The organism is Catellatospora coxensis (genome assembly GCF_016862635.1).
GTDB classification, from domain to species: Bacteria; Actinomycetota; Actinomycetes; order Mycobacteriales; family Micromonosporaceae; genus Catellatospora; species Catellatospora coxensis.
The window spans coordinates 170,559-216,144 of record NZ_BONI01000005.1 but is presented as its reverse complement, the minus strand read 5'-3'; the positions used below and the strand labels follow the sequence as shown (position 1 = coordinate 216,144).

Genomic DNA, 45,586 nt, shown 5'->3' with positions numbered 1-45,586 from the left:
GAAGCGTTGGGACATGTACCAGGATTTGAAGATCTTGACTGGAGGTTTGCACCAGCAGGGCAAACGGACTTCCGAGTGGGTGCCCAAGGCGAATGTGGACGGTTATCTGCAGCAGGCTGCGACCTTCGCGTGGCACGAGTTGCTGACGAACCTGGTCAATCACGAACCAGCTATGGGCGGCTCATGGTGGCGTCACGTCACCGGCCTGCTGGACAGCGGATGGTTCGCCAGTCACCGGGCCGTGTCCCAGGTCCTGAGAAGGCAGCTCACCGACGCCGAGCGGGGGGAATCAGTAGACATCAGGGTGCTGCCATGGGTGGTGTACGACGCCTTGACGCTTTGGGCGTTCAAGAATGTGGCTGCTGGGAGAAACCCTACAGAGGTGGCTCGCCTGTCCGGAACGGGCGTGAGTGCCAACATCGTATCCGAGTGGATTTTCGGTCTCTCCGTCGAATCGAAAGGTCGCAGCACGGTACGAGCCAAGGGGGCGTCCTTGGCCGGTCAGCCACGGCGCCTCCTGGTGCAGGCCGAGCTCGACGTGAGCCTTCTGCTCTGGGACCTCGCCGTCAACGAGATCAGCGTCTGGGAGCCCTTCGCCGGGAAGGGGGACACGCTGGAGGCCTATCTCCACGAGGTGGTGTCGGACGCGGCGCGCGGGGGCCGTCCAGGCGCCACAACCGTACTGAATCGACTTGAGGACCTGAAGGGCGAAGAATTCTCTGCCTTGCCTTTCGCGTTGCAGTACGGGCTGAAGCTGGCGCTGCAGGATCGGACAGACGCCCGGACTGTCGCCGGGAAGCTCTACAGCGGCTCAGACAGGGCCAATTGGCGGAAGACGCCTGTCGTCAGGATGCCGATGGCGGATCAGGTGCTGGACATGATCCTCAAGTACCGCCCCGGCGGCCATGGCATCGGCACGTTGCGAGAGTTCATCTTCGACCACATCCCCCGGAAGCTGGACCCGACCGGGACTGAGGGCCTGGCCGCGGTGCTGTCGCGAACGCTGAAAGACGCGGCGCCCAAGTCGCAGAAGAGAGGGCGTGCCGGCACCGCGAGCGCGGTCGGTCCGCAAAGCGGATCGACCATCGACTCCAGACGGCTGCACCCGCTCTTGCGGGATGCCTCGAGGCTGTGGGGCCTGACCCTGCTCATGGACGACACGTCTAGAGATCAGGCGGCGGCTGCTAGCAGCGGCGGCATGTTCACCAGGGGAGCCATAGAAGCGTGGCTGACGAAGATCGGTACGGCATCGGCCGAGTCCGGTGGTGGTGGGGATGGTCGGGCGGGGGTGTCGGCGGCGGACAACTCGGCGGGTTCGAAGCAGCCGGGTGCCGACACGGACATAGCCGGCGGCAGCGACCACGACGCTGACGGTCACCAAGGTGACCCGGACGACGACCACTTCGAGAGCGACAACCACGTCGACGACGACGGCGACCATTTCGATGACGACGGTGGCTACTACGATGGTTTTGGCGGTTTCGACGGTTTCGGTGTGGGTGCCGGTCCGGCGGTCGGGGCAGGTGGTGGTGCGGCCGGGGCCGGGCCGGTGATGGTGCCCGCCCGGCAGATCATCGATGTGCCCCCCGACAGCCACCGTCTGCTGTACGCCTACCTGGCCGCAGACCCCGCACACGCCGCCGGCATCCTCGGCGACCGAGCCAATGACGCCGTTCGGGCCGTGCTCGACAGCCCACGCCTACTGAATACACGACTCGCGCGCTACGTCACCAGCGGGGAACCGGTCAGCGGCCGACTGGCCCAGGCAGTACACGATCTACGCGAGCACATCATCGGACAGGTGACCAGCGGCTTGACCACGCTGCCCGAACAGGTCGTCCGCCACCGCCGGAACATCCTGGACCGTCACCGCCACGTCGTCGACGCCATGCCCGTCGACGAGGTACGCGCCGAGATCGACCGCCTCGAACCCCACGGCCTGACCCGGGCCGCGCTGCTGAACACCGACGTCCTCCGCGACGCCCACCTCCGCGCCTTCGGCGCCCTCCCGACAGCCCAACCAGGCCGTGTCCTGACCCCCCGCCAGCAACTCGACGCCCTCGCCCGACAACCGTCAAACCAGCCCTGGCTACGCGCCGAGCATCTCAGCGGCGGCTACGCCCGCTTCTACCTGACCTACCTGAGATTCAGCCCCCACGACCCGCCGCTCGACCCACCCACCGGCTGGATCGCCAACGCAGTCCACAACTGGGAAACGACCTGGACCGACGACTCCGCACAGTTCTGGCTCGACCTACTGGCCCACACCACCGGCACCCGCATCACCTTGCACCAAGGCACCCGAGACCTCGACGGCTTCCACACCGAGGGCAGCGACCACCACGGCCCCGCCGACGGCCACCCCGTCACGATCTACCACGACCACGGCCGATACCTGGCCACGCTGCCCACACCGGCCCGCAACACCCCTACACACACCGGACTCCGACCCGCCACCGGCTACCTCGCCACGACTAACCCCACCGCCGCCCAGGACACCGTGAACCCGACCAGCCACCACCACACCGCCGCGGGCTTCTTCACCGCGGCTCCCGCTCCGCATACCGCGGCCTGGCCGGCCGGCCTGACGGACAAGCCGCCATCGGCCCCGACACAGTCCACCAATCCGCCACCGCCACGGCACGCCGCAGAACTCCAAACCGACGACACCCACCGCTTCAGGGACGAAGACATGTCCGACGAAGACATGTTTGACGCCATGTCCGACGACGAGCAGCTGCCGAGCGACGAGCGCGGATCAGATGCCGACATGGACGACATCGACGCCATGGACTACACCGACGACTTCGACGGCATGGACTACACCGACGATGTCGGCTTCTCGGTTCCCGCCCCTGCACAACCCCCAGGCCCACCGGACGAGTCCGGCGGCCCCGATCCGTGGTCGGATCCCCAGCTGGCCTACGCCGAGATCATGGCAAGCAGTGAAATCCTCCTCGGGCAACCGCATACCGCCATCGGCGCCACAACCGTCGAGCAATCGGGCAGCCTGGTCCGACTGACCGAACCCGTCACGGCGAACTGGGACGCTCCCATGCCGGCCGGCAGCCCATACATATACGTGCCTGCCCGGGCGGGAGCCCCGACCGAGAACGGATTCCTCTACCCCGCAGGAACCGTGCTGCGGCTTCGGCAATTCGACCTCGTCCACACCCCGCAACCCGGCCAGCCCACCTTGCCGCGACCAGTCCCGGGCTACCACCTGGACGAGGCCACCCCCACCTCGCACGCCCCGGCCTCGGATCTGTTCACCGTCCGCGCGGTCCTGCGATCCCACCACCCCACCGCCATCGATCCTCAACAGACCGATCTCTGGATCGATCACACCGCACACACGATCCGCAGGTCACCGGACCGATCTCGCGCACACATCGGCGTCGCGGCCCAACCCGCCGACCCCCGGCACGCCACCGAACTCACCAGCTACATCACCGCCCGGCTCCGCAACCAGCTGGCCGACCTGTCACCAGCCCCCGTCTTCCAGTCACTACCACCACCGGCCACCGGCCACAGCCCAAACGAACTCACCATCGCCTGGAGCGCCACCCCACCAGACCGCGACCACGCCGCTAACCCGCGCAGCAACGCCACCGCGGCCACCGGCCCAACCACGTCCACGCACACCGCCTACACGGCCACCGCCGGTGGCGCGACATCCCTCCCAGCCGACAACGGCTTGCCGTTCCAACAGCAAGTCCAACGGGCCGCCCAGCGCTTCATCGAGGACGGAGAAATGCTTCAAACCGCAACGGAACAAGCCGCGAGGTGGAGGGCCGAAAGCGGGCCGGGGGCGACGCTGTGGCAATACTTCGAATGGCTGCAGGGCCAAGACCGCGCAAGGGAAGTACCCGAACTCCACGAAGTACTGAGTGGCTGCGACCTCAACGCCGACCATGTCCCACTGGAGTTGAGAGCGCTGGCAGCACATTGGTGGGACGTGATGAAGAGTACGAATACCCTCTCCGATAAGCGCATCCTGGAGCTCATGGGAGGCGTTACCAAGAAGGCAACCGTCGAGCGCTGGATTAATCAGGGCCTATATGCGCAGCACCGGGCATGGCGGCCGCCGCCGCAGGTGGTGCAATTCAAGGCCGGCGGTGCGAGTCGGTTCGCGGTGGAGCGCTTTCTTGACTTGATAGCCGTCCAACTTGAAGCGCGGCACCCGGTCCTGTCCGGCGATGTCGCCTTGCTGGCGGACAGGAGCAGCCGCAAGGGGCCGTCCGATCGGCGAGAGTTCTTTGCGCGAGTGGACAGCCACGTAGAGCGAATTCACGCCTCTCAGCCGGCCGCGACCGGTGGCGTGACCGCCGCCCCCGCAGTCGTCGGCGCATTGCCGCAGCCGCGAGCCTATGGGGCGGCCGATCCGCAAGCGCCGCCCGGGCCGTCGGCGCCGTCCACGGTCGATCCGGCACTCCGGCCGGGCCTGCCACCGTCGGCGTCGGAGGTGTCGGTCTTGCGTCCCGGGCCTGCGGGACTGCCTGGCGATCACGCGGCGCAGCCTGGCACCGGATCGGGCCGCGGGCGCCATCCCGACGCCGAGTACTGGCCGGCGCCCGGCCCGGCCGGGCTTGCCGCAGCCGGGCAGGTCCCGTCGCTGTACGCGGGCACCCGGTGGGACACCGTCCTCTACCCGCCCCCCGGGCTGTCCGACCTGATCATTGCCGGGGACGTGCCGTCAGGTCACGTCGAGCCGGCGGCCGGCTATGGCATCGGGTTCGGCGACGGCCGTGATGCCGGCGGGTCCGGTCTGGCACCGCCGACCGGGCCGGACCCCATGTGGGCATGGGCGCAGGCCGGCGCACCGACCGGGGGCGGCCGCGGCGGCGCGCCGGCGCTGCCCGACGGCGGGGTCGGGACCTCGGCCGGTGGGCAGGATCCGCTGGTGCCCACCTGGCTGCAGCCGGCGGAGCCAGGTGCGGTCACCGGGTTCACGTACGCCCAGGCCCCGGATGGCTGGGGCCGGGGCGTGCACGGCTGGCCTGTTGTCAGCCGGAACCACGACGGCCGCGAAGTGCCGTACCCGCCCGATCCGGGCCAGACGGATCCCGGCGATGAACTGGCACGCTGATGTGATTCCTGAGCGGCTACGTGTCCGCGACGCAGTCCCCGCTCACTCGCCGCAGGAGGTCGCCGAGAGCGCCTGGTCGGTGCTCAGGGTGACCGACGTGGGCGAGCTGCTGTGCACCGACGTCGGCGCGCGGGAAGCGGCTCGTGGGTGATCCGTTCGTTCCCGATGACCCGATCAGGGCTGCCGCCCGTAGTTGTGGGCATGACGAGTACAACCACCCGGGCGCGCACCGACTGGTGGACCGAGGCGCGGTGCATCGGGCTGGACCCCGACTGGTGGACCGAGTCCCGGGGTATGTGGGCGCAGGCGGTCGCGCGGTGCATCGCCTGCCCGGTGCGGTCGGCCTGCTTCAACGACGCGGTGGCCAGGGAGGACGTCGGCGTCGTACGCGGCGGCGCCTGGTTCACCGTGAGCCGGCACCACTGGCGGATCACGTCGCTGGTGTGCCGGCGGTGCGCGGTCCGGCCCGTCGCCTTCAACCGGCGCACGGTGTCGCGACTGTGCGCGCTCTGCTCGGACGGCCGCCGACGCAAGCACCTGGTCACGGACGGCCGGGTGACCGGAACGCCGCGCCTGCCCCACAGCGGCGTGCCGAACAGGTGAACCGAGCGGGTCGACCGTTCGTATATTCCAGCAGGGGCCGGGTTTGCCAGCCGGCCCTCACGGCGGCAGACGCGTCAGTCCGGCAGTCATGACGCGCTCCGCGCTCACCGTGTTGACCACGCCCTACCCCGTGGGTGGTGTGAGCGCGCTTCTCGCCGCCGTGCCGTCATGGCTGGGCGGCCCCGGTCCAGATCGACAGGGTGCGGGTCGGGGCCGTCCGTGACGTCGTGGTGACTTGCCGCCTCCGGTGCCGCCGGTATTGAACCGATGCGGACGTCGGCACGTATTACTCGGCAGTGCGGCACCGGTTCAGGTCTTTCGCGTCTGCGCCGGTCCTCCATGGGGTTAAGAACCGACGCCCGACCGTAGGCCCGGTATGGCGTCTGCCCTCACCCGTTGTGCGAGGGCGCAAGACGAGTCCGGTGGGGTGCCCACAGGCGCCCCACCGGACTCGTGTTCCCCGTCCCACAAGGCCTTTCTCGGCGGAACTCGCTACTACGGGTCCGATCCGCCCAGGTGTTGAACGGAACGTGGCGCGCGTTCGTATACCGGTCGTCCACACGTGCTCTCCGCGGTCTCGCGGAGCAGCCGGAGCCACCGGACGATCCCCGCCGATCCTGGCCTGCGGCCGCGGTCACCGGCGGGGACGAACCGCATCGTCATCGAAGGACCACACATGCCACATCGGAATCCACCACGACCTCGGCGAGCCGTACGGGCGACCGGCGCGCTGACGGCCGCGGCGCTGCTCGCGGCCGGCCTGGCCGGACTGTCGGGCGGCGCGGCGGCCGCTCCCGCACCCGGTGCGGAGCCGACGGCCCGCTACCTGGTGCAGCTCGACGCCGAGCCGCTGGCCACGTACTCCGGTGGGGTGGCCGGACTCGCGGCGACCAGGCCGCTGCCGGGCGCGAAGCTGGACCCGGCCTCCGGCGGGGCGTCGGCCTACCGCGCTCACCTGCACCGGCAGCATGGTGAGGTGCTCGACAAGGCGGGCGTGGCGCAGGACCGGCCGCGGGTCACGTTCGACACCGCGTTCAACGGCTTCGCCGTGGAGCTGACCAGGTGGCAGGCGCAGCGGCTGCGCGCCACCCGCGGCGTGCGGGCGGTGTACGACAACCGCAAGGTGCACACGACGACCTCGCACACCCCGGAGTATCTCGGCCTGACCGGCCGGAACGGCGTGTGGCGCGAGCAGTTCGGCGACGCGTCCCGGGCCGGTGAAGGGGTGATCGTCGGGGTCATCGACAGCGGTTTCTGGCCGGAGAGCGCGAGCTTCGCGCCGCTGCCCTCGCCGCGCCCCGACCAGGCGGTCATCGACGCCAAGTGGAAGGGCGCCTGCGACGTCGGCGTCGAGGCACCGGCCGCGTGCAACAACAAGGTCATCGGGGCGCGCTGGTACAACGACAGCGGCATCGCCGAGGCGTTCCCCGACGAGTACTCCTCGCCGCGCGACCGCAACGGCCACGGCACCCACACGGCCAGCACCGCCGCCGGCCTGCACGGCGTGCCGGCGAAGTCGGGCACGCAGGACCTCGGCCGGATCTCGGGCATGGCCCCGGCCGCCCGGCTGGCGATCTACAAGGCGCTGTACGACACCGGTGACGGCGGCGCGACCGGCACGGAGATCGACATCGTGCACGCGATCGACGACGCGGTCGCCGACGGCGTCGATGTGATCAACTATTCGGTCGGCGACGACAGCGAGTACTTCGGCGCGATCGACGCGGCGTTCTTCAACGCGGCCGCCGCCGGGGTGTTCGTGTCCGCCGCCGCGGGCAACGCCGGACCGTCCGCGGGCACCGTCGACAACTCCACCCCGTGGGTGACCACGGTCGCCGCGAGCACCACCGACCGGATGCGCGCCCGGACGCTCACCCTCGGCGACGGCGTCACCGTCACCGGAGCCGGCCTCGGCGACACCGGCGTCGGGCCGGTCCGCCTGGTCCCGGCCAAGGACGCCGCCCTCGACCCGGGCAACCCCTACGACGCCGAACGCTGCGTCGACGGCAAGCTCGACCCGGCGAAGGTCGCCGGAGCCATCGTGATCTGCCTGCGCGGCGACACCGCACGCACCGACAAGAGCCTCGCCGTGGCGCGGGCCGGGGGCGTGGGCATGGTGCTGTACAACGACGCGCTCGGCTCGCTCAGCGCCGACGCGCACAGCGTGCCGACCGTGCACATCGACGAGATCGACGGCGCCCGGGTGCTCGCGTACGCCGTCACCGGGCAGGCCACCGCGTCCCTGTCGGCGGCCGGCGTCAAGACGGTCGAGAGCCCCTCGGTCGCGGCGTTCTCCTCGGCGGGCCCGTCGGCCCTCAACGCCGGTGAGCTGATCAAACCCGACATCAGCGCCCCGGGCCAGGACGTGGCGGCGGCCTTCTCGCCCGCCAAGGCCGGCGACGACTTCGCCCTGTCGTCAGGCACCTCCATGGCCGCCCCGCACATCGCGGGCATCGCCGCGCTGCTGCTGGCCGAGCACCCGGCCTGGTCGCCGTCGGCGGTCCGCTCGGCGCTGATGACCACCGCGTCGGACCTCACCGACCGGGGCAAGCCGATCAGGATCGGCGCGTACGACGCCACCCCGTTCAACTACGGCAACGGGCAGGTCCGTCCGGGCAGCGCCTTCGATCCGGGCCTGGTCTACGACTCCACGGCCCCGGACTGGCTGCGCTACCTGTGCGGCGTGGCGGCCGACCGGGGCGACGAGTTCGGGCTGGAGGGTCTGCAGGGCTGCGACACGATCGGTGCGATCGGCACCGCCCAGCTGAACTACCCGTCGATCGCGCTGGGCCGGATGGTCGGCACGCAGCAGGTCACCCGCACCGTCACCAACGTCGGCAGCAGGACCAGCACGTACGCCGCGACGGTGCAGGCCCCGCGCGGCTACAACGTGAAGGTCACGCCCGCGAAGCTGACGATCCGGCCCGGCCGGACCGCCCGGTTCACCGTCGAGGTCACCAACATCAGCGGCGCTTTCGACACCTGGGCCGAGGGTGCGCTGACCTGGCGCGACAAGTTCGGCCACCGGGTGCGCACGCCCCTGGTGGTACGCAACACCGGCCTGATCGCCCCAGACATGATCAACGGCACGGGCCCCTCGGGCAGCGTCCAGGTCCCCGCCCAGATCGGCTACCCGGGCCGGCTGATCACCGACATCGTCGGCCTCACCTCGGGCACCGCCACCACGGTCACCCTCAGCGGTGACGGGCCCTCGTGGGACTGGAGCTCGTCGGACAACCTGCCGGTGCCGCTGCCGCCGTCGATGCACCGGACCACCGTGCACGTGCCGGCCGGTGTCAACAGCCCGTTCGTGCGGGTGACCTCACAGCTGCCCATCTGCTCGCACATCGACTGGGAGGACGAGGCGGGCGTCATCCCCTGCACCGAGTTCGCGGCTTCGGCGTACGACATGGCGGGCAAGTTCGTCAACGCGACCGTCAGCGGCGGCACCGGCGCCACACTGCGCCTGCCCGAGGGCGCCGGGGACTACATCCTCGTCGTCGAGCAGGGCTTCCTGGGCAACATGCCGGCCGGCCAGGACAGCGAGACCTACACCGTCACCACCTACCTGCCCGGCGCGCCGGGCACGACCGACGGCCGGCTCGTCATCGCCCCGAAGGACCCCGTCGCCCGCCCGGGTCAGACGGTGAACCTGGCGGTGCGCTGGTCCGGTCTGGTCCCCGGCCGGCGGTACATCGGCCACCTCGTGCTCAGCAACGGGTCCGGCCAGCTGAAGACCCTGCCGATCACGATCCAGTCCTGACCGCAGGCGGGCCGGGCGTGCGGCGGACCTGACCAAGGTCAGCTGCGCGCCCGGCCCGTCCACGCCGAGCCGTGCGGTGGCCGAGCCCACGGCCCGCCATCGGCAGCGGGTGCGCCGGACCGGCGCGGGTACGCTTGATCATGCTCTCGGACAGGTCACGATGGGCCGCGGGCCTCGCCGTCGCCGGCGCGGTCGCGGGAACCGCCGCCGTGATGTACGCCCTCGGCGTGCTGCCCGAGCCGTGGACCCGCGGATACATCAGCGAGGGTGGTGTGGCCACCAGCCCGCGGGACGGGATCTACCGGGCCGGCATCCTGGCTCTGGCCGGTTCGCTGGCCCTGCTCGGCGTCGCGCTGCGGCGGCTGGTGCCGTTCGTGTACGCGATCGCGGTGGCCGCGGGCGCTTTCGGCGCGGTCTCCTCGGCGGTGTCGTGCACGCCCGGCTGCCCGCTGCCGCCCTACGAGCCGTCGACGGCGCCCGACCTGGTGCACGCCGGCGCGAGCGTCCTCGCCGTGGGGCTGGCGGTCGTGGCGATGGCCGTCGTGGCGCTGATCTCGCTGCAGCCGATGCTGCGTACTACGGCGAGGGTGTTCCTCGCGGTGACCCTGCCGCCGGCGCTGCTGCTGGTGTTCGGGCTGCTGGCGATCGGCCGGGGCCTGTTCACGAGTGTGCTGGAACGGGTCGCGGTGGCCCCGGTGGTGGTCTGGGTCGCGGCCACCGGTGTGCTGCTGTGCCTGCCGTCCCGTACCCCCGGCGTCGCGGGCTCGCAGCCGCTCGCCGCGCGCCCGAAGATGACCACGCGGATCGGCGCAGGCTCCGAGCGGGACGGCTGAGCCACTGCGGGAAGCCGACAGCTTTGGGGGCGGTGACCCCCTCGCGGCAGATCATCGGACTCCTGCACTATGTCCGCCATGGACATTCTCGGACCGGTGCTCGGATTCCTCGGCGGCGCCCTGGCCGTCGGGCTCGGCTTCCTGCAGTGGCGGCGCACCGAGCGCAACCGGCGCACCCGGGAGCTGAGCCAGCGCAGCGCGGCCGCGATCGAGGAGCTGCAGACCCGGCTGCGCCAGCTGCAGATCCTGTCCCGGGGCGGTGCCATCTCCGCGGAGGCGCTCGGTGAGCAGACCCGGCACCTCAACATCTTCCTGATCGAGAAGCGCAGCGTGCTGGACGCCGAGATCGAGACGGCGGCCCGCGACTACCTCGCCGCGCTGACCGACATCCACCGGGAGATCACCGAGGCGGGCACCGCCACCCAGGACGACTGGGCGAACACGATGGCCGAGCTGCGCAGCGACACCGAGGCGCTGCGGGCGGCCGTCGAGCGCATGGACGCCGCCGAGACCGCGCTGACCGGCCGCCTGCACCGCGCCTGGGAGAACATGCCCGCCGCCTGACAGCTAGCGGCCTGCGGCTCAGCCGACGCGCGCCGACGGGGTCTGCGGAGTGCCCGCCGCCAGGGCCGAGGTCAGGCCGCTGACCAGGTCGGCCGCGTCCGAGCCCTGGGCCGTGGCGTAGACGAATCGGTCGGGGCGCAGCACGGCCGCGCCGGTGCGGTGCCGGGCGAACCAGGCCGTCAGCCGGCCATCCACATCGGCCACCTCGTGATACTGCCCGTCTCCCGGACCTGGCGTGACTCCGCCGGGGCATACCCGGATGAAACGCACCGGCAGGCCGTGCCACCGCGGGTCTGCGGCCCCAGCCGGGCTCACGTCCGGCCCGATCAGCGCGAACCCGTCGCCCAGCACCTCGTCCAGCGGCACCGTGCCCGCCGGACCGGCGATCCGGGGCTGCGGGAACATCGTGCCCGCCGGGCGGCCGCCGACGTGCCAGCCGTGCCGGTGCACCGGCAGCGGCTTGAACTCGAAGTGGCGCACGAAACGGCGTACCCCCGGCACGAGCTGGATGCCGCGCAGCAGCGTGTCGCGCAGCTTCGCGCCGGTGCGGCTGCGGGCCAGGAACACCCGGCCGACCCGGACCGTGATCGCCGCCATCTCCTCGGTGTGCGCCCGCCGCTCCTGCTCGTACGTGTCGAGCAGGGCCGGACCGGCCAGCCCGGACAGCACCAGGTCGAGCTTCCAGACCAGGTTGGCGGCGTCGCGCAGCCCGCTGCACAGCCCCTGGCCCATGAACGGCGGCATCTGGTGCGCGGCATCGCCCAGCAGGAACACCCGCCCCGCCCGCCACCGGTCGGCGACCAGATGGTTGAACGTGTACACGGCCGCACGCCGCACCTGGAACCGCTCCGGGTCGACGTACGGCGCGACCAGCTCCGCCACCGCCGCGGGATGCTCGAGCCGCTCGGCGGTCTCGCCGGGCCGGAGCATGAACTCCAGCCGGTAGCCGCCGTCGGCGGCCGGGGACACGAACGCCGGCCGCCGCCAGTCGCACACGAACCGGGTACGGTCCAGCCGCACCGCCTCGGGCGGCAGGTCACCGGACACGGCCAGCCACGGCTCGGCGTACGTGGACCCGCGCAGCTCGACGCCCGCCAGCGCCCGCGTGGTGCTGCGGGCCCCGTCGCAGCCCAGCACGTACCGGGCCCGGACCTCCTGCGGCAGGCCGGTGCCGAGGTCGCGCAGCCGCGCGGTCACGCCGCCGTCGTCGGCGTGCAGGGCCTCCAGCGCGACACCCAGGCGCAGCGCCACGTGCGGGAACCGGTCGAGGCCCGCGCGCAGCGCGTGCTCCAGGCGGGGCTGGTCGAAGAACTGCAGCGGCGGATGCCCGAGCCCGAAGTCGACTTCGGACAGCGCGATCTCGGCGAACGGCCGGCCCGCGCCGTCGGTGTAGTCGACCAGCGGCGCGGTGCGCATCCCGTCCTGGACCTCGGCCAGCAGCCCGGCCTGCTGGTAGATGCGCAGCGCCTCGTCGTCGCAGGAGAAGGCGCGGGGCTGGCCGTGCGGCTCGCGGCTGCGCTCCACGACGAGGGTGCTGACACCACGCCGGCCGAGCAGGTTCGCGGTGAGCGCGCCGACCGGCCCGCACCCGACTATCAGCACGTCGACGTCGGCAGAGCTCGCGGGGGTGGACACGGTGACTCCTTCACGTGGGGGATCGGTGCCCGTCCAGCGGACCACTCCGGCGTGGAGGCGGCGTGGAGTCCGCGTGGAGGGCGCGCCCGCATGCCACCGCCGCGCACGTCGCCGCGGGGGAGCCGGGCCGAGGGCACCAGGGCGACAGCGGGCACGCGCGTGCGGGTGAAGTCGCCGCGGGACCGGCGGGTGCCCGCTACAGCAGCTCCGCGGACGCGGCCACCCGCGCCGAGAGCAGCCCCGCACCCTGCTCGGCGGCGACGGCGGCGGCCGTGTGCAACCTGTCCCGGTCGGCTGTCGCGACTGCGCACACCCGCAGCAGTTCGGCGAGCATCACGCGCTCGCCGGTGCGTTCCGCCAGGGCCAGGCCCTCCGCCGCCAGCGCCGCCGCGCCGGCGCGGTCGCCGACGGCCAGGTGCGCGTTGGCCATCGCGCTGAGGGTGACCGTGCGGGTGGCGCGCAGACCCAGCCGGTACAGCGACTCGTACGCCGCGCGCATCCGGGGCCGCTGGCCGGCGTCTCCGGCGTACACCGCCGACCAGGCCGCGAACACCTCGGCCGTGGTCACGAAGTGCGGCATCCCGTGGGCCAGGCCCAGCTCACGGAAGCGCAGCGCGGCGGCGTGCCCGGCCGGCGCGTCGAGTTCCTGCAGCTCCAGCCAGGCGGCGTACAGCCGTGCGTTGGCCCGGCCGTACGGGTCGTCGAGCCGGTCCGCCAGCGCCGCCGCGGCGGCGAGGTCGGCGTCGGCGGCGGCCCGCTCGCCGCGCAGCGACCGCACCAGCGCCCGGAAGTTGTACGCGGCCAGCGCCGGCCGCCGCGCCACCTCCCGGCCCAGCACCCGCGGATCCATCCCGGACAGCAGCCGCGCCGACGTGCTCAAGTACGCGTCCGCCTCGGCCAGCCGGCCCAGGAAGTAGCAGGCCGAGCCGAGCAGGTAGCAGCCCGCCGCGCGGGTCAGCGGGTCGTCGTCGGCCGCCAGCGGCTCGGCCAGCTCCAGGCAGATTACGTACTCGGCCCGGTTCGCGGCCAGCTCGCCGAGCACCCAGCGGGCCGAGGCGAGGTCCGTCTCCGCCGGGACGAGGTCGAGCAGCTCGCGGGCGCGTACACAGGCCCGGTCGACGGCGTCGCTGCCGATGCCGACGGTGACCTGCAGCAGCGCCGCCCGCCGCAGGTGCACCGACAGCTCCTCGGCGGCGGTTGCCGCGCTGCCGGCCAGCCGGTCGGCGGCCAGGTCGAGATGGGCCAGCGCGTCCTCGTAGGCCAGCCGCCGCGTGGCGTCGTCGGCCGCGCGCAGCAGCCAGCGCAGGTGGTCGCCGTCGTGGCCCAGCCCCGCGCAGCGGCCGTAGTGGTAGGCGATCTCGGCGGGCGCCGCCGTGCCGAGCCGCTCGTGCGCGCCCGCCAGCCGGGCATGCAGCACCGCCCGTCGCGGTGGCGTCAGTGCCGCGTATCCGGCCTCGGTGAACAGCGGGTGCGCGAACCCGGCCCGGCCCGGCGCCTCCTCGGCCACCAGCCGGGCCGCGTACGCGGGCAGCAGGTCCTCAGCCACCGTCCCGGCCGGGCGGCCCAGCACGTCGGCCAGCACCCGCAGCTCCATGCCGTGCCCGGCGACGGCGAGCACGTCCAGGCACTGCCGCGTCGCGGCCGTCATCGCGTCCAGCCGCAGGCACAGCGTGTCCCGGATGGTCGGCGGCAGCTCGCCCGCGCCGCCGTGGCGCAGCAGCTCGGTGACGAAGAACGGGTTGCCGCCGGTACGCCCGGCCAGGGCCGCGACCGTGCCCGGCAGCGGGTCCGCGCCCGTCTCCCGGCGGGCCAGCGCCGCGATCGCGGCCTCGTCCAGGCCGGCCAGATCCAGCCGGGTGAAGCCGGGCGTGCGGGCCAGCTCTGCCGTGGTCGCGACCAGCCCCGGATCGTGCTGGTACGGCCGCGTCGTGGCCAGCACCAGCGCCCGGGTCGAGGCCAGCGCCCCGGCCAGGTAGCGCAGCAGCAGGAGCGAGTCGGGGTCCGCGGCGTGCAGGTCGTCGAGCACCACCAGCAGGCCGCGTTCCCGCGCCGCGGACGTGATCAGCCGCGCTACGGCCTCGTACAGCCGGAACCGTGCCGTGGGGTCGGCGCCGGGGCCGTGCTCCGGTGCCTGCGCGCCCAGCGCGGACAAAGCAGTGTCGCCTGAGCCCGCTGTCCCGGCCAGCTCGCCGACCACCTGGATCCAGATCCAGAACGGCGGGGCCTGGCCCACCGCGGGGCAGCGCGCCCTGACGACCGGCGTGCCGCGGCCGGCCGCCGCCGCAGCCTGCGCGACCAGCGTGGTCTTGCCGATGCCCGCTTCGCCGACCACCAGCGCGACCCGCCCCGCGCCGCCGACCGCCCCGGCGACGGCGGCGGCCAGCGTGTCCAGCTCGGCGGCCCGGCCGAGCGGTGCGGTCGTCGCGGATACGGACGACCGGATCACCGCGCTCGGGGCGTCCAGCGCCGGGTCCTGCGCCAGGATGGCCCGGTGCACGGCGCGCAGCCGTTCCCCGGGGTCCAGGCCGTGCTCGCCGGCCAGCAGCCGGTGCGCGTCGGCGTACACGGCCAGCGCGTCGGCCTGGCGGCCGCACCGGTACAGCGCGAGCATCAGCTGGGCGCACGCGTCCTCGCGCAGCGGGTGAGCCGCCGCGAACGCCTGCAGCTCGGCCAGCACCCGCAGGTGGCCGCCCGCGTCGACGGCCGCGGCGAGCCGGCCCTCCTCGGCGCGTAACCGCAAGCCGTGCAGGCGGGCGAGTTCGGGTTGCGCGGCGGCCAGGTCCGCGACGTCCGGCAGCGGCTCGCCCCGCCAGAGCCGCAGCGCCGCGAGGTAGTCCCGCTCGGCGGCGGCCGCGTCGCCCGCGGCGTGCGCGCCGGCCGCGTGCCTGGTTAGCGCCGTGAAGCGGGCGGCGTCCAGGGCGGCGTCAGGCAGGTTGAGCAGGTATCCGCCATCGCGGCTGCGCAGCGTCACGGGCTCGGCCCCCGTCGCCCGGTCGGGTTCCAGGGCACGCCGCAGCCCGGCGACGTGGGTGCGCAGGGTGGTCTCGGCGCTGGGTGGGGGCGCGCTGTCCCACAGCGCGTCGGTCAGCCAGTCGACGGTGGCGAACCGGTCGGGGCGGATCAGCAGCAGCGACAGCAGCGCCCGCTGCTTGCGGCTGCCGACGGTGACGGGGCGGCCCGCCAGCCGGATCTCCAGCCGCCCGAGAACGCCCACGCTCAGCCCCGGCACGGAAACGTGCTGGATCATGAGGCCGCGGTGTCCACGGCGCCATCCTAATCACCGGTGCCGACCCCGACGGTCTCGCACGTCACGCGGCACCGCCGACGGCCCGCCTTCTACAGACGGTGGCCTATCACATCGAGAATCCGTGCGCCGGAGTCGATGTGATAGGCCAACGTCTATGACAAACCGGGATGGCCGTCGGCGATGCGCGCTCGCCGGGCCGGCTCGCGGGAGGGCCGGTCACATGGGCGGTGGCGGCACCGGCGGCGGGACGGGTGACGGGTTCGGCGGCGTCGGCGGCGGCGTCGGTGGGGGAGCCGGCAAGGGCGGCTCCGGCATGGGCACCGGCTGCACAGGATCACGCGGGTCGGTCATCTTCTGCCTCCTGCTGTCGATGCCTCAGCCGTACCCCGCGGGCGGCCGCGGCCAAACCGGGCGCTCAGGTCAGGCGCGGGATGTTCGGTCCTTCCTGAGTGGTATGGGACCGCCTGGGCTGGGTAGTACTGCGGCACAGGCGACAGGAAGAGGTGGCGGCGATGTCACTGCGTCCGGAGGAGCAGGCACTTCTCGAAGAGCTGGCCGCGCAGACCCGCGCCGGCGACCCGGTTTTCGTGATGGGCCTGAGCACGGGAGTGGTGTGCCCGCCCGTGGAGTACCGCAGGCGCACCGCGGCCCGGCTCGGCTTCGCGCTGGCCGCCGCGGCCGTGCTGCTGGCGATCTTCCTGTTGCTGGTGGGATGGCTCGGCGGCGGCCTGATCGCGCTGTTCGCCGCCGTGGGCGCGGGCACCGCCGCACGCCGGTGCGCGCTGCAGCCGGGGGTGACCCGCACCGGTCATCCGGGCGCCCGGGACGTCGCGGCCTGAACCGGCGACGGCATCGGTCGCCGAACACGTTCCGGCACGACGGGCCGCGGCGGTCAGCTCACGGCCTTCTTCAGCAGCGCAGCGATCCGGGCCTCGTCGTCGGCGGTCAGCCGGGTCAGCGCGTACGCCGTCGGCCAGACCGTGCCGTCGTCGAGGTTCGCGACATCGTTGAAGCCGAGCGTGGCGTACCGCGTCTTGAACTTCTGCGAGTTCTGGAAGAAGCAGAGCACCTTGCCGTCGCGGGTGTAGGCGGGCATGCCGTACCAGAGGCGGGGTGCCAGCTCCGGGGCGCTCTCCTTGACGATCGCGTGGATCCGCTCGGCCATCACCCGGTCCGCCTCGGGCATCTCGGCGATCTTCTCCAGGACGGCGCTCTCCTCGTCGGCCTTCGCGCCACGGGGGCTGCGGCGCGTGGCGGCCTTCAGCTCCGCCGCGCGGTCCTTCATCGCACCGCGCTCCTCGTCGGTGAACCCGTCGTACTTCGCGGCGGGCGCGGTGCCGGTGGCAGCAGTCTTCGTGGCCTTCATGGCGGTTCTCCTCAGCTCAGGTGCGGTGTCCGGTGCCGTGGCGGCGGGTTGTTCGTGCTTCAGCTTCGCTCGCGACCACCCCGTCCGGCATCCGTGGCCACCACGGAACCGGGTACGGATCGCCCGCACGGGGCGGGGCACGGATCTCGGGCACGGACCGCGCAGGGCGCCGCTGCGCGATCGGCGTCGGCGACGGCATCGACCGGCGGTGCCGGATTCCGGCGCTACGCGACCGGTGCACCCGCCAGGAACCGGGAGACGGGCCGGACGAGCTCGTCGTGGGCGGCGACGGCGGCGTCGTGGTCTGCTCCCGGGATGATGACCGCCCGGCCGTGGGGGATCGCCTCGGCCAGCGTCCGGCAGTTCTCGGCGAAGTGCTCGGGGCTGCGGGCGCCGGCGGTGAGCAGGACCTCGGCGGTGATCCCGGCGTAGTCGGCGGGCGGCCCGTCGTGTTCGCGGACGCGGCGGATCTCCCGGAGCACCGTCGGCAGCAGGCCGGCCATGGCGCGTCGGCTCGATGTGCGCTGCAGCAGCCGGTTGAGCTGCAGCGCCAGGCCGAACGGCAGCTTGGCGGCGAGCCCGTCGGGATGCGTTCCCCGGCTCAGCACGGTCAGCGCTCGGGCCTGATCACCGCTGCGCACGGCCTGCTCCAGCGGGTCGAGGAAATCCGACGCGAGCCGGCCGGACACCGACAGGATCGGGTCGTACACCGCGATCCGGTACAGCGGCAGGTTCAGTCCCGCGCGCAGGGCGAGGAAGCCGCCGCTGCCGTGGCCGAGGACGCTGCGGGCGCCGGTGTGCCGGAGCACCGCCGACAGGTCGGCGAGGTCGGTCGCCACGGTGTCGGAGCCGTCCGGCAGGGCTGCCGCGCCGGCCAGGTCGCGCCGGTCGTAGAGATGCAGGGTGAACCGGTGTTCCAGCGCCTCCGCCAGCCCGTGGTAGTGCTCTCGCGGGACGCTGCCGTCGTGCAGGATCACCACATCCGGTCCGGTGCCGGTCGTGTGCACCGTGATCGGTGTGCCGTCCGCCGACGTGGTCGTGCCGACCCGCATCGAACTCTCCTCCGGTGTGCTGTCCACCGGTCGACATTAGTTCACCGGTTGCCCTGTGCAGGCAGGGCGCGGACTCAGTGGCGCAGCGGGCGCAGGCCGACGCGCAGCTCCTCGGTGAACGACTTCGGCTGCTCCCAGGCGGCGAAGTGGCCGCCCTTGTCGAGCTTGTTGTAGTGGAGCAGCTGGGGATAGGCCCGCTCGACCCAGCTGCGCGGCGCCGAGTAGATCTCGTCCGGGTAGGCGCTCACCGCCACGGGCACGCTCACCCCCTTCGGGGCGAAGAACGCCAGCTTGTTCTCCCAGTACAGGCGGGAGGCGGAGATCGCCGTGTTGGTCAGCCAGTAGAGCGTGATGTTGTCCAGCACGTCGTCGCGGGTCAGGCCCTCCTTCTTGCCCTGGAAGACACGCGCGATCAGCTCGGTGCTGCGGGCGTCGTGGTCGAGGATCCAGGCGGCCAGGCCGATCGGCGAGTCCGCGATGCCGTACAGCGTCTGCGGCCGGTTGCCCATCTCCTGGGCGTACGCCAGGCCCTTCGCGTAGAAGAAGCTGAGCTGGTCGAAGGCGTGGCGTTCGTCGTCCGACAGGCCGGACGGCGCTTCGGCCCCCGCCAGCGCCGCCTTGTCGATCTCGGGCGGCACCGCGCCGGCCATGTTGGTGTGGATGCCGAGCAGCTCCGGTGCCGCCTGCACGCCCATCATGTCGACGATGAGCGCGCCCCAGTCGCCGCCCTGCGCCGCGAACTCGTGGTACCCGAGCCGTTTCATCAGCTCCACCCAGGCGCGTCCGATGTGGTCGGGGCCCCAGCCGGTGGTCTTCGGCGTGCCCGAGAAACCGTAGCCGGGCATCGACGGGATGACGAGGTGGAAGGCGTCCTCGGCCTTGCCGCCGTGCGCGGTGGGGTCGGTCAGCGGCTCGATGATCTTCAGCTGCTCGACGATCGACCCCGGCCACCCGTGCGTGATGATGAGCGGCAGCGCGTTCTCGTGCTGGGAGCGGACGTGGATGAAGTGGATGTCCAGCCCGTCGATCTCGGTGATGAAGTTCGGGTACGAGTTCAGGCGTGCCTCGCACCTGCGCCAGTCGTAGTCGGCCGCCCAGTACCGTGCGAGCGACTGCATCGTCGCGAGCTGCACGCCCTGCGTCAGGTCGGCGACGGTCTCCTTCTCGGGCCATCGCATGGCTTCGATGCGCGTACGCAGGTCGTCGAGCTGCGACTGCGGCACCTCGACGGTGAACGGCCGGATCGCTGTCTTCTTGCTCTTGGCAGGCACGAGTGTCCCCTTTGCCGTGGCGGATTCTGTGCGCGAATGAAATCAGCTGGTCGAGTTCATCCGTTTTAAGGGCTTTCTCCGCTTAACTGCCTTATGGTATTACGGTTCGCCGGGCCGCAACGGCACTACCGCACGTCCAGCCGAATCCCAGGCGGCCTGCAACCTTCGCTCAGCAAGCCTCCGTTAAGCCATGTGACGCCGAGCGCTGATCGAGGAGCGGCTTCCAGCAGGGCGACGGATGGACGGGAGCGGCAGGAATGTGCGGAATCTTGGCTTACTTCAGCTCGGACGGGTGCGCGGGCGCGCGGGTCGACCCGATCGCGGAATCGCTGCAGCGACTGCACCACCGGGGCCCGGACGACACCGGGGTGGTGCTCATCGACGGCGATGCGGTGTTCGGCCACAAACGACTGGCCGTCATCGACCCGGCCGGGTCGCAGGAACCGCTGTACTACCGCGACGACCGTTACGTGCTCACCTTCAACGGCGAGATCTACAACTACCTGGAGCTGCGCGAGGAGCTGCGGCGCGACTGCGGGGCCGAGTTCCGCACCGACGGTGACGCCGAGGTCATCGTGGCCGGCTACCACTACTGGGGCGAGACGGTGCTGGACCGGCTGCGCGGCATGTTCGCTTTCGTGATCTGGGACCGGCAGGCCAGGCAGGCATTCGGCGCCCGGGACCAGTTCGGCATCAAACCGATGTACCTTCTGGAGGACCGCGACGGGCTCTACCTGGCCAGCGAGAAGAAGGCACTGCTGCCGTTCCTGGCCGGCACGCTCGCCGGACCGCAGGGCATCGACCCGGCCAGCCTCAAGTACTTCATGACCTACCAGTACGTGCCGGAGCCGCGCACCCTCGACGTCGGCGTCGAACGGCTGGCCGCGGCGGAGTGCTTCACCTGGACCCCGGCCCAGGGCATGCGGCGACGCCGGTACCTGCGGACGCGGTTCGCCCCGATGGCCGAACCCGCTCCGCAGCGGCTCTACGAGCAGATCGCCGAGACGCTGCGCGACAGTGTCCGGATGCACCTGCGCTCGGACGTCCCGGTCGGCGCGTTCCTGTCCAGCGGCATCGACTCCACCGCGATCGTGGCGCTGGCCCGCGAGGTCCACCCCGACCTGAAGACCTTCACCGTCGGCTTCGACATCGCCGGGTACTCCGAGACCGAGGTCGCCCGCGAGTCCGCCGAGCTCCTCGGGGTGCGCAGCACGGCGACCACCGTCACCGCCGAGGAGGTGATGGCGGCCCTGCCGCGGATCGTGTGGCACCTGGACGATCCCGTGGCCGATCCGTCCCTGGTGCCGCTGTACTTCCTCGCCCGGACCGCGGCCCGCGACGTCACCGTGGTGCTGTCGGGGGAGGGCGCGGACGAGCTGTTCGGCGGCTACACCATCTACCGCGAGCCGCTGTCGCTGCGACCGCTGACCAGCCTGCCCGATCCGGTGCAGCGCGGACTGCGGGCGGTCTCCCGGGCCATTCCCGAAGGGGTCAAGGGCCGCGGCTTTCTGGAGCGGGGCACGAAACCGCTGCGCGAGCGGTTCAACGGCAACGCCCGCATCTTCACCGACGGCGGGGAGCTGGCGCGCCTGCTGCCCGGTGACGACGGTGCGGCCAGGTTCACCGACGTCACCGCGCCGCTGTACGAGCAGGCGGCCGCGGCCGGGCTGGACGACTCGACGGCGATGCAGTTCGTCGACCTGCACACCTGGCTGCCCGGCGACATCCTGACCAAGGCCGACCGCATGTCCATGGCCCACTCGCTGGAGCTGCGGGTGCCGTTCCTGGACCGGGAGGTGTTCGAGGTGGCCCGCCGCATCCCGCTGGAGCTCAAGCTGCCCCGGCACAGCCCGGGCGTCACCAAGCACGCGCTGCGGCAGGCGCTGCGCCGGATCGTGCCGCCGACCATCGTCGACCGGCCGAAGATGGGCTTCCCCACGCCGACCCGCGTCTGGCTGGCCGGCCCGATGTACCACTGGGCCCGCCACGTCCTGCACACCTCCGGCGCCGGGGCCCTGATCGACCTGTCCTACGTGGACGGGCTGCTGCAGGCGCACCGGGCCGGCGAGGCCGACCACTCGCGCAAGGTCTGGACCGTGCTGACGTTCTGCCTCTGGCACGCCGTGTTCGTCACCGGCACCCTCGATCCCGGCGTCGGGGGTCAGCTCGCACCCGCCGGCACCGGTCCGGTGGAGTCGCGGATGACGAGTTCGGGGGTCAGCTCGACGTGGAGCGCTTCGAGCTGATGGCGTTCCAGCAGGCGGGCCAGCAGGCTTACCGCCATCCGGCCCATCTCCTCCAGCGGCTGGCGGACCGTCGTCAGCCGCGGCGTGGTCGCCTGGGCCAGGTCGATGTCGTCGAAGCCGGTGACCGACAGGTCACCGGGCACGCGTAGGCCGCGCTCGGCGGCCGCGGCGAGCGCGCCCACGGCCGCCTTGTCGTTGAACCCGGCCAGGGCCGTGGGCCGCCGCGGCAGGTCGAGCAGCTCGCCCGCGGCGCGGTAGCCGAACTCGGTGGTGGGTTCGGCCGAGCGCACCAGGGCCGGGTCGGCCAGCACGCCGACGTCGGCGAGCGCGGAGGCGTGCCCGGCCAGCCGGGCGCTGCCGGCGACCCAGTTGTGCGGCCCGGCCAGCACGCCGATGTGGCGGTGGCCGAGTTCGGCGAGGTGCGCGGTCAGGGCGCGGGCACCGGCGAAGTGCGCCGCGGACACGGCGGGGATGTCGCGCGGGGTCGGGGTGCGCGGGTCGGCGACCACGAACGGGAAGCCGCGGTCGCGCAGGGCTTCGAGCTGCGTGCTGGGCTCGGGCGGCAGGATGAGGATGGCTCCGCCGATGCCGGGCTGGTCGGGCAGCGTCGGCAGCACGTCCTCGTCCTGGGCGAGCTGCCCGGCGTCGAGGATGAGGTGCCGCCCGTGCACCAGCAGCGTCTCGGCGATGGAGGAGACGATCAGGCCGAAGTAGTCGGTGAGCTGGTAGGGGCAGCGGACGTAGACGGCGCCGCGGTGGCGGGCGGGTGGTGTGCGCGCGGCGGGCGCCTGGGTGCCGAGCCGGTCGACGGCCTGCTGCACGAGGTCGCGGGTGCGCGGTGCGACGTGCGGGTATCCGTTGAGGACCCGCGAGACGGTGGCGATGGACAGGCCGGTCTCGGCGGCGATGTCACGCACCGTCGCCCGTGGCCGCGCGCGGCTAGTCATGTGTTTCAACGGCCTGTTTCATGTGAGCAGCATAGGGCACCGCGCTGACGTGTTGTTGTTTCAGTTCTTGTTACAAGGCCATTTTTAGGAAAATGCCTGGTGAACAGGGACGTCCTAAATGGTCATGGCAGCACATATTGACAGCCTTGAGGTGCTGGTGATTGTCTGCCGAGCATGGATGTTTCAGTTGTGTTTCATTTGTTTCAAGGCGGGGTCGCGTGATGAGCAGACCCCTGATCGGCATGACGGCCGTGGCCTTGACGGTCGCGTTGACCGCGGGCGGCGCGGCGACGGCCGCACCGGCCGGCAACCACGCATCCGTGTCCGCGCGGGTCTTCGTGACCACCGTGGACCGCGCCGAGCTGCTGCGGGAACGTGATGCGGTGCGGTTCGCGCCGGGCCGCTCGGCGTTTCCGACGATCGTGGTGGACCCGCGGCAGACGTACCAGAGCATGGACGGCTTCGGCGCGTCGCTCACCGACTCCTCGGCGAGCCTGCTGCACGGCCTCGACCCGGCCGTACGCGCGCGGGTCATGCGGGAGCTGTTCGACCCCGCCACCGGGATCGGCGTGAGCTTCCTGCGCCAGCCGATCGGCTCCTCCGACTTCACCGCCGCCCCGGCCCACTACACCTATGACGACATGCCCGCCGGCCGCACCGACTTCGCGCTGCGCCACTTCAGCGTCGCGCGCGACGAGGCCGCCGTGCTGCCGCTGCTGCGCCAGGCGCGCCGGCTCAACCCGCAACTGAAGATCATGGCGACGCCGTGGAGCCCGCCCGCGTGGATGAAGACCACCGACTCGCTGGTCGGCGGCAGGCTCAAGGACGACCCCGCGGTGTACGACGCGTACGCCCGCTACCTGGTGAAGTTCGTGCGCGCCTATGCCGCCGCCGGGGTGCCGGTGGACTACCTGTCGGTGCAGAACGAGCCGCAGAACCGGACCCCGTCCGGCTACCCGGGCATGGACCTGCCGGTACGCCAGCAGCTCAAAGTGATCGCCGCGCTCGGCCCGCTGCTGCGCGCCGCCAGCCCGCGCACGAAGATCCTCGCCTTCGACCACAACTGGGCCACCCACCCCAACGACGTCGCGAACACCCCGCCAGGCGAGGACCCGGAGACCGACTACCCGTACGACGTGCTCGCCGACCCGGCCGCCAGGTGGGTCGCCGGGACCGCGTACCACTGCTACTACGGCGAACCGGCCGCGCAGTCCGCACTGCACGACGCCCACCCCGACAAGGGCATCTGGCTCACCGAATGCTCCGGCTCGCACGGCCCGGACGACCCGCCCGCGAAGTTCTTCCGCGACACCCTGGTCTGGCACGCCCGCACCCTGACCGTCGGCGCGACCCGCAACCACGCCAAGTCCGTCGTCAACTGGAACCTCGCCCTCGACGCCGCCGGCGGCCCGCACCTCGGCGGCTGCGACACCTGCACCGGGCTGGTCACCGTGCAGCCCGACGGCGCCGTCACCACCGACGCCGAGTACTACACGATCGGCCACCTGTCGAAGTTCGTCCGGCCCGGCGCGGTGCGCATCGCCAGCACCTCGTTCGGCACCACCGGCTGGAACGGGCAGATCACCGACGTCGCGTTCCGCAACCCGGACGGCTCGACCGCGCTGGTCGTGCACAACGAGAACGACGACCCGCGCACCTTCGCCGTCGCCGTCGGCACGCAGCAGTTCGAGTACACCCTGCCCGGCGGCGCGCTCGCCACCTTCACCTGGCCGCCGTCACCGGCGCTGCGCGACCCGCTGCGCCAGGTGCCGCTGACCGGCGCGACCGCGACCGCCGAACCGGCCGGCGAGAACCCGGCCGCCGCCGTCGACGGCGACGCGTCGACCCGCTGGAGCAGCGGGGCCGCCCAGGCTCCCGGCCAGCACCTGCGGATCGACCTCGGCGCGCCGGCCGTGTTCCGGCGGGTGGCGATCGACAGCGGCGGCAACCTCGGCGACTACGCCCGCGGCTGGCGGCTGTCGGTCAGCGACGACGGCCTCGCGTGGCGGGAGATCGCCGCGGGCGCGGGCACCGGCCAGCTGACCCTGGTCGATCTGCCGCCGACCCGGGCACGGCAACTGCGGATCGAGGCCACCGCCGACGCCGGCAACTGGTGGAGCGTCGCCGACGTGCGCCTCTACCGCTGACCCTGCCCGCACCAGTGGTGGGGCGGCAGGGGCGCCGCCCCACCACCACCCGAGAACGTCGGCCCCGCGGCGAACTCCCCTCGCCGCGGAGCCGCGAGCACCACGTCCTTCCGTCCCGACACCAGGAGGAACCGTGCACCTCAGAACCAGACTGCTGGCCGCCGCGGCGGCCACCGCGACCCTCACCGCCGTCGCGGCCGTGGTCACCGCAGGGGCCGCGCAAGCGGTCGCCGGACCCACCGTCTCGTCATGGATCACCACCCCCGACCGGTCGCAACTGCTCGCCACCGGCCCGAGCCTGACGTTCAACACCGACGGCACCCGGCCCGGCACCATGATCGACGTCAATGGGACACAGACGTTCCAGACCATCGACGGGTTCGGCGCGTCCATCACCGACTCGTCGGCGGCGCTGCTGTACGGCCTGCCCGCCGCGCAGCGCGACCAGGTCATGCGCTCGCTGTTCAGCCCCGCCGACGGCATCGGCATGAGCTTCCTGCGCCAGCCCATCGGCGCGTCGGACTTCGTGTCCGGGCCGCACTACACGTACAACGACCTGCCCTCGGGCCAGACCGACCTGAACCAGACCCGGTTCTCCGTCGCCCATGACGAGGCCCGCATCCTGCCGCTGCTGCGCCAGGCCCGGCAGCTCAACCCCGGCCTGAAGATCATGGCGAGCCCGTGGAGCCAGCCGGCCTGGATGAAGACCGACAACAGCCTCGCGGGCGGCCGGATCAAGGACGACCCGGCGTACTTCCGCTCCTGGGCGCTGTACCTGGTCAAGTTCGTGCAGGCGTACCAGGCCGCCGGGGTGCCGATCTACGCGCTGACGGTGCAGAACGAGCCGCAGAACCGCACCCCCGACAACTACCCGGGCACCGACATGCCGGTCGCGCACCAGGACCGGGTCATCGGCGAGCTGGGCCCGATGCTGCAGGCCGCGGGCCTCGGCCACGTGAAGATCATCTCGTACGACCACAACTGGTCCCTGCACCCCGACGACGCCGCCGACGCCCAGCGCCTCGGCTACGACCCCGAGCCGAACTACCCCTACGACGCGCTGCGCGGCCCCGCCGCCCAGTGGATCGCGGGGACCGGCTACCACCACTACGCCGGGAACGCCGACGCGCAGACCAACCTGCACAACGCGTTCCCGAACAAGGACATCTGGTTCACCGAGGGCTCCGGCTGGCGGGGTGCCAACGACCCGTTCACCCAGTATTTCGCCGACACCCTCAAGTGGCACGCCCGCAACATCCACATCGCGGCGGTCCGCAACTGGGCCCGGGGCGTGCTCAACTGGAACCTCGCCCTCAACTCCCAGGGCGGCCCGGTCAACGGCGGCTGCGGCAGCAACCCCGACGGCATGTGCACCGGCGTAGTCACCATCGACGGCACCACCGTCACCCGCAACGCCGAGTACTACACCATCGGGCACATGAGCCGCTCCGTCCGCCCCGGCGCGGTGCGCATCGGCTCCAACAACGCCGGTGACCTGCACAACGTCGCCATGCGCAACACCGACGGCTCGATCAGCCTGGTGGTGACGAACATCAGCGGCGACACCCGCCAGTTCGGCATCGCGCACAACGGCATGTTCGTCGCGACCAGCCTGCCCGGCGGGGCCGTGGCCACCTACACCTGGAACGGCTCCGCGCCGCCCTCGCCCAGCGCGTCACCGAGCGCGTCGCCGTCGGCCCGGCCCAGCGCCTCGCCCTCGGCGAGCCCGAGTCAGCCGTCCAGCCCCTGCCCGGTGTCAGAGACGGCGTACTACCGGATCACGTCCGCGCACAGCGCCAAGGCCCTGGACGTACGCGACGCCTCGACCGGCAACGGCGCCGGCATCCAGCAGTGGGACTACTTCGGCAACCTCAACCAGCAGTGGCGCTTCACCGCCACCGGCGGCGGCTACTACCGCATCACGGCCCGGCACAGCGGCAAGGTCCTGGACGTGCAGAACGTGTCCACGGCCGACGGCGCGGGCATCCAGCAGTGGGATTTCGCGGGCGGCGCGAACCAGCAGTGGCAGCTGCTCGCCGCCGGCGGCGGCACCTGCCGCATCATCGCCCGGCACAGCGGCAAGGCCCTGGACGTCAAGGACGTGTCCACGGCCAACGGCGCGAGCATCCAGCAGTGGGCCTACACCGGCGCGGCCAACCAGCGCTGGACGCTGACGGCGGTGGGCTGACCGGCGGCCGGGCGCGGCCGCGGAACTCCGCGACCGCGCCCGGCGTCGCCCAGGCCGGGTGCACGGGGCTCGTGCCGGGACGTATCCTCTCCTTGAGCGTTCGCTCAAAACGGGAGGCGGGTAGTGATGATCGCTGTTAAGCGCGCAGGTCAGGGGCCAGTCCAGCTGGTCGTCACGACAGGGGTCACCCTCGGTGCGGCACCGGGCGCGGTATGGCCTCTGCTGACCGACTCGCGGATGGACCGCGCACCGCGCTGCCCGGTGTTCGCCGTCGGCACGCCCCGCCCCGTGGCCTGTGCGCTGCCCGACGGCGAGGGTGGCGTCGGCGCGCAGCGCGAGTGCCGTGCGGTTGAGGGAGTCGTCCACCAGCGCATCACGCGCTGGGAGCCGGCCGAGGTCCTGGAGTTCCGGATGGAGGAGACCGATCTGGCCTTCGCCGGTCGGGTGGCCGGGATCGACGAGCGGTTCCAGCTGGCCTGCCCGGCGGACGGCCGGACCAGGCTCACCCGGACCACGACCGTCGCGGTGCACGGCGCTTTCCCGACCCTCACCGCCCTGGCGATGTCCGTCGGGCTCAAAGCGGTGCACCGCTACGTCTTCGCATCGTGGCGGAGGCAGTGCCGGAACATGACGGGCCGGCCCGGGCCGCGCGTCCAGGCCGCCTGACGGCTCAAGCGAACTCGAACGGGTACGCCGGCCCCGGCGGGTCCTCGCCCACCAGGCCGTCGACGGCCTCCCGGATGAGGTCGGCGTGGCCGTTGTGCCGGGCGTACTCCTCGATCATGTCGACCAGCAGCCGGCGCAACGTGAGCACGCTCCCGTCGGGCGCCGTGTACACGGTGTCCACGCCGGTGGTCAGCAGCACCTCCGTCACCGCCCGGCGGGACCGGCCGACGGCCTGCTCCCACAGCTCGCGCAGGTGCTTGGCGTCGTCGTCGGCGGCGGACCACCACTCCCAGCCGGGCTCGGCGTCACGTTCCAGGTCGCGCCACGGCGCGGGCAGGTCGGCGCCGGTCAGGTCGCCAGTGAAGTTGACGTCCTCGATGTAGGCGAGGTGCTTGAGCAGCCCGCCCAGCGTCATCGCCGAGACGCCCGCACGCATCCGCAGGCCCGCGTCGTCCAGCCCGGAGCACTTCCAGGCGAACGTGGCGCGCTGCCGTTCCAGGGAGCCCAGCAGCGTCTCCGCCTCGCCGCCGATGGCCGGCGGCTCCGGGTAGCCGGGCGCTTCGACATACGTCATGGCCGACCTCTACCCAGCGGCGCGGCCGCCAATCACGCGGGCAATCCCGGGCTGCGGCGCAGTCCGGGGTGGACGCCGCGCGGGTTGCCGGAGTGTTCGGCCAGGCGCTGCAGCAGGGCGAGCAGTTGCCGCCGCTCGCCGGCGTCGAGGCCGGTCAGCAGCTCTTCCTCCTCGGCGTCGGCGATGGCGCGGGCCTGTGGCAGCAGGGCGCGGGCGGCGTCGGTCAGGTGGATCGCGTGGGCCCGCCGGTCCGCCGGATGCCGCCTGCGTTCGGCCAGCCCGCGCTGCTCCAGGTCGTCGAGCAGCCCGACCATCACCTTGCGGTGGATGCCGAGCGCCTCGGCGAGCTGCTGCTGAGTCCGGCCCTCGCCCTGGGACAGGTGCACGAGCAGGCCGAAATGGTTGGGCTGGATGCCCAGCTCGGTCAGGCGCTCGGTGAACCGCGCCGCGGTGTGGAAGCCGAGCTGCGACAGCAGGAAGTTGGTCCGCTCGTTGAGCGGTCGGTTCGAAGGCGCAGGCACGGCAGTATTGTACGGCCGGGATATTGTCGTCTAGGGTAACAATTACTGAGACTCCCTATTTCAGGAAGGGGCATCCGATGAAACTGACGGTCCTCGGGGCCACCGGCGGTATCGGCGGGCACATCGTGCGCCAGGCGCTGGACGCCGGACACGCGGTGACAGCCGTGGTCCGCGGCTCGGCGCATTTCGACCTGCGGCACCCGGCGCTGGAGGTGGCGACCGTTCCCGGCCTGACCGACCCGGACCCGCTGCTGCCCGCGGTGAAAGGCAGCGACGCGGTCCTGTCGGGCGTCGGCTCCCGTGGCCGCAAGGCCGGCACCATCGCGTCCGATGCGACGCGCGGGATCCTCGGCGCAATGGCGGCGACCGGCGTGCGCCGCTTCGTGGCGGTGAGTGCCGCCCCGGTCGGACCGCCCGCCGAGGGGGAGGGGTTCTTCGGCCGGCGCATCCTGCTGCCGGTGGTCAGCGCGGCTTTCAAGGAGGTGTACCAGGACCTGACGGTGATGGAGCAGTTGATCCGGGACAGCCACGCCGAGTGGACGGTGTTCTGGCCGCCCAAGCTGGTCGACAAGCCGCTGACCGGCCGCTACCGCACGGTCGTCGGGGGCAACGTCGCCAGGGGCCACACTATCGGCCGCGCCGACGTGGCACACGCGATGCTGGCCGCGCTGGCCGACCCGGCGACGACCGGCCGGCCCGTCGGCGTCGCCTACTGAACCCGCAGACGACCGGCGCTGCGCTCGCAGGGGCACCGCGGATCGGGCGAACGTGGCACCATGCGGCATGGCCGACATGAACCTGCGAAAGATCGCCGGGCTCGTGCTCACCCCCGTGGTGTGCGTGGCACTGCTGCTACTCGGGGTGATCGTCCTCGTGCTCGGCTGGGGCCTGACCACCAACCGGACGATGGACCACGCGAACGTGGACTTCGTCTTCCTGCTCGGCACGGTCGCCATCTCCGGGACTTCGGCCTCGACCCGATGTCGTGGCACATCGGCGACGCCCTCGACCTGCGTGAAGTCTGCTACCCGATGTACGCCATGATCGCACTGGGCTCCGTCGTCGGAGCGATGCGCCGCGAGCCGGCGCCCGAGGCGGAAGGAGTCTCCTGAGAAATCTCCGCACGGGCTGTCGATTCCGCGCGCGGGCGTTCGACGTACCGGCGTACCGACCGAACACCGCAGGAAGGCAGCCCATCATGGCCCAGTACGCAGTTCTGATCTACGCCAACGACTCCGCCCACCGCGCGCACGCCACCCGCGAGGAGACCGCCCCGCACGACCGGCACGCCGAGGAGCTCGAGCGCTCCGGGGCGATGGTGGCCGCGTACGCCCTGACGACCAGGGACCTGGCGACCTCCGTGCGCGGCGACGTCGTGACCGACGGCCCGTTCGTGGACGCCAAGGAGATCGTCGCCGGCTTCTACATCCTCGAAGCGCCCGACCTCGACGCGGCGCTCGCGATCGCCATGCTCAACCCGGCCTGCCACTCCGGCGGCGGGGTCGAGATCCGGCCGATCGCCGGCGGCGGCGTCGTGGAGCGCCCGGCCTGATGAGCGAGCCGGCGGCCGTCGCGGCGGCCATCGCCGACGCGCACCGCCGCGAGTGGGCCCTCGTGCTCGCCGCGACGGTGCGCGTGGCCGGTGACCTGGACCTGGCCGAGGAGTGCGTCCAGGAGGCGTACGCCGCGGCCCTGCACAGCTGGACCCGCGACGGCGTCCCGAACAACCCGGCGGCGTGGCTGACCACGGCGGCCAGGCGGCGCGCGGTCGACGCGATCCGGCGCGAGCAGACGTTCCGGTCGAAGCTGCCGCTGCTGGCCGAACCCGAGGAGAGCACCGTGGACCGACTGCTCGACGCGGACCCCGACGGCGGCGTGCCCGACGACCGGCTGCGGCTCATCTTCACCTGCTGCCATCCCGCCCTGTCGCAGGAGGCCCAGGTGGCGCTGACCCTGCGACTGGTGTGCGGCGTGCCGACCCCGGACGTGGCCAGGGCGTTCCTGGTCTCCGAACCGACCATGGCGGCCCGCCTCACCCGGGCGAAGAAGAAGATCTCCGGCGCCCGCATCCCCTACCGGGTGCCGCGCGCGGCGGAGCTGCCCGACCGCCTGCGACCGGTCCTCGGCGTGATCCATCTGCTGTTCACCATGGGACACACCGCGCCGTCGGGCGCGGACCTGGTGAACGCCGACCTCGTGGAACGTGCCCTGCACCTGGCCCGGATGCTGCGCGAGCTGATGCCCGACGAGCCGGAGGTCCGCGGCCTGCTCGCCCTGCTGCTGGTCACCGACGCGCGCCGGGCCACCCGGGTGGACGCCGCCGGCCGCTTGCTGCGCCTGCAGGATCAGGACCGCAGCCGCTGGGACAGGGCGGCGATGGCGCAGGCACACGACCTCATCGTGGCCGGGCTGCGCGGCGGCCGGCCCGGACGGTACGTGCTGCAGGCGGCGATCGCGTCGCTGTACGCCGAGGCGCCCTCGTACGAGCAGACCGACTGGCCGCAGATCGTCGAGCTGTACGACAGGCTGCTGGAGGTGTGGCCCTCACCCGTGGTGGCGCTGAACCGGACCGTGCCGCTCGCGATGGTCGCCGGGCCGCAGGCGGCACTCGCCGAGGTCGAACGGCTGGAACAGGAGGGCGGCCTCGCAGGCTACCAGTACCTGCCCGCGGTCAAGGCCGACCTGCTCACGCGGTCCGGGCGCGAGGCCGAAGCCCGCGTGGCGTATGCCGAGGCACTCGCCGTCGCGGCGAACGAGACCGAGCGGGCGTTCCTGTCGGAGCGGCTTGCGAGTCTGGACAGGTGAACGCAGCGGCTTCCGGGCGGTCGTGGTGCCGCCCGGAAGCCGGGGGCTCAGCGGCGGAACGCCTGCTCGGCCAGGTGCGGGCGGACAGCGGTGCGGGCGGTGGCCGGCTGCTCGCCGCACAGCTGCGTGACCAGCATGGTGATGGTCGCGTCGGAGATCGGGTCGGGCTGACCCGGCGCGACGTAGTGGGTCATGTTCTGCGCGACGGTGACCTGGCGGCGGCCGTCGGCGCTGTGCCAGGAGATGGCGGAGTGGCCGAGCACGAGCCCGTCATGGCCCCAGGCCAGCCCGCACGGCAGCAGATTGGAGTACAGGCCGAGGCCGTAGCCGCCGTACTCCGGCGCGCCGGGCACCCACGGCACGGTGGTCTGCATCTCGGCGAGCTGCGCGGGCCGCAGCAGCCTGCCGGTCAGCAGCGCCCGGTAGAACGTGTTGAGGTCGTCGGTGGTGGAGACCAGGTCGCCGGCGGCGAAGCCCCAGGACATGTTGTAGTCGGCGAAGTCGACGAGCACGCCCTCGTACCAGGGGATGTAGGCGGCGGCGTGCGGGCCGTGGATGCGGGTGCCGGTGCCGGGCAGGTAGGTGTGGCGCAGGCCGAGCGGCCGGATGATCCGCTTGGTGGTCTCGTACGCCACCGACCGGCCGGTGATCTTCTCCAGGATCATCCCGGCGAGCACGTAGTTGGTGTTGGAGTAGGCCCAGGCCGCGCCCGGCGGGTTCGTGGGGGGCTGGTCCAGCCCGAACGCGGCCAGCTCGGCGGGGGTGAAGGTGCGGTGGCGGTTCTCCTCCAGCGAGGTGTCGGTGGCGAAGATGACGTGGTCGTAGTCGGCGATGCCGCTGGTGTGGTTGAGCAGCATCCGGACGGTGACCCCGTCGACGGCGTACGCCGGTAGGTAGTGGCCGAGCGGCGCGTCGAGCCGCAACCGCCCCTCGCCGACGAGCTGGAGCAGCACCGTTGCGGTGAAGGTCTTGGTGATGCTGCCGACCCGGTGGCGCATGCCGGGCTTGGTCGGCGCGCCGGTGGTGACGTCGGCGACCCCGGCGGCCGCGGACTGCCGGTGGCGGCCGTCGACGGCCTGCGCGAACACGCCGGGCATGCCGGCGGCGGTGATCGCCTCCAGCTGCGGGCGCAGCGTCCCCGTGGTCGCGGCGGCGGGCGCGGCACCCGCCAGCAGGACCAATGCGACGGAAGCGCTGATAGCGGTACGGATGGGTGTTCTGGACATGATCCCTCCCCTTTGGACAAACCTCATGCTGCCCGATCGGCGCACCGGTGCCGTCAATCCGGCGAAGGACGCCGCCGTCGGTCTCGCGGAGGATGCCGCGGTCGTCCTGGCGGCGGATATCCATGTCATGTAGGTATTCGTGACGGGATCGCTCTGGCCGGGCTTGCCATGACCGAGCACACTGTCCGGATGGGCAATGTGATCACCGATGGTGAGATCGTCGTGTCCGGCCTGGCCAAGCACTACAAGCAGGTCAAGGCCGTGGACGGGCTGTCGTTCACCATCAAGCCGGGACGGGTGACCGGCTTCCTCGGGCCTAACGGCGCAGGCAAGACCACTACGTTACGAATGATCCTGAATCTGGTGTCGCCGACGGCGGGCACGGCGACGATCGGCGGCGTGCGTTACGCCGACCTCGCCGAGCCGCTGCAGGCGGTCGGCGCGGTGCTGGAGGCGTCGAGCGCGCACAAGGGCCGCACCGGGCGCAACCACCTGCGGGTCATCGCCGCCGCGGCCGGGCTGCCGGCCTCCCGCGCGGACGAGGCGCTGGAGCTGGTCGGGCTGACCCCGGCGGCCAAGCGCAAGTTCAAGGGCTACTCGCTGGGTATGAAGCAGCGCCTCGGCATCGCCGCGGCCATGCTCGGCGACCCGCGCGTGCTGATCCTCGACGAGCCCGCCAACGGCCTCGACCCCGAGGGCATCCGCTGGATGCGCGACCTGCTGCAGAAGCTCGCCGGGGAAGGCCGCACGATCCTGGTCTCCAGCCACCTGCTCTCGGAGATGGAGCTGCTCGCCGACGACGTCGTCATCATCGCCGCGGGCCGGCTGGTGGCGCAGGGTCCGGTCGCCGACGTGATCGGCGGGGCGGGCAACGCGGGCTCGGTGCGCGTACGCACCCCGCACCCGGACACGCTGCTCGCGGCGCTGGACGGCGTGGGCAGCAGCAACAGTGAGGACGGGGCGCTGGTGCTGACCGGTGTCACCGCCGAGCAGGTCGGCGACGCCGCGCTGCGCGCCGGTGTCGCCGTGCACGAGCTGGTCACCGAGCGCCCCGACCTGGAGCGTGTGTTCCTCGACCTGACCGCGGGCAAGGAGGCGATCCGGTGAGGCTCATCCGCAGCGAGTTCCTGAAGATCCGTACGACCAACGTGTGGTGGCTGTTCGCGCTCGGCGCGTTCGGCCTGCTCCTGCTGGCGTTCGCGATCAACGCGCTGAACATGCACTTCGTGCTGGACCAGCCGGCCGAGATGGCCGAGGGCATGGACCCCGAGGGCGCGGCGGCGATGTCGGCGCTGGCCGAACCGGTCGCGCTGACCTCGTACATGGTCACCTCGGGGCAGTACTTCGGCCTGATGTTCGTGATGCTGCTGGGCATCATCACGGTCACCAACGAGTACCACCACCAGACCGCGACCACGACGTTCCTGGCCACGCCGCAGCGCACCTCGGTGATCCTGGCCAAGGCGGCGGTCGGCGGCGTGTTCGGCGTCGTGCTGTGGCTGGTCACCACGGCGGTCACCGTGCCGGCCACCGCGATCTTCCTGAACTCGGAGAACATCACCCCCGCCCTGGGCGACTGGGAGGTGATCCGGGCGATCCTGCTCAACGGCCTGGCGTACGCGCTGTGGGCGCTGATCGGCATCGGCATCGGCGTGCTCATCCGCAGCCAGATCGGCGCGACCATCACCGCGATGGTCATGTACACGGTGGGCACGATCGCCGTGTCGATCATCGTGAACGTGCTGACGAACCTGCTCGAATGGGACTGGCTCGCCAACGTCCAGTGGGCCATGCCCTCGCTGGCGTCGAACCTGATGACCAGCGGCGCTGACCTGCCCGGCCAGCCGAGCTACTGGGTCGGCGCGGTGGTCCTGATCGCGTGGGCGCTGGTCACCGGCCTGATCGGCACCCTGCTCACCCGCACCCGCGACGTGTCCTGACCGGACGAACCCCGGGGCCTGCTTCCGTCACGGAAGCAGGCCCTTCTCGTGGGTGGCGGCCGCGGGTCAGGCCGTCAGGTCGACGCCGAACGCGGCCGCGCGCACGTCGGCCAGCTCGTGCCGGCGCAGCCGCAGCACCAGCGAGCGCCACGGCGCGGGCCAGCCGTCGCGGGCCCCGCCGACCGCCAGCGCGACCGCGAACCGCCCCGAGGCGAAGTTCGCCCGCCCCGCCAGTTCCCGGCCCACGGCCAGCACCGTGCCGGCATCCCAGCCCTGTTCTAGGCTGACCGACGCCTGGAGCCGCCCGCCGATCCCCACCACCGCGGCAGGCCGGTCGCGCAGCCGTGCCGCGAGGTCGTCCAGCACCGGCAGCAGCAGGTCCGGCGTGCGCAGCGCCGGGTGCAGCATCAGCCGGGCGCCGCTGTCGACGTGGTCCTCGTGGCGCATCAGCTCGCCGCCGAGCTCGACCAGCAACGCGGACGTCGCCTCCGTCACCGGCCAGCGGCGGCCCGTGGTGAGCACGTGGACCAGGTGCTCGATGCGGCGGCGCGCGGCGCGGTCGTGTTCCGGGTCGCCGTCGTCGTCGGCGCGGTCGAGTTCGACCAGCCGGGGCAGCAGCCGCCGCAGCACCGGCGCGCCGCGGCCGAGTTCGGTCAGCGTCACCAGCGCGGCGGCGACGACCTGCCAGGTGTCCCGGTCGGCCAGGTCGGTGAGCCGGGTCAGGGCCGCCTCGTCGGCTTCCGGCGTCCACCGGCCCCAGCGGAGCAGCGCCGCCCAGGCCGCGCGGGCGACCACCGCGTCGGGGCTCAGGCAGCAGGCGGTGACGAGCGCGCCGTAGCGGAGCCGGTGCTCCTCGGCGACGGCGTACGGGTCGGCGGCGAGCACCGCCAGCGCGTCCTCCCGCCCACCGGCCACGGCCTCGGTGAGGATCTGCCACGACTGTGCCGAGGCCAGGTGCTGCCGCGCCGACGACACGATCGCGGCGCGCACGTCGCGGTGCTGACCCGGCCGGTGCCAGTGCGCCAGCAGCAGGTCATCGGCCCCGGGCACGGCGAACCGGGCGGCCAGGCGCAGGATCTCCTTGCGGCTGGTCACCTTCGCGCCGTCGAGCGCCGCCGCCAGCAACGGTCCCAGCTCGCTGGGTGCCAGCATCGCCGCCGCGCTGCCCACCGAGTAGATCGCCACGCGCGCCTTGTCGTCGTCGGCGTACGACAGCAGGAACGGCAGCGCTTCGGCCGGACGGCCGGCCCACACCAGGGCGTGCAGCGCCGCCTCGGCCAGCACGGTGTTCGGCGAGCCGAGGTAGCGGTCCACGATCGGCCGGCCCGCGTCCGGGAGGTGGGCGGCCTGGCGGATCGCGCCGGCGCGGGTGTGCTCGGCCGCACCGGCGTCGTTCGCGATCCGCTTGAGCAGCTCGGCGTAGCGGCGAAGGTGCCGGGGCAGCCAACGCTGCAGCCCGTACGCGTGTCCGGGCACCCAGCGCGGCCCGGCCGCCAGGAACCTGCCCGCGGGCGGCTCGTCGCCGATGACCAGGTCGAGCAGGTCGGTACGGCTGACGCACAGGGTGTCCCAGACCCGGGGGATCGTCACGGTCGAGGTGTCCCAGCGCAGCACCTGCTCGACGCGGGCCGGCCGGGTCTTCGGGTCGTCCAACCACAGCGTCACCGCGCGGCTGAGCACGCCGCTGACGTTGCCCGCGTTGATCGAGTTCTCCAGCATCTCCTGGAGTTCGGGCAGCCGCCAGGCGCGCGGGCCGAGACCCTCCGCGACGGCGAACAGCGGGCCGTGGCCGCCGCGCGCGACGGCCGCGACGACCCAGTCCCGGACCGCGGCGAAGAACTGCTCCTCCTGGCCGCGCCGCAGCTGCCGGTGCAGGCCGTACAGGCTCGGCAGGCGGTCGTCGCCGAACAGCCGGCCGAGCGTGCGCTGCGCCCACCGGCTCAGCTCGGGGGTGTCGGTGTGGCACTGGAGTACGTTCACGGCGAGCCGCTTGAGCGCGTCCCGGGTTGGCCCGGAGCCGTCGCGGGCCTGCGTCGCGTCCGTGACGATCTGGTCCAGCGCCTCGACGGCCGCCGCGTCGACCAGCAGCGGGTTGACCCGGGCCAGCGCGTCGAGCGCCTGGCGGCGTACCGGATCCTGCTCGTTGCGCAGGCGGCGCAGGAACTCGACGGACCCGGTGACGGCGGCTGCGTCACGGCTCCGGGGCGCACAACCGACCAGCAGGCGGTACGCGTACGCCCGGTCGTCGGCTTCGGCGGCGCGGGTGCCGGCGGCCAGCGCCGGTTGCGCCTGCTCCCACGGCAGGAACGCGGTCAGCCGCAGCGTGACCCGCTCGTCGGCGCGCGCCTCGGCCAGCCCGAGCATGCGCTGCGCCTCGACGACGCGCCGCCGGTGCGGGAGCACGTCCAGGACTTGGTCGGACAGCATCCCCAGGCTCTGCTCGGCGCCCTCGTACGCGGCGTCGTACAACCGCTCGCGGTGGCGGGGCGCGACCGCGTTGAGCAGCACCGGCAGGGCGGTGCCGGCTCTGTCCACCCGCAGCCGGCGGGCGAGTTCGGCCAGGTCGTCCACGTCGAGCAGCGCGAACCGCCGCAGCAGGGCGCGCGGCAGCCGACCGCGGCTGGTCCAGTCCGCCCGGTCCGGGGCGGTCAGCAGCGCGAGCACGCGGTGCGGGTCGACGTCGGCCAGCACACCGTATGAGGTGAGGTCGCCCGGCAGGTGGGTGCCGGGCGCGTGCGCCTCCAGCAGGTCGAGCACCTTCTCCGGCAGGCGCCGGGCGGCCGCCCAGATGCCTGGCCCGTATCGCCACCAGCAGCGCTCGCCGTCCGGGCCGGCCTCCCGCAGCTGATCGTCCACCCACGACAGCACCGGGTCCGGGTGCCACCGGCCCAGCGCCGCCCAGTTGCCGACGGCGTGCCCCAGCACCGGCAACTGCCGCCGTACTGTCTCGCCGCCGCAGGTGGGCAGCAGGCTCGCCGCCTCCACGTCGCCGTAGCGCGCCCGCACCCGGTCGATCACGCCGTCGGCGAGGGTGCTCAGCCGATCGGCGCGCAGCACGCGAAACGCCTTGCGGCGCAGGTTCGCGGGCGCGTCGGCCAGCCATTCCCACAGCTCGTCGGCGGTCCTGGCGTCGTCGCGCAGCCAGGCCGTGACCGCCGCGGAGCGCAGCGACTGATCCGGGTCGGTCAGTGCCGCCTCGATGACCGGGCGGTGGCCGGCGACCGTCGCCATGAACAGCGCCATCTCACGCTGGACCCGGTTGCCCGCGCTCAGCTCCGCCAGCAGCTCCGCGAACTCGGCGGTGCCCGCGAGGTCGCGGGCGTGCCGCGACAGCAGGCGCACCCGGTCGCGGTAGAAGGGCAGCAGGTCGAAGTCGGCGAGCAACGCGGCGATCAGGTCGGACACGGGCCACATTCTGCCCCGAGCCTGGCGGCGGCCGCAGTGGCATTTCGTCCGGGCGGACTTCGCGACAGCATGAGCCGGTTGATATGCAACGAGTTTCATAGCATGATGGCCGACGTGGCCCTGGAACACGCGATCCTCGTCTCGCTGCTGGAGCAGCCCGGGTCCGGCTACGAGCTGGCCAGGCGGTTCGACCGCTCGATCGGCCGGTTCTGGACCGCGACCCACCAGCAGATCTACAAGGTGCTGCGGCGGATGGAGGCCGACGGCTGGGTCACCGCCGAGGAGATCGGCCAGGACGGCCGCCCCGACAAGCGGTGCTACACGGTGGCCGAGCCGGGCCGGGATGCGCTGACGGGCTGGCTGCGCGAACCGGTCCAGCCGGAGACCGTCCGCCACGAGCTGGCCGTCAAGATCCGCGGCGCGGCGTTCGATGACGCCGCCGGCCGGGCGGCCCTGATCACCGAGGTCGAGCGGTACCGCGCCGACCACGAGACCACCCTGCGCCGCTACCTGACCGGCGAGCAGCGCGACTTCCCCGACCCCGCCGACCTCGACGCGGGGCAGCGGCTGCAGCACGTCGTGCTGCGCGGCGGCATCGAGTACGAGCGCATGGTCCTGGCCTGGCTCGACGACGTCCTGCACACCCTCCACGACCTCTGACCGGACAAGGAAGAACCGCCATGACGCACCCGTTGCTGCTGAACCCGCGCACCTACGACCCCGCGCACCTCGACGACGAGTCCCGCCGGCTGCTGCGTGCCACCGTCGACTTCTTCGAGAACCGCGGCAAGAAGACGCTGGTCGACAGCTACAACGACCGCACCTGGTACGCCGACTTCCTGGACTTCGTCGCCAAGGAGGGCCTGTTCGCCACGTTCCTGACCCCGGCCGCGGACGGCGACGGCGGCACCCGCTGGGACACCGCGCGCAACGCCGCGCTCAGCGAGATCCTCGCCTTCTACGGCCTCGGCTACTGGTACACCTGGCAGGTCACCGTCCTCGGCCTCGGCCCGGTCTGGCAGAGCGACAATCCCGCCGCTCGCGCTCGCGCCGCGCAGCTGCTCGCCGACGGGCACGTCATGGCGTTCGGCCTGTCCGAGCGCACCCACGGCGCGGACATCTACTCCACCGACATGATCCTGACCCCGGACGGCGCGGGCGGCTTCCGGGCCACCGGCGGCAAGTACTACATCGGCAACGGCAACGTCGCCGGCCTGGTGTCCGTCTTCGGCCGCCGCGCCGACGTGGAGGGCCCCGACGGCTACGTCTTCTTCGCCGCCGACAGCCGCCACCCCGCGTACCACCTGGTCAAGAACGTGGTGAACGGGCAGATGTACGTCAGCGAGTTCCGGCTCGAGGACTACCCGGTGCGTGCCGAGGACGTGCTGCACACGGGCAAGGCCGCGTTCGACGCCGCGCTCAACACGGTCAACGTCGGCAAGTTCAACCTGTGCACCGCCTCGATCGGCATCTGCGAGCACGCGATGTACGAAGCGGTCACCCACGCGCACCGGCGCGTCCTGTACGGCCGGAAGGTCACCGACTTCCCGCACGTGCGCCGCGAGCTGGCCGACGCGTACGCCCGGCTGGTCGCGATGAAGCTGTTCAGCGACCGGGCCGTCGACTACTTCCGGTCCGCGGGCCCGGACGACCGGCGGTATCTGCTGTTCAACCCGATGACGAAGATGAAGGTCACCACCGAGGGCGAGCGGGTCATCGACCTGCTGTGGGACGTGATCGCCGCGAAGGGCTTCGAGGCCGACACCTACTTCGACAAGGCCGCCAAGGACATCCGCGGCCTGCCGAAGCTCGAGGGCACCGTGCACGTCAACCTGGCCCTGATCCTGAAGTTCATGCCGAACTACCTGTTCCGGCCCGCCGACTTCGCGCCCGTGCCGACCCGGCACGACGCCGCCGACGACGAGTTCCTGTTCCGGCAGGGCCCGGCCCGCGGCCTGGGGGAGATCCGGTTCCAGGACTGGCGCGGCCCGTACGACAGGCACGCCGGCCTCGCCAACGTCGCGGTGTTCCGGGAGCAGGCCGACGGGCTGTGCGCGCTGCTGCAGGCGCACGCCCCGGACGCCGACCAGCAGCGGGACCTGGACTTCCTGCTCACCATCGGGCAGCTGTTCGCGCTGGTCGTCTACGGCCAGCTGATCCTGGAGCAGGCGGAGGCGACCGGCCTGGACCGCGACCTGCTCGACGAGATCTTCGCGGTGCTCGTCGGCGACTTCTCCGCGTACGCGACCGAGCTGCACGGCAAGGCGGCCACCACCGACGCCCAGGCCGCCTGGGCACTCGCCCACCTGCGCCGCCCGGCCCGGGACTCCTCCCGCACGGCCGCCGTGTGGTCCCAGGTCGAGTCCCTCTGCGGCGCGTACGAGATGCAGCCGTAGGACGGCCGGGGGTCGGTGATCGTTCGACTTGCCAGGCACACGGGCGTATGCGCGGTCAAGATACGCACAGGCGCCCGGCAAGTCGAACGATCATGAGGAGGGCGGCCCTGCTCGGCATCCGGTGCGCACCAGCATGGCCGAATCGGCGAGATTGGACCGATTCGCGGGATATATTGCGGCTGCGGGCAGATCGCTGTCCGGAAGCGGGTTTCCGTGAGCGGGGGCGGGCGTGAACGCACGGGTCAAGAAGTCGGGCTGGGGCAGGGCGGCAGTGCTGTGGGCTGCCGCGTTCGGGATTCTCGCGCTGTCGGCCTGCGCGACGCCCGTCACGTCCGCGACCGCGCCACGGGTCGCCACACCGTCGGCCACCGGCGCCCTGCTCCCGCGCAACACCGTCATCCCGCTGAGCGAGGTGCAGGGGTTCTTCCCGGAGATCAGCCAGGAACTGGCCACCGGCTGGAACTCCACCGCCTCCGGCAGCCCGACGGCCACCAGGAGCGTGGCGTACACGAACGGCGACGGCTCGAAGAAGGTGACGATCTCCGCCGACGAGTACGCGACCGCGGCCGACGCCTCCGCCGGATATCAGAAGGCCGTCGAGCTGAGCCGCGCCGTTCCCGATGTCAAGGCCGTGCCGGTGCCGAGCCTGGGGGAGCAGGCTTTCGCCGGAAGCGTGACCAAGGACGGCCAGACCCACGTGGGCGTCGGCGTGCTCGACGGCACCATGGTGATCGGCGCGACGACCGCCGGCTGGGACGCCACCCCGGAGAACATCGCCAAGCTCATGTCCCTGGTGGCAGCCGAGGTCGCCGCCGTCAAGAACCGCTGACCCGAGGCGGCGGTCCGGCCTTGGCCTCGGTGCTGTGCGGGTCGTTCGCGGCGCGGTGTGCGGCCTCTTCCGCGGCGCGTGCCTGGTAGGACGCGTGGACCGCCGCCGCGTAGGCCGCCTGCTGCTCCGCGCGGTCCCGGACCCGGGCTGCCAGCTGCTCCGGACCGCCGAGCACCTGCCACACCTCGTGCTCCCGCCAGAACCAGCCGAGAGCGGCGACCCCGCAGAGCACGACGAACAGCGCGAAGGAGACCGCGGCCAGCCAGGTCGAGACCGTCGGCGAGATCCGGTTGTCCAGCAGGACCAGGCCGAGCACGCCGCCGCAGAGCGCGGTCAGGACCAGCAGGACGAACCCGGCGGAGCGGGTGGGATGGCGGGGTGTCACGAACAGGAGATCCTGCCACGCGAGCGCCGCGTTCGCAGACCCCCGGCGACCGGCACGCGGAAGGGCTTGCGCGTTAACTCTACCTAGGTAGATATTAGCGGCATGGCACGCGTACGACATCCCTCCCCGCAGACCGCGGCAGTGCTCGTCGCCCTCGCCGAAACCGGCGCGGACTGGAGCCACGGCTACGACCTGTGCCGCACCCTCGGCCTGAAGGCGGGCACGGTCTACCCGATCCTCATCCGCCTCGCCGAACGCGGACACGTGGAGACCTCCTGGGAGACCGACCCGCCACGCGGCCGGCCGGCCCGTCACCTGTACCGGCTCAGCACCGCGGGCGCCGAACTCGCCCGCACCGTCACCGCGTCGGCCCGCGCCGCCGACACCGCACCCGCCCCGGGCCCGGCCCCGCTCGCGCCCAGGACCGCCTGACCCTCGACCGCTCGATCCCCGACCCGCCCCTGCCGTTCGGAGGCCTGCGATGCTCGACGTTCTCCTCACCCTGGTGGTGCTCGCACCCGCACCGCTGCTAGCGATCGTGGTACTCGCCGTCCGGCTGCGCGACGCCGTACGCCGCCACGGTGCGGGCACCCTCGCCCAGCGCACCCGCGCCGGGTGGCGCGGCGGCACCAGGCGTCCCGTATGGCCGCTGCTGATCGGCGTCACCGCCGGCGCGGCAGCACTCACCTTCGGCCTCGAACAGCTGTATCTCGCCACGGTCGAGAAAGGACCGGGCTGGGGTGTCGACATGGCGCTGCTGACCATGGTGCTCGGGCTGCTCGCGGCGATCGCCTGCGCGGGGCTCGCCGCCCTGGCCGCGGCCACCGTGGCCCGAGCCCGCGGATTCGGGGCCGGAACCGTCGCCGGGCTGCTCGCGCTCGTCGCCGTCGCCACCGGCACCGCGGCCGCACACCTGCCCATGCGCGCCGCCTACCTCGCCGACCCCGGCAGCTTCCCGGCCGTCGCGAACCTCGGCGAGGGCGACCTGCTGCTGCCGTTCACGGTGTTCCTGGTCGTGCTGATCTGGGCGCTGCCCTGGCCGGTCCTCGGCGCGGCGCGCGGTGCCCGCACCGGGGCGGAACAGCACCCGGCCCGCGACGGGTGGCAGCTCCTGCTCGACCTGGCCACCGCCGACCTGCCCGAGAACCGGTCCGCCTGGGGAGCCGCGCTGCGGGCCGAACTCGCGGCCATCGACCCGCCCGCCGAGCGGCGCAGGTTCGCCCTGGGCGGGATGTGGGCCGCGCTGCGGTCCGGGCGGCCGCAGGCCGCGTGGGCGTCGGCAGCCGGCGTGGCGGTCGTCGTGGCGGCCGGTTCGTTCGCGGCCTCGCGCTGGTCACTGGCCCACGACAGGGGCGGCATCCTGGACTTCTGGGTCGTCGGCCCGAGCGTCCTGCTGCTGGCCGTCGCGCTCGTCACGGCCTGGCGCAACCGCTCGTTCGGCGCGGGACTGCGCGCCGCGGCGCTGTCCGGGCTCGCCGCCCTGGTGGCGATAGTGGCCGTCGGCGTCCCCGAGGCCCTGGTCTGGGCGCAGCGGCAGGCAGGCTACCTGAGCACCGGCGACGCGGTGCCGCCTACCTGGCAGTCGGCGGTCCTCGACGTGGTACGCCCGGACTTCCTGCTCGTCATGATCGTCTTCTGGGCGGTCGGCGCGGCCGGCGGCGCGGCCCTCGGCACCGCCCTGCGGCGCGAACCCGCCGGAGCGGCCGACGGGCCGCCTGCGGGCCGACCACGATGACCGCGGCGGCATCCAGCGAGATCATCCCGACCTCCGGTGAATCACTGCCTTCGTCAACGTAAGCGAGCGAGCCGGGTTCCAGGTGGGTGGCGGCTACGGGTTGGCGTGTGGTTCGACCGCGAACTTGTCGCCGGGGCGAGTGCTGTGCCGCAGCACCTCCTCGGTCACGGCCTGGCGGGGGGTGCCCGTTCTCCCGTACAGGCCGGCGGTCAGCAGGACCGAGCCCACGAGGAACGACGCGATGCAGGTGGACATGTCGAAGTTGAGTTTGTTGACCGACGTCTGCAGCAGGGTGAGCGCCGTCAGCCCGCCGAGCAGGCAGATCGCGCCGGTGCCGAGGTGGGCGGCCATGGCCGCGGCGCCGACGGCCGTTCCGAGCAGCGCCACGACGCCCAGGGCGACGGACAGCCAGGCCAGCGCGGGGTTCGCACGCAGGCCGAGCACCGATGTGTCGCCGTCGTGGAAGAAGGGCTGCCCCGACGTGGCGACCACGCCGATCACCCCGAACACCAGCAGGCAGACAGCGGACAAGCCGGCCAGCGCCCGCCAGAGCGGCCGCATCCGGTGATTGATGGGCAGATGCATACCACCCAGGTGCCCCGTACAGCGGCCGGGAAACCGGTCGGACGAGCCCGACGTCCTGTCGCAGCGTTGCCGACCCGCCCGGTCAGGCGCCGCGCAGCATCGCGCGCAGCACGAACGACGGGCTCATGAGCGAGCGCGGGTGGGCGAGCATCATGGTGACCAGGCTCAGTTTGTGGTTGACCGCATCGTCGGAGATCGACGCCCGGGCGATCCGCCCGCTGATCCGGCTGATCAGCGCGTAGCCGGGCGGGTAGGGGCCGTCGACGTGCTCGAGCCCCAGGTCGGACAGCGTGGAGGTCTGCCAGGCGGCGTCGACCACGACCCGCACCAGGTCGAAGTACCGCCGGGCGGGGCGGCTCAGGTCGGGATCGCTGCGCAGGTACGCCGACAGGCACGACGCGTGCAGCGCGGCCGAGGTCATGCCCTGGCCGTAGATCGGGTTGAACGACGCCACCGCGTCACCGGCCGCGACGACACCCGCCGGCAGGTCACGGGCCTCGTGGAAGTCCCGGCGACGGCTGTCGGCCTGGTGGTAGGTGATGACCGGCCCGATCATCTCGCAGCCGGTGGCGACCTGGCCGAACATCGGCGGGAAGTCCCGCACGCAGCGCTCGGTGAACTCGTCGGGATCGCGGCTGGGCCGGTCGTCGGCGTACCCGGCGATCAGGACCAGCCACCGGTCGCCCTCGACCGGGTTCACCCCGCCGATGCGCGGCACGCCGCCACTGGCATCGTTGAACGCGATGCTGCCCCACGTGTCGCCCATCGCCGGGTCACGGCGGAACATGGCCGTGGCGTAGTTGAGTTTGATGCCCATCCGCTGCATCGGCGGGCGGGCGAAGCCGTGGCCCTCCAGCCAGTCGCTGAGCCGGCTGGACCGGCCCATGCCGTCGACGACCAGCTCGGCCCGTACCTCGGTGGAGCCCTGGTCGCCCTCGTAACGCGCGCCGACCACCCGGCCGTCCTCGACGATCAGTCCCTCGGCCCGCCCGGACACGAACCTGATGTTGGGCACCGCCAGCGTCCGGCGCCGGACCAGCCCTTCCAGGAACGGCCTGGTGCCGACCAGGCCCGGCTGTTCGAGCCGGACCGGCTTGGCGGTGCGCAGCGAGCCGTTCATGACGAACTCGAACGCGCCGTACGGCGGCACGACCGCGCCCGCCGCGATCGCCTCCTGGATGAATCCCGGAAACCACCGCTCGAACTGGATCTGCCCCGCGGGCAGCAGCCCATGCACCTGGCTGCCCTGCGGCACGCCGGGCCGCGGCTCGGCACCGGTGTCCTGCGGGTCGCGCTCGATGATCAGGACCTCGTCGGCGTGGTCGCTGAGCACCGGGGCGGCCATCAGCCCCGCGATGCTGCCGCCCAGCACCACGGCCCGTGACATCAGGCGGCGCATGCCGGTGGGCGCGACGTCGGTGCAGATCTCGGCAAAGGTGCGCGTCGTCGACATGTCAGCAGGTCCCCCACCCGAAGCGATGGCTCCACATTGGCCATACGTCGCGGGCAAACATAACGCGTGATCCATATGAACCGCAAAGATCCAGAGCCCGCGCATACGAACAGGC

General features: G+C 72.4%; 35 protein-coding genes. 22 read left to right on the top strand and 13 right to left on the bottom strand.

Annotated features, from left to right (window positions below; genetic code table 11):
* The first annotated feature begins 13 nt into the window (after window positions 1-13).
* The 6 genes from Cco03nite_RS04635 to Cco03nite_RS04610 all read left to right on the top strand — a co-directional run bounded on the left by Cco03nite_RS04635 (window position 14) and on the right by Cco03nite_RS04610 (window position 10,852).
* On the top strand, window positions 14-5,089 hold the full coding sequence (locus Cco03nite_RS04635; protein WP_203688790.1) for a hypothetical protein: 5,076 nt from the start codon (window positions 14-16) through the stop codon (window positions 5,087-5,089).
* The gene (locus tag Cco03nite_RS04630; protein ID WP_203688789.1) at window positions 5,073-5,240 is read left to right on the top strand and encodes a hypothetical protein; all 168 of its coding nucleotides are present in this window, start codon (window positions 5,073-5,075) and stop codon (window positions 5,238-5,240) included. Before Cco03nite_RS04635 ends, Cco03nite_RS04630 begins: the two co-directional genes overlap by 17 nt.
* A gap of 50 nt (window positions 5,241-5,290) precedes the next feature.
* Window positions 5,291-5,692, top strand: a complete 402-nt coding sequence (locus Cco03nite_RS04625) for a DUF2180 family protein (RefSeq protein ID WP_203688788.1) — start codon at window positions 5,291-5,293, stop codon at window positions 5,690-5,692.
* A 676-nt stretch (window positions 5,693-6,368) separates the two neighbouring features.
* Window positions 6,369-9,455 (top strand): S8 family serine peptidase, encoded by a 3,087-nt coding sequence (locus tag Cco03nite_RS04620; RefSeq protein WP_203688787.1) that lies wholly within the window; start codon window positions 6,369-6,371, stop codon window positions 9,453-9,455.
* A 140-nt stretch (window positions 9,456-9,595) separates the two neighbouring features.
* Window positions 9,596-10,288 (top strand): DUF998 domain-containing protein, encoded by a 693-nt coding sequence (locus tag Cco03nite_RS04615; RefSeq protein ID WP_203688786.1) that lies wholly within the window; start codon window positions 9,596-9,598, stop codon window positions 10,286-10,288.
* Between the two features lie 78 nt (window positions 10,289-10,366).
* The gene (locus Cco03nite_RS04610; protein WP_203688785.1) at window positions 10,367-10,852 is read left to right on the top strand and encodes a hypothetical protein; all 486 of its coding nucleotides are present in this window, start codon (window positions 10,367-10,369) and stop codon (window positions 10,850-10,852) included.
* Window positions 10,853-10,870: 18 nt separating this feature from the next.
* Here Cco03nite_RS04610 and mhpA read toward each other — a convergent pair whose 3' ends face one another.
* The gene (gene mhpA / locus Cco03nite_RS04605; RefSeq protein WP_203688784.1) at window positions 10,871-12,487 is read right to left on the bottom strand and encodes a bifunctional 3-(3-hydroxy-phenyl)propionate/3-hydroxycinnamic acid hydroxylase MhpA; all 1,617 of its coding nucleotides are present in this window, start codon (window positions 12,485-12,487) and stop codon (window positions 10,871-10,873) included.
* Window positions 12,488-12,683: 196 nt separating this feature from the next.
* A complete protein-coding gene (locus tag Cco03nite_RS04600) occupies window positions 12,684-15,734 on the bottom strand; it encodes an ATP-binding protein (protein WP_239167109.1) in 3,051 nt (1,016 codons plus the stop codon).
* Between the two features lie 512 nt (window positions 15,735-16,246).
* On the opposite strand from Cco03nite_RS04600, the gene Cco03nite_RS04595 reads away from it, so the two are divergent.
* Window positions 16,247-16,573, top strand: coding sequence for a DUF3040 domain-containing protein (locus Cco03nite_RS04595; protein ID WP_203688783.1), 327 nt, complete (start codon window positions 16,247-16,249; stop codon window positions 16,571-16,573).
* 53 nt (window positions 16,574-16,626) lie between these two features.
* Here the strand turns inward: Cco03nite_RS04595 and Cco03nite_RS04590 are convergent, their stop codons facing one another.
* From Cco03nite_RS04590 to Cco03nite_RS04580, 3 genes are all read right to left on the bottom strand, one after another.
* Window positions 16,627-17,100 carry an iron chaperone gene (locus Cco03nite_RS04590; RefSeq protein ID WP_203688782.1) on the bottom strand — a complete coding sequence of 158 codons (474 nt, stop codon included), beginning with the start codon at window positions 17,098-17,100 and terminating at the stop codon, window positions 16,627-16,629.
* Window positions 17,101-17,324: 224 nt separating this feature from the next.
* Complete coding sequence (locus Cco03nite_RS04585) at window positions 17,325-18,179, bottom strand: alpha/beta fold hydrolase (RefSeq protein WP_203688781.1); 855 nt, start codon at window positions 18,177-18,179, stop codon at window positions 17,325-17,327.
* A 47-nt stretch (window positions 18,180-18,226) separates the two neighbouring features.
* Window positions 18,227-19,423, bottom strand: a complete 1,197-nt coding sequence (locus tag Cco03nite_RS04580; RefSeq protein ID WP_203688780.1) for an epoxide hydrolase family protein — start codon at window positions 19,421-19,423, stop codon at window positions 18,227-18,229.
* 257 nt (window positions 19,424-19,680) lie between these two features.
* On the opposite strand from Cco03nite_RS04580, the gene asnB reads away from it, so the two are divergent.
* On the top strand, window positions 19,681-21,669 hold the full coding sequence (asnB, locus tag Cco03nite_RS04575; protein ID WP_203688779.1) for an asparagine synthase (glutamine-hydrolyzing): 1,989 nt from the start codon (window positions 19,681-19,683) through the stop codon (window positions 21,667-21,669).
* Here asnB and Cco03nite_RS04570 read toward each other — a convergent pair.
* Window positions 21,585-22,586 carry a LacI family DNA-binding transcriptional regulator gene (locus Cco03nite_RS04570; RefSeq protein WP_239167107.1) on the bottom strand — a complete coding sequence of 334 codons (1,002 nt, stop codon included), beginning with the start codon at window positions 22,584-22,586 and terminating at the stop codon, window positions 21,585-21,587. The genes asnB and Cco03nite_RS04570 overlap by 85 nt on opposite strands.
* 251 nt (window positions 22,587-22,837) lie before the next feature.
* Between Cco03nite_RS04570 and Cco03nite_RS04565 the strand changes: the two genes are divergently transcribed.
* The 3 genes from Cco03nite_RS04565 to Cco03nite_RS04555 all read left to right on the top strand — a co-directional run bounded on the left by Cco03nite_RS04565 (window position 22,838) and on the right by Cco03nite_RS04555 (window position 27,617).
* A complete protein-coding gene (locus Cco03nite_RS04565; protein WP_239167106.1) occupies window positions 22,838-24,763 on the top strand; it encodes a discoidin domain-containing protein in 1,926 nt (641 codons plus the stop codon).
* Between the two features lie 133 nt (window positions 24,764-24,896).
* Complete coding sequence (locus Cco03nite_RS04560; protein ID WP_239167105.1) at window positions 24,897-26,951, top strand: RICIN domain-containing protein; 2,055 nt, start codon at window positions 24,897-24,899, stop codon at window positions 26,949-26,951.
* Window positions 26,952-27,188: 237 nt separating this feature from the next.
* Window positions 27,189-27,617: an SRPBCC family protein gene (locus Cco03nite_RS04555; protein ID WP_239167104.1), complete on the top strand. Its 429-nt coding sequence runs from the start codon at window positions 27,189-27,191 to the stop codon at window positions 27,615-27,617.
* 4 nt (window positions 27,618-27,621) lie between these two features.
* Here the strand turns inward: Cco03nite_RS04555 and Cco03nite_RS04550 are convergent, their stop codons facing one another.
* On the bottom strand, window positions 27,622-28,191 hold the full coding sequence (locus Cco03nite_RS04550; RefSeq protein ID WP_203688776.1) for a mycothiol transferase: 570 nt from the start codon (window positions 28,189-28,191) through the stop codon (window positions 27,622-27,624).
* Window positions 28,192-28,223: 32 nt separating this feature from the next.
* Window positions 28,224-28,712, bottom strand: coding sequence for a MarR family winged helix-turn-helix transcriptional regulator (locus tag Cco03nite_RS04545; RefSeq protein ID WP_239167103.1), 489 nt, complete (start codon window positions 28,710-28,712; stop codon window positions 28,224-28,226).
* A 77-nt stretch (window positions 28,713-28,789) separates the two neighbouring features.
* Here Cco03nite_RS04545 and Cco03nite_RS04540 point away from each other — a divergent pair, with 77 nt between their 5' ends.
* The 4 genes from Cco03nite_RS04540 (at window position 28,790) to Cco03nite_RS04525 (ending at window position 31,517) form a co-directional block, all read left to right on the top strand.
* Window positions 28,790-29,428, top strand: coding sequence for an NAD(P)-dependent oxidoreductase (locus Cco03nite_RS04540; RefSeq protein ID WP_203688775.1), 639 nt, complete (start codon window positions 28,790-28,792; stop codon window positions 29,426-29,428).
* A 67-nt stretch (window positions 29,429-29,495) separates the two neighbouring features.
* A complete protein-coding gene (locus Cco03nite_RS04535) occupies window positions 29,496-29,756 on the top strand; it encodes a hypothetical protein (RefSeq protein WP_203688774.1) in 261 nt (86 codons plus the stop codon).
* A 154-nt stretch (window positions 29,757-29,910) separates the two neighbouring features.
* Window positions 29,911-30,264, top strand: coding sequence for a YciI family protein (locus tag Cco03nite_RS04530; RefSeq protein WP_203688773.1), 354 nt, complete (start codon window positions 29,911-29,913; stop codon window positions 30,262-30,264).
* A gap of 62 nt (window positions 30,265-30,326) precedes the next feature.
* The gene (locus Cco03nite_RS04525) at window positions 30,327-31,517 is read left to right on the top strand and encodes an RNA polymerase sigma factor (RefSeq protein WP_239167115.1); all 1,191 of its coding nucleotides are present in this window, start codon (window positions 30,327-30,329) and stop codon (window positions 31,515-31,517) included.
* A gap of 47 nt (window positions 31,518-31,564) precedes the next feature.
* Here the strand turns inward: Cco03nite_RS04525 and Cco03nite_RS04520 are convergent, their stop codons facing one another.
* On the bottom strand, window positions 31,565-32,743 hold the full coding sequence (locus Cco03nite_RS04520) for a serine hydrolase domain-containing protein (protein WP_203688771.1): 1,179 nt from the start codon (window positions 32,741-32,743) through the stop codon (window positions 31,565-31,567).
* Window positions 32,744-32,932: 189 nt separating this feature from the next.
* Here Cco03nite_RS04520 and Cco03nite_RS04515 point away from each other — a divergent pair, with 189 nt between their 5' ends.
* Both Cco03nite_RS04515 and Cco03nite_RS04510 read left to right on the top strand, forming a co-directional pair.
* Entirely contained in the window at window positions 32,933-33,850 is a 918-nt protein-coding gene (locus Cco03nite_RS04515) for an ABC transporter ATP-binding protein (RefSeq protein WP_203688770.1), read from the top strand.
* The gene (locus tag Cco03nite_RS04510; protein WP_203688769.1) at window positions 33,847-34,683 is read left to right on the top strand and encodes an ABC transporter permease; all 837 of its coding nucleotides are present in this window, start codon (window positions 33,847-33,849) and stop codon (window positions 34,681-34,683) included. Before Cco03nite_RS04515 ends, Cco03nite_RS04510 begins: the two co-directional genes overlap by 4 nt.
* Window positions 34,684-34,749: 66 nt before the next feature.
* Here Cco03nite_RS04510 and Cco03nite_RS04505 read toward each other — a convergent pair whose 3' ends face one another.
* Window positions 34,750-38,088, bottom strand: a complete 3,339-nt coding sequence (locus Cco03nite_RS04505; protein WP_203688768.1) for a hypothetical protein — start codon at window positions 38,086-38,088, stop codon at window positions 34,750-34,752.
* 105 nt (window positions 38,089-38,193) lie between these two features.
* Between Cco03nite_RS04505 and Cco03nite_RS04500 the strand changes: the two genes are divergently transcribed.
* The 3 genes from Cco03nite_RS04500 (at window position 38,194) to Cco03nite_RS04490 (ending at window position 41,313) form a co-directional block, all read left to right on the top strand.
* Window positions 38,194-38,748 carry a PadR family transcriptional regulator gene (locus tag Cco03nite_RS04500; RefSeq protein ID WP_239167102.1) on the top strand — a complete coding sequence of 185 codons (555 nt, stop codon included), beginning with the start codon at window positions 38,194-38,196 and terminating at the stop codon, window positions 38,746-38,748.
* A gap of 20 nt (window positions 38,749-38,768) precedes the next feature.
* Window positions 38,769-40,484: an acyl-CoA dehydrogenase family protein gene (locus Cco03nite_RS04495; RefSeq protein ID WP_203688767.1), complete on the top strand. Its 1,716-nt coding sequence runs from the start codon at window positions 38,769-38,771 to the stop codon at window positions 40,482-40,484.
* Window positions 40,485-40,713: 229 nt separating this feature from the next.
* Entirely contained in the window at window positions 40,714-41,313 is a 600-nt protein-coding gene (locus Cco03nite_RS04490; RefSeq protein ID WP_203688766.1) for a hypothetical protein, read from the top strand.
* Here the strand turns inward: Cco03nite_RS04490 and Cco03nite_RS04485 are convergent.
* On the bottom strand, window positions 41,300-41,698 hold the full coding sequence (locus tag Cco03nite_RS04485; RefSeq protein ID WP_203688765.1) for a hypothetical protein: 399 nt from the start codon (window positions 41,696-41,698) through the stop codon (window positions 41,300-41,302). The genes Cco03nite_RS04490 and Cco03nite_RS04485 overlap by 14 nt on opposite strands.
* A gap of 102 nt (window positions 41,699-41,800) precedes the next feature.
* Between Cco03nite_RS04485 and Cco03nite_RS04480 the strand changes: the two genes are divergently transcribed.
* Window positions 41,801-42,130, top strand: a complete 330-nt coding sequence (locus tag Cco03nite_RS04480; protein ID WP_203688764.1) for a PadR family transcriptional regulator — start codon at window positions 41,801-41,803, stop codon at window positions 42,128-42,130.
* Between the two features lie 49 nt (window positions 42,131-42,179).
* On the top strand, window positions 42,180-43,433 hold the full coding sequence (locus Cco03nite_RS04475) for a hypothetical protein (protein ID WP_203688763.1): 1,254 nt from the start codon (window positions 42,180-42,182) through the stop codon (window positions 43,431-43,433).
* A gap of 93 nt (window positions 43,434-43,526) precedes the next feature.
* Here the strand turns inward: Cco03nite_RS04475 and Cco03nite_RS04470 are convergent, their stop codons facing one another.
* On the bottom strand, window positions 43,527-43,994 hold the full coding sequence (locus tag Cco03nite_RS04470; protein ID WP_203688762.1) for a DUF4383 domain-containing protein: 468 nt from the start codon (window positions 43,992-43,994) through the stop codon (window positions 43,527-43,529).
* Window positions 43,995-44,100: 106 nt separating this feature from the next.
* A complete protein-coding gene (locus Cco03nite_RS04465; RefSeq protein ID WP_203688761.1) occupies window positions 44,101-45,471 on the bottom strand; it encodes an FAD-dependent oxidoreductase in 1,371 nt (456 codons plus the stop codon).
* Window positions 45,472-45,586: the final 115 nt, after the last annotated feature.

Excerpts from the sequence above, each read along its gene's own strand:
- Cco03nite_RS04635 (WP_203688790.1), top strand. The coding sequence starts at position 14 with ATGTACCAGGATTTGAAGATCTTGACTGGAGGTTTGCACCAGCAGGGC.
- Cco03nite_RS04630 (WP_203688789.1), top strand. The coding sequence starts at position 5,073 with ATGAACTGGCACGCTGATGTGATTCCTGAGCGGCTACGTGTCCGCGAC.
- Cco03nite_RS04625 (WP_203688788.1), top strand. The coding sequence starts at position 5,291 with ATGACGAGTACAACCACCCGGGCGCGCACCGACTGGTGGACCGAGGCG.
- Cco03nite_RS04620 (WP_203688787.1), top strand. The coding sequence starts at position 6,369 with ATGCCACATCGGAATCCACCACGACCTCGGCGAGCCGTACGGGCGACC.
- Cco03nite_RS04615 (WP_203688786.1), top strand. The coding sequence starts at position 9,596 with ATGCTCTCGGACAGGTCACGATGGGCCGCGGGCCTCGCCGTCGCCGGC.
- Cco03nite_RS04610 (WP_203688785.1), top strand. The coding sequence starts at position 10,367 with ATGGACATTCTCGGACCGGTGCTCGGATTCCTCGGCGGCGCCCTGGCC.
- Cco03nite_RS04600 (WP_239167109.1), bottom strand. The coding sequence starts at position 15,734 with ATGATCCAGCACGTTTCCGTGCCGGGGCTGAGCGTGGGCGTTCTCGGG.
- Cco03nite_RS04595 (WP_203688783.1), top strand. The coding sequence starts at position 16,247 with ATGTCACTGCGTCCGGAGGAGCAGGCACTTCTCGAAGAGCTGGCCGCG.
- Cco03nite_RS04590 (WP_203688782.1), bottom strand. The coding sequence starts at position 17,100 with ATGAAGGCCACGAAGACTGCTGCCACCGGCACCGCGCCCGCCGCGAAG.
- asnB (WP_203688779.1), top strand. The coding sequence starts at position 19,681 with ATGTGCGGAATCTTGGCTTACTTCAGCTCGGACGGGTGCGCGGGCGCG.
- Cco03nite_RS04565 (WP_239167106.1), top strand. The coding sequence starts at position 22,838 with ATGAGCAGACCCCTGATCGGCATGACGGCCGTGGCCTTGACGGTCGCG.
- Cco03nite_RS04555 (WP_239167104.1), top strand. The coding sequence starts at position 27,189 with ATGGACCGCGCACCGCGCTGCCCGGTGTTCGCCGTCGGCACGCCCCGC.
- Cco03nite_RS04550 (WP_203688776.1), bottom strand. The coding sequence starts at position 28,191 with ATGACGTATGTCGAAGCGCCCGGCTACCCGGAGCCGCCGGCCATCGGC.
- Cco03nite_RS04540 (WP_203688775.1), top strand. The coding sequence starts at position 28,790 with ATGAAACTGACGGTCCTCGGGGCCACCGGCGGTATCGGCGGGCACATC.
- Cco03nite_RS04535 (WP_203688774.1), top strand. The coding sequence starts at position 29,496 with ATGGCCGACATGAACCTGCGAAAGATCGCCGGGCTCGTGCTCACCCCC.
- Cco03nite_RS04530 (WP_203688773.1), top strand. The coding sequence starts at position 29,911 with ATGGCCCAGTACGCAGTTCTGATCTACGCCAACGACTCCGCCCACCGC.
- Cco03nite_RS04520 (WP_203688771.1), bottom strand. The coding sequence starts at position 32,743 with ATGTCCAGAACACCCATCCGTACCGCTATCAGCGCTTCCGTCGCATTG.
- Cco03nite_RS04515 (WP_203688770.1), top strand. The coding sequence starts at position 32,933 with ATGGGCAATGTGATCACCGATGGTGAGATCGTCGTGTCCGGCCTGGCC.
- Cco03nite_RS04500 (WP_239167102.1), top strand. The coding sequence starts at position 38,194 with ATGGCCGACGTGGCCCTGGAACACGCGATCCTCGTCTCGCTGCTGGAG.
- Cco03nite_RS04495 (WP_203688767.1), top strand. The coding sequence starts at position 38,769 with ATGACGCACCCGTTGCTGCTGAACCCGCGCACCTACGACCCCGCGCAC.
- Cco03nite_RS04480 (WP_203688764.1), top strand. The coding sequence starts at position 41,801 with ATGGCACGCGTACGACATCCCTCCCCGCAGACCGCGGCAGTGCTCGTC.
- Cco03nite_RS04475 (WP_203688763.1), top strand. The coding sequence starts at position 42,180 with ATGCTCGACGTTCTCCTCACCCTGGTGGTGCTCGCACCCGCACCGCTG.
- Cco03nite_RS04470 (WP_203688762.1), bottom strand. The coding sequence starts at position 43,994 with ATGCGGCCGCTCTGGCGGGCGCTGGCCGGCTTGTCCGCTGTCTGCCTG.
- Cco03nite_RS04465 (WP_203688761.1), bottom strand. The coding sequence starts at position 45,471 with ATGTCGACGACGCGCACCTTTGCCGAGATCTGCACCGACGTCGCGCCC.